General features: G+C 66.2%; 51 protein-coding genes (2 of these 51 cut by a window edge). 22 read left to right on the plus strand and 29 right to left on the minus strand.

What is annotated here, in order from left to right; all coding sequences use genetic code 11:
- On the minus strand, positions 1–273 hold the beginning of the coding sequence (locus tag Q4G14_RS03560) for a chromosome segregation SMC family protein (protein ID WP_303360348.1). Its footprint begins 3174 nt before the window's first position; the window shows 273 of its 3447 coding nt (coding positions 1–273); the start codon lies at positions 271–273; its stop codon lies beyond the left edge, outside the window.
- 155 nt (positions 274–428) lie between these two features.
- Here Q4G14_RS03560 and Q4G14_RS03565 point away from each other — a divergent pair, with 155 nt between their 5' ends.
- Both Q4G14_RS03565 and Q4G14_RS03570 read left to right on the plus strand, forming a co-directional pair.
- Positions 429–785, plus strand: coding sequence for a CidA/LrgA family protein (locus Q4G14_RS03565; protein ID WP_303360349.1), 357 nt, complete (start codon positions 429–431; stop codon positions 783–785).
- A complete protein-coding gene (locus Q4G14_RS03570) occupies positions 778–1494 on the plus strand; it encodes an LrgB family protein (protein WP_303360350.1) in 717 nt (238 codons plus the stop codon). The genes Q4G14_RS03565 and Q4G14_RS03570 overlap by 8 nt, the downstream gene beginning before the upstream one ends.
- 56 nt (positions 1495–1550) lie before the next feature.
- Here the strand turns inward: Q4G14_RS03570 and Q4G14_RS03575 are convergent, their stop codons facing one another.
- The 14 genes from Q4G14_RS03575 to Q4G14_RS03640 form a co-directional block, all read right to left on the minus strand.
- On the minus strand, positions 1551–2711 hold the full coding sequence (locus Q4G14_RS03575) for an N-acetylglucosamine-6-phosphate deacetylase (RefSeq protein WP_303360351.1): 1161 nt from the start codon (positions 2709–2711) through the stop codon (positions 1551–1553).
- Positions 2708–3982 (minus strand): class II D-tagatose-bisphosphate aldolase, non-catalytic subunit, encoded by a 1275-nt coding sequence (locus Q4G14_RS03580; RefSeq protein ID WP_303360352.1) that lies wholly within the window; start codon positions 3980–3982, stop codon positions 2708–2710. Before Q4G14_RS03580 ends, Q4G14_RS03575 begins: the two co-directional genes overlap by 4 nt.
- Positions 3979–4893, minus strand: coding sequence for an ROK family protein (locus Q4G14_RS03585; protein ID WP_303360353.1), 915 nt, complete (start codon positions 4891–4893; stop codon positions 3979–3981). Before Q4G14_RS03585 ends, Q4G14_RS03580 begins: the two co-directional genes overlap by 4 nt.
- Complete coding sequence (locus tag Q4G14_RS03590) at positions 4890–5969, minus strand: SIS domain-containing protein (RefSeq protein ID WP_303360354.1); 1080 nt, start codon at positions 5967–5969, stop codon at positions 4890–4892. Before Q4G14_RS03590 ends, Q4G14_RS03585 begins: the two co-directional genes overlap by 4 nt.
- 9 nt (positions 5970–5978) lie before the next feature.
- Entirely contained in the window at positions 5979–6890 is a 912-nt protein-coding gene (locus Q4G14_RS03595) for a transcriptional regulator (protein WP_303360355.1), read from the minus strand.
- Positions 6891–7964, minus strand: coding sequence for an ABC transporter ATP-binding protein (locus tag Q4G14_RS03600; protein ID WP_303360356.1), 1074 nt, complete (start codon positions 7962–7964; stop codon positions 6891–6893). It abuts the gene before it with no gap.
- Positions 7951–9870 (minus strand): DUF5107 domain-containing protein, encoded by a 1920-nt coding sequence (locus Q4G14_RS03605; protein WP_303360357.1) that lies wholly within the window; start codon positions 9868–9870, stop codon positions 7951–7953. The genes Q4G14_RS03600 and Q4G14_RS03605 overlap by 14 nt, the downstream gene beginning before the upstream one ends.
- Positions 9867–10742 carry a carbohydrate ABC transporter permease gene (locus tag Q4G14_RS03610; protein WP_303360358.1) on the minus strand — a complete coding sequence of 292 codons (876 nt, stop codon included), beginning with the start codon at positions 10740–10742 and terminating at the stop codon, positions 9867–9869. The genes Q4G14_RS03605 and Q4G14_RS03610 overlap by 4 nt, the downstream gene beginning before the upstream one ends.
- A 1-nt stretch (position 10743) precedes the next feature.
- Positions 10744–11628 (minus strand): carbohydrate ABC transporter permease, encoded by an 885-nt coding sequence (locus tag Q4G14_RS03615; RefSeq protein ID WP_303360359.1) that lies wholly within the window; start codon positions 11626–11628, stop codon positions 10744–10746.
- Between the two features lie 75 nt (positions 11629–11703).
- Positions 11704–12969: an ABC transporter substrate-binding protein gene (locus Q4G14_RS03620; protein WP_303360360.1), complete on the minus strand. Its 1266-nt coding sequence runs from the start codon at positions 12967–12969 to the stop codon at positions 11704–11706.
- A gap of 261 nt (positions 12970–13230) precedes the next feature.
- Positions 13231–15426 (minus strand): glycoside hydrolase family 2 TIM barrel-domain containing protein, encoded by a 2196-nt coding sequence (locus Q4G14_RS03625; RefSeq protein ID WP_303360361.1) that lies wholly within the window; start codon positions 15424–15426, stop codon positions 13231–13233.
- A 7-nt stretch (positions 15427–15433) separates the two neighbouring features.
- Positions 15434–16582 carry a galactonate dehydratase gene (gene dgoD, locus Q4G14_RS03630; protein WP_303360362.1) on the minus strand — a complete coding sequence of 383 codons (1149 nt, stop codon included), beginning with the start codon at positions 16580–16582 and terminating at the stop codon, positions 15434–15436.
- Positions 16583–16594: 12 nt separating this feature from the next.
- Positions 16595–17653, minus strand: a complete 1059-nt coding sequence (locus Q4G14_RS03635) for an ABC transporter ATP-binding protein (protein WP_303360363.1) — start codon at positions 17651–17653, stop codon at positions 16595–16597.
- A gap of 7 nt (positions 17654–17660) precedes the next feature.
- Entirely contained in the window at positions 17661–18455 is a 795-nt protein-coding gene (locus Q4G14_RS03640; RefSeq protein WP_303360364.1) for an IclR family transcriptional regulator, read from the minus strand.
- A gap of 107 nt (positions 18456–18562) precedes the next feature.
- Between Q4G14_RS03640 and Q4G14_RS03645 the strand changes: the two genes are divergently transcribed.
- The 6 genes from Q4G14_RS03645 to Q4G14_RS03670 all read left to right on the plus strand — a co-directional run bounded on the left by Q4G14_RS03645 (position 18563) and on the right by Q4G14_RS03670 (position 25173).
- The gene (locus Q4G14_RS03645) at positions 18563–19804 is read left to right on the plus strand and encodes an ABC transporter substrate-binding protein (protein ID WP_303360365.1); all 1242 of its coding nucleotides are present in this window, start codon (positions 18563–18565) and stop codon (positions 19802–19804) included.
- Positions 19805–19872: 68 nt separating this feature from the next.
- Positions 19873–20790: a carbohydrate ABC transporter permease gene (locus Q4G14_RS03650; RefSeq protein WP_303360366.1), complete on the plus strand. Its 918-nt coding sequence runs from the start codon at positions 19873–19875 to the stop codon at positions 20788–20790.
- Positions 20791–20793: 3 nt separating this feature from the next.
- The gene (locus Q4G14_RS03655; protein ID WP_303360367.1) at positions 20794–21639 is read left to right on the plus strand and encodes a carbohydrate ABC transporter permease; all 846 of its coding nucleotides are present in this window, start codon (positions 20794–20796) and stop codon (positions 21637–21639) included.
- On the plus strand, positions 21636–23675 hold the full coding sequence (locus Q4G14_RS03660) for an alpha-galactosidase (RefSeq protein WP_303360368.1): 2040 nt from the start codon (positions 21636–21638) through the stop codon (positions 23673–23675). The genes Q4G14_RS03655 and Q4G14_RS03660 overlap by 4 nt, the downstream gene beginning before the upstream one ends.
- Positions 23672–24571, plus strand: a complete 900-nt coding sequence (locus Q4G14_RS03665; RefSeq protein ID WP_303360369.1) for a 2-dehydro-3-deoxygalactonokinase — start codon at positions 23672–23674, stop codon at positions 24569–24571. Before Q4G14_RS03660 ends, Q4G14_RS03665 begins: the two co-directional genes overlap by 4 nt.
- Positions 24568–25173 carry a 2-dehydro-3-deoxy-6-phosphogalactonate aldolase gene (locus Q4G14_RS03670; protein WP_303360370.1) on the plus strand — a complete coding sequence of 202 codons (606 nt, stop codon included), beginning with the start codon at positions 24568–24570 and terminating at the stop codon, positions 25171–25173. Before Q4G14_RS03665 ends, Q4G14_RS03670 begins: the two co-directional genes overlap by 4 nt.
- A 42-nt stretch (positions 25174–25215) precedes the next feature.
- Here the strand turns inward: Q4G14_RS03670 and Q4G14_RS03675 are convergent, their stop codons facing one another.
- The 6 genes from Q4G14_RS03675 to Q4G14_RS03700 form a co-directional block, all read right to left on the minus strand.
- The gene (locus tag Q4G14_RS03675) at positions 25216–26055 is read right to left on the minus strand and encodes an SMP-30/gluconolactonase/LRE family protein (protein WP_303360371.1); all 840 of its coding nucleotides are present in this window, start codon (positions 26053–26055) and stop codon (positions 25216–25218) included.
- Positions 26052–26819, minus strand: coding sequence for an SDR family NAD(P)-dependent oxidoreductase (locus Q4G14_RS03680; RefSeq protein WP_303360372.1), 768 nt, complete (start codon positions 26817–26819; stop codon positions 26052–26054). The genes Q4G14_RS03675 and Q4G14_RS03680 overlap by 4 nt, the downstream gene beginning before the upstream one ends.
- Before the next feature lie 120 nt (positions 26820–26939).
- Positions 26940–27491 (minus strand): molybdopterin adenylyltransferase, encoded by a 552-nt coding sequence (gene mog, locus Q4G14_RS03685; RefSeq protein WP_303360373.1) that lies wholly within the window; start codon positions 27489–27491, stop codon positions 26940–26942.
- Positions 27492–27531: 40 nt separating this feature from the next.
- The gene (locus Q4G14_RS03690; RefSeq protein ID WP_303360374.1) at positions 27532–28635 is read right to left on the minus strand and encodes an NADH:flavin oxidoreductase/NADH oxidase; all 1104 of its coding nucleotides are present in this window, start codon (positions 28633–28635) and stop codon (positions 27532–27534) included.
- 117 nt (positions 28636–28752) lie between these two features.
- Positions 28753–29085 carry a hypothetical protein gene (locus Q4G14_RS03695; protein WP_303360375.1) on the minus strand — a complete coding sequence of 111 codons (333 nt, stop codon included), beginning with the start codon at positions 29083–29085 and terminating at the stop codon, positions 28753–28755.
- Positions 29082–30308 (minus strand): argininosuccinate synthase, encoded by a 1227-nt coding sequence (locus tag Q4G14_RS03700; protein ID WP_303360376.1) that lies wholly within the window; start codon positions 30306–30308, stop codon positions 29082–29084. Before Q4G14_RS03700 ends, Q4G14_RS03695 begins: the two co-directional genes overlap by 4 nt.
- Positions 30309–30413: 105 nt before the next feature.
- Between Q4G14_RS03700 and Q4G14_RS03705 the strand changes: the two genes are divergently transcribed.
- Both Q4G14_RS03705 and ilvA read left to right on the plus strand, forming a co-directional pair.
- Positions 30414–31172 carry a hypothetical protein gene (locus Q4G14_RS03705; protein WP_303360377.1) on the plus strand — a complete coding sequence of 253 codons (759 nt, stop codon included), beginning with the start codon at positions 30414–30416 and terminating at the stop codon, positions 31170–31172.
- 38 nt (positions 31173–31210) lie between these two features.
- Complete coding sequence (ilvA, locus tag Q4G14_RS03710; RefSeq protein ID WP_303360378.1) at positions 31211–32458, plus strand: threonine ammonia-lyase IlvA; 1248 nt, start codon at positions 31211–31213, stop codon at positions 32456–32458.
- Positions 32459–32469: 11 nt separating this feature from the next.
- On the opposite strand, the gene cobT is transcribed toward ilvA, so the two are convergent.
- From cobT to cobS, 3 genes are all read right to left on the minus strand, one after another.
- Entirely contained in the window at positions 32470–34338 is a 1869-nt protein-coding gene (cobT, locus tag Q4G14_RS03715) for a cobaltochelatase subunit CobT (RefSeq protein ID WP_303360379.1), read from the minus strand.
- 102 nt (positions 34339–34440) lie between these two features.
- The gene (locus tag Q4G14_RS03720; RefSeq protein WP_303360380.1) at positions 34441–35079 is read right to left on the minus strand and encodes a hypothetical protein; all 639 of its coding nucleotides are present in this window, start codon (positions 35077–35079) and stop codon (positions 34441–34443) included.
- A complete protein-coding gene (gene cobS, locus Q4G14_RS03725; protein ID WP_303360381.1) occupies positions 35079–36050 on the minus strand; it encodes a cobaltochelatase subunit CobS in 972 nt (323 codons plus the stop codon). The genes Q4G14_RS03720 and cobS overlap by 1 nt, the downstream gene beginning before the upstream one ends.
- 126 nt (positions 36051–36176) lie before the next feature.
- Between cobS and Q4G14_RS03730 the strand changes: the two genes are divergently transcribed.
- The gene (locus tag Q4G14_RS03730; RefSeq protein WP_303360382.1) at positions 36177–36971 is read left to right on the plus strand and encodes a hypothetical protein; all 795 of its coding nucleotides are present in this window, start codon (positions 36177–36179) and stop codon (positions 36969–36971) included.
- Between the two features lie 65 nt (positions 36972–37036).
- Positions 37037–38017, plus strand: coding sequence for a DUF808 domain-containing protein (locus Q4G14_RS03735; RefSeq protein WP_303360383.1), 981 nt, complete (start codon positions 37037–37039; stop codon positions 38015–38017).
- Between the two features lie 23 nt (positions 38018–38040).
- Here Q4G14_RS03735 and Q4G14_RS03740 read toward each other — a convergent pair whose 3' ends face one another.
- A complete protein-coding gene (locus tag Q4G14_RS03740; RefSeq protein ID WP_303360384.1) occupies positions 38041–38718 on the minus strand; it encodes a DUF1045 domain-containing protein in 678 nt (225 codons plus the stop codon).
- 122 nt (positions 38719–38840) lie between these two features.
- Here Q4G14_RS03740 and Q4G14_RS03745 point away from each other — a divergent pair, with 122 nt between their 5' ends.
- Positions 38841–39929, plus strand: a complete 1089-nt coding sequence (locus Q4G14_RS03745; protein WP_303360385.1) for a DUF475 domain-containing protein — start codon at positions 38841–38843, stop codon at positions 39927–39929.
- Between the two features lie 57 nt (positions 39930–39986).
- Here Q4G14_RS03745 and Q4G14_RS03750 read toward each other — a convergent pair whose 3' ends face one another.
- Positions 39987–41114: an aminotransferase class V-fold PLP-dependent enzyme gene (locus Q4G14_RS03750; protein WP_303360386.1), complete on the minus strand. Its 1128-nt coding sequence runs from the start codon at positions 41112–41114 to the stop codon at positions 39987–39989.
- A 266-nt stretch (positions 41115–41380) separates the two neighbouring features.
- Here Q4G14_RS03750 and Q4G14_RS03755 point away from each other — a divergent pair, with 266 nt between their 5' ends.
- The 4 genes from Q4G14_RS03755 (at position 41381) to Q4G14_RS03770 (ending at position 45829) form a co-directional block, all read left to right on the plus strand.
- Positions 41381–42076: a type 1 glutamine amidotransferase gene (locus Q4G14_RS03755; RefSeq protein ID WP_303360387.1), complete on the plus strand. Its 696-nt coding sequence runs from the start codon at positions 41381–41383 to the stop codon at positions 42074–42076.
- Positions 42076–42678 carry an FMN-binding negative transcriptional regulator gene (locus Q4G14_RS03760; protein WP_303360388.1) on the plus strand — a complete coding sequence of 201 codons (603 nt, stop codon included), beginning with the start codon at positions 42076–42078 and terminating at the stop codon, positions 42676–42678. Before Q4G14_RS03755 ends, Q4G14_RS03760 begins: the two co-directional genes overlap by 1 nt.
- Positions 42675–44036 (plus strand): glutamine synthetase family protein, encoded by a 1362-nt coding sequence (locus Q4G14_RS03765; protein WP_303360389.1) that lies wholly within the window; start codon positions 42675–42677, stop codon positions 44034–44036. The genes Q4G14_RS03760 and Q4G14_RS03765 overlap by 4 nt, the downstream gene beginning before the upstream one ends.
- Positions 44037–44524: 488 nt before the next feature.
- On the plus strand, positions 44525–45829 hold the full coding sequence (locus Q4G14_RS03770; RefSeq protein WP_303360390.1) for an FAD-binding oxidoreductase: 1305 nt from the start codon (positions 44525–44527) through the stop codon (positions 45827–45829).
- Positions 45830–45961: 132 nt separating this feature from the next.
- On the opposite strand, the gene Q4G14_RS03775 is transcribed toward Q4G14_RS03770, so the two are convergent.
- On the minus strand, positions 45962–47071 hold the full coding sequence (locus Q4G14_RS03775) for a class I SAM-dependent RNA methyltransferase (protein WP_303360391.1): 1110 nt from the start codon (positions 47069–47071) through the stop codon (positions 45962–45964).
- An 8-nt stretch (positions 47072–47079) separates the two neighbouring features.
- Positions 47080–48075 carry an LLM class flavin-dependent oxidoreductase gene (locus Q4G14_RS03780; RefSeq protein ID WP_303360392.1) on the minus strand — a complete coding sequence of 332 codons (996 nt, stop codon included), beginning with the start codon at positions 48073–48075 and terminating at the stop codon, positions 47080–47082.
- 135 nt (positions 48076–48210) lie between these two features.
- On the opposite strand from Q4G14_RS03780, the gene Q4G14_RS03785 reads away from it, so the two are divergent.
- On the plus strand, positions 48211–49848 hold the full coding sequence (locus Q4G14_RS03785; protein WP_303360487.1) for a long-chain fatty acid--CoA ligase: 1638 nt from the start codon (positions 48211–48213) through the stop codon (positions 49846–49848).
- 83 nt (positions 49849–49931) lie between these two features.
- On the opposite strand, the gene dnaE is transcribed toward Q4G14_RS03785, so the two are convergent.
- Positions 49932–53414 carry a DNA polymerase III subunit alpha gene (gene dnaE / locus Q4G14_RS03790; protein ID WP_303360393.1) on the minus strand — a complete coding sequence of 1161 codons (3483 nt, stop codon included), beginning with the start codon at positions 53412–53414 and terminating at the stop codon, positions 49932–49934.
- A 95-nt stretch (positions 53415–53509) separates the two neighbouring features.
- Here dnaE and Q4G14_RS03795 point away from each other — a divergent pair, with 95 nt between their 5' ends.
- The 4 genes in view from Q4G14_RS03795 to Q4G14_RS03810 are tightly spaced (at most 12 nt apart) and all read left to right on the plus strand, a layout consistent with a single transcriptional unit that may run on beyond the window.
- Positions 53510–55027: an ABC transporter ATP-binding protein gene (locus Q4G14_RS03795; RefSeq protein ID WP_303360394.1), complete on the plus strand. Its 1518-nt coding sequence runs from the start codon at positions 53510–53512 to the stop codon at positions 55025–55027.
- Entirely contained in the window at positions 55024–56100 is a 1077-nt protein-coding gene (locus tag Q4G14_RS03800; RefSeq protein WP_303360395.1) for an ABC transporter permease, read from the plus strand. Before Q4G14_RS03795 ends, Q4G14_RS03800 begins: the two co-directional genes overlap by 4 nt.
- Positions 56097–56453, plus strand: coding sequence for a hypothetical protein (locus tag Q4G14_RS03805; RefSeq protein ID WP_303360396.1), 357 nt, complete (start codon positions 56097–56099; stop codon positions 56451–56453). The genes Q4G14_RS03800 and Q4G14_RS03805 overlap by 4 nt, the downstream gene beginning before the upstream one ends.
- A gap of 12 nt (positions 56454–56465) precedes the next feature.
- Positions 56466–57195: the 5' portion of an ABC transporter permease gene (locus Q4G14_RS03810; protein ID WP_303360488.1), read on the plus strand. The gene runs 155 nt beyond the window's last position; the window shows 730 of its 885 coding nt (coding positions 1–730); it begins with the start codon at positions 56466–56468; its stop codon lies off the right edge, out of view.

Consider the following 57195-nt stretch of genomic DNA (forward strand, 5'->3'; position numbering starts at 1 on the left):
GGCCAGATGGTCGCGGTTGTCGATGGTCAGCACGACTTCGGCCTGCGCGCGGGCGGGGCGGCGGGTGGTGCCGGCGAAAATCACGTCCTCCATCCCTTCGCCGCGCATGGCGGTGGGGCGGTTTTCGCCCATGACCCAGCGCAAGGCTTCGAGCAGGTTCGACTTGCCGCAGCCATTCGGGCCGACAACGCCGGTCAGCCCCTCGCGGATGGCCAGATCCGTGGGGTCGACAAAGCTTTTGAAGCCGTTCAGGCGCAGGCGGTCAAAACGCAAAATTAGGGTCCGTCAGAATCGGTGCCATCAGCCGCAGATTGTCCGCCCGCCCCGCGCCCAAGTCAACAGCGCCGCAAGATATAGCGGGCAAAACCCCGCCGCCCCACAAGATACGAGGGGGTGGCGCAACCGGCGTTTTGCGTTAATCAGCCGCCATGCTTGGTGCTTTGGCGACAATTCTTGGCTTTCAACTGGTGGGCGAGGTGCTGTCGCGCCTTGCCGGAGCGCCGCTGCCCGGCCCGGTGGTGGGGCTGTTGCTGCTGGTCGCAAGCTGCCTGATCCGCCCGGCACTGGCCGACCGGCTGCGGCCGGTGGTGCAGGGGCTGCTGGCGCATCTGTCGCTGTTCTTTGTGCCGGCGGGCGTGGGGGTAATCGCGCATCTGCCGCTGATCCGCACCCATGGTGCCGGGCTGGCGCTGGCGCTGATCCTGTCCACGGTGCTGGCCATCGCGGTCGGGGCGCAGGTCTTTGCGGCGGTGGCGCGGCTGACGCAGGTGCCCGACGATGAATGACGCCGCGCTGATCTGGTCTTACCTGTCGCAGGGGCCGCTGATGTGGCTGACGGCCACGCTGGTCGCCTATCTGATCGGGGACGCCTGTTTTCACCTGTCGGGCCGCCGAAGCTGGGTGAACCCGGTGATGATCGCAGTCGCCGTTCTGGGCGCGCTGCTGATGGCGACGGGCACCAGCTATGCCACCTATTTCGAGGGCGCGCAATTCGTGCATTTCATGCTTGGCCCGGCGACCGTGGCACTGGGGCTGCCGCTGTTCGACAACCTGCGCCGGGTGCGTCGGGCGGCGCTGCCGATGATTGCCGCGCTGGTTTCCGGATCGGTGACGGCGGTGGTGTCGGCCCTGCTGATCGGGCGCATGATGGGCCTGCCGCACGAGGTTCTGGCCTCGCTGGCACCGAAATCGACCACCGCGCCGGTGGCCATCGGGGTGGCCGAACAGATCGGTGGCCAGCCGACGCTGACCGCCGTTCTGGTGCTGCTGACCGGCATGATCGGCGCGATCGTGGCCACGCCCCTGCTGAACCTGCTGCGGGTGCGCGACTGGCGCGCGCGCGGCTTTGCCGTGGGTGTGGCGGCGCATGGCATCGGCACCGCCCGCGCCTTTCAGGTGCATCAGACGGCGGGCGCCTTTTCCGGCATCGGCATGGGCCTGAACGCGGTGCTGACGGCGATCATTGCGCCACTGATGCTGCGTCTGTTCGGGTAATGCGTATTTAAGACAAACAGGAAGCCGGGTGCTGTGTGCCGATGGGGCGGGCCGGTTTATTCGGGCGGGCTGGCGGACGCAGGCCCGATCCATTCAGCCCCGGTCAGGTCAGGGGCAAGCAGCGTCACACCGCCTGTGGCACCGGGGCGCAGGTGGCCCAGCCCGCTCAGCCCCATCAGTTCCGCCGGGGTTGCGCTTGCCGCCGTCAGCGCCTGTGTGCCGTCATCGCCCAGAATGCGGGTGACGCGGGGCAGCGCCTGCGGCAGCGCCATATGCACCCCGGCCAGCGATCCTTCGGCGTTCACCAGCTTGCCATCGGTGACGCTGATGACCTGACCGTAAAGGGTAAAGCGATCCGGCCCGCCCACCGTCGGCATCGCGTCGGATACAAGGATCATGCGCCCCGCGGCTGGCCGCGCCCGCCATGCCAAGCGGATCATCTGGTCGCTGACGTGATGCCCGTCGGCGATCAGCCCCAGCCACAGATCGCTGTCGATCAGCGCCCCGGCCACCCCCGGTTCACGCCCCGCCATCCCGGTCATGCCGTTGTAAAGATGGGTGCCCTTGCGCGCGCCTTCGGCCATGGCGCGGGCGATCTGATCGGGCGTGGCCGCCGAGTGGCCGATGGACACCACCGCGCCCATGGCCGCCAGCCGCGCGATCTGACCCGGCGCGCAGGCTTCGGGCGCGACGGTTATCAGCAGCGGAACCCCTCGGTCGCGCAGGCGGGCGACGCAGGTCAGGGTGCGGTCATCCAGCGGGCGGATGAAGCGCGGATCATGGGTGCCGCGTTTGGCCAGCGAGATATGCGGCCCCTCGATATGCAGGCCCGCAACGCCGCTCCGGTCGGGGGCCGACCACAGCGCCAGCATCGCATCGGTCGCGCGGTCCAGCACCTCGGGCGCGTCGGTTATCAGCGTGGGCAGGCAAAAGGCGCAGCCAAGCCCGCGATGCGCCGCCGCGATGGCGCGCAGCCCCTGCGGCGTGGGCGTGGTGTTCAGTAAGACACCGCCGCCGCCATTCACCTGAAGGTCGATCAGGCCCGGCGCGGCGATGCCATCGTGATGGCGCAGATCGGCCCGGCCCCCCAGATCGGCAGCCGCAGCCCATTCCAGCACCTCGGCCCCGCGCAGCCGGATCGCCACGCCGTTGCGCATGGTTTCGCCATCGAACAGCCGTGCGGGAACCAGCCAATATGCGCCCTGATCGTCACTCATGCTGCCCCCGTCTGACATGCGAAATAAGGCAGCAATATGCCCTGAACCTCGGCCAGAACAAGCGCCTCGGCCCAGGGCAGGTCATCCATCGCCGATGCGCGCGCGATGGTATCGGGGGCGAAAAACTGATCCAGCACCGGCGCGGCGGGGCGCGGGCCGGACAGCGCGGCCATCAGCCGGTCCACCGCCGCAACCGCCTGCGGGCGGGTCCAGTAATAGCGGATGCGATCTGCATAGCCGAAATGCAGCAGATCGCGCAGCGCGTCGCCCTGCGCCTGATAATGCGCCGCCCACGGGCCGGGATCGTCGCGCATCAGAGACTCCATCACGCCGGGCAGACCAATGGCCGCGCCCTGCCATCGCGCCAGCGCATCCAGCGCATACAGCGCCCGGCGCATCGCAAAGGTCAGGGCCGGGCCGACCTTGAGAACGGCAAAATGCCGCCGGGCCAGATCGGGATAGACGGCATCGGCCTGATAGTCGGTCGAATGCGCCTCGAACGCCATGCCGGGATGCGGGTCCAGCACCGGGGACAGCAGATCGGGCTGATCCGTGTCAAAGCGGATCACATGATCGGGGGTGAATTCCAGCCCCGGCTGCACCACCAGCGCCACCATGCGCGGCCATGCCGCATCCAGACCGCGCGCGGCAAAGGCGGCGCGGTGGGCGGCAATGGTCGCCGCTGCCGCCGCCGGATCGGTGGGCGCAACATGGTCGTGGTTTTCATCGGCACGGGCACCGCCGGGCGGGGGCACTTCGGTGCCAAAGCAATAGGACAGCGCCTGCGGGTCAGGGGCCGCCCCCTCGCAGATCGCGGCCAGATCGGCGGCGCGCTCTGCCGAAACCGCATCGCCAACCTGTGCGGCTTCGCCCGCGCAGCCTTCGGAACAGTCGAGGTGGATCTTGGTGAAACCGGCGGCGACGAATTCCGCCATCAGGTCGCGCGCCTTGGCCATCGCATCCCCGGCGGGTTCACGCCGCCAGACCTGCGGGCCAAGGTGGTCGCCACCAAAGTGCAGCCGATCAGGCGCGGTGTTGTGGCGCAGGGCCAGATCGCGCACCCATTGCACGAAATCGGCCGGGCGCATCCCGGTATAGCCGCCGAACTGGTTCACCTGATTCGAGGTCGCCTCGATCAGCAGGGGCTGATCCTGCGACTGGGCCAGACGCATCGCGGCGGCCAGCACCAAAGGATGCGCCGAACAGACCGAGACCAGCGCGACGGGCTGACCCGCCCGGTTACGGTCGATGATGTCTCGCAGCAATTTCATGTTGGCTCCTTGTCTTGGCGGGCGGCGAACAGGGCGGCGCCGCGTGCGCCGCTGGCATCACCAAAGCGCGCGATGCGGATGTGAGGGGCGCGGGTGCCGCGCAGAACCCGCGCGTCGATAAGGGCCTGCGCGCGGTCGGCCAGCCCCGGCACGGCTGACACGCCGCCGCCGATCACCACCACGTCCGGGTCGATGGTCAGGTTCAGCACCAGCAGCAGTTCGGTCAGCAGGGCGAACCACTGATCCGCCACACCGGCCATTGCGGCATCACCGGCGGCAGCGCGGGCAAAGACCTGCGCTGCGGGGACAGGCTGGCCAGTCAGGTAGGCCGCCAGCCGGGCAATACCCTCGCCCGACAGCAGGGTTTCGTAACAGCCGCGCGCGCCGCAGCCGCAGGGCAGAACCGGCAGGTCCAGATGCGCGGGCAGGCCAAAGTGGCCCACTTCGCCCGGCAGCCCGCCCCTGCCCGTCACCAACTGCCCCCGATGCACCACGCCGCCGCCAACCCCGGTGCCGATCACCAGCCCAAAGACGGTTGCGGCCCCCTCTGCCGCGCCGCCCAAGGCTTCGGACAGGGTGAACAGCTTGCAATCATTGGCAAAGACGATGCGCCCGCCACCCGCACGAGCCGCGATTTCCGCCGTGATGGCGCGGCCTGTGGCGGGCAGGTTGGCGGTGGTGGCGTGACCTGTCGCCGGGTCGATCACCCCCGGCAGGCCCACGCCCACCGGCAGATCGGCCCCGCCCCGGTCGCGCAGCCAGCCGCTCATCGTGACAACGGCATCGACGATACCGGCGTAGTCGCCGCGCGGCACAGGCACGCGGTGGCGCGCGATTTCCGCCATCTCGCCATCGAACAGCCGCGCCTCGATCTTGGTGCCGCCGACGTCGATGCCGCCTGCACCGATCATGCCGCGCCCCGGTCAAAGGGATACAGCGTCACGCCAGACACCACGCGCGTCAGGTTGCGCCCCGCAAAGGGATCGTCCGCGTTCAGCCCCAGCGCCTGCGCCCATTGCAGCGCAAGGATCTGCGCCGGGATCACATGCAGCGGCACCGACCACGCATCATCCAGCCCGTCGAACGGGCCAAGGCGCGTGACGAGGCCCGCATCATATTGCCGCCCCAATTCGTCGATCAGATCGGCTTCATAGCGCGCGGTCTGCGCATCCGCCGATCCCAGAACGAAAATCTGCGTGTTCCCGTTCACGACGGCCTTTGGCCCGTGGCGAAACCCCAGCGGCGTGTCAAACATCGTCAGCACCTGCCCCGCCGTCAGCTCCAACACCTTCAGCGCGCATTCACGCGCCGCCCCGGCCAAGGCCCCCGCGCCCAGAAACACCGCACGTTCCGGCAAGCCCGGCACCTGCGCGAAACCCTGCGCGATGACGGCTTCGGCCGCATCCGCGACCCGCCGCCATTGCGCCACCACGCCATCCGCAGGCGGCGCAAAAACCGACAGCGCCGACAGATACATCGTCGTATAGCTGGAGGTCATGGCAAAGCCCGCATCCTCGGTTTCGGGGGGCAGGATCAGCGCCCTGAACTGGCCCGCCGCACCATCCGGCATCGCCCGCGTGGCCAGCACCGACCCGGCGTTGCAGGTGATGTGCAGCCGGTCATGGCCCGGCGCATGGGCATCCAGCAGATCAAGCGAGCCGACGCTTTCCGAACTGTTGCCCGACCGCCCGAACGACACCACCAGCACCCGCACCCCGTCGCGCAGGTAATTCTGCGGCGTGCCGACCAGATCGGTCGAGGGCACCGCCCGGAACCGCACCGACCCCGGCCCGGCATTCAGCGTAACCGCCAGCGATTCCCCGATAAAGGCCGAGGTGCCGGCCCCGCAGAACCACACTTCGTCATGGTTGCGCGCCGCGATCCAGCCGCGCAGCGCATCGGCCTGCTGCGCCAATGCGGGCGCGAAATCGCGCCAGATCTGCGGTTGCTGACGGATTTCCCGTTCGGTTGCGAAATTGGTCATCATGGCTTCCTTTCAGGGCGTGGCGACGCGCACGACGGTCACGCCGCGATCCGTCAGCTTGTCGTAAATATCATCGGGGATCGCATCATCGGTCACGATCAGATCCATGCGATCCGGCCCGCAGCAGCGGTGCAGGCGGGGCGCGCGGAATTTGGTGCTGTCGGCCAGAACCACCACCCGCGCCGACACGTCGATCATCTGGCCGTTCTGGCGGGCCTCGGCCTCGTTATAGGTGGACAGGCCGAAATCGGGGTCGATGGCATCGGCCCCCAGAAACACGATGTCAAAACGCAGCCGGGCCAGCGTATGTTCCACCAGTTCCCCGACCAGAGACTGCGATTCAGGGCGCAGCAAGCCGCCGGGCAGCATCAGCCGGTGCTGCGCCGCGCCATGCAGCACTCCGGCGACATTCAGCCCGGTTGTCATCACGATCAGGCCGGGCGCCTCGCGCAGGTGGCGGGCAAAGACCTGCATGGTCGATCCGCCATCCAGCAGGATCGACTGCGCACCCCCCAGATGGCGCAGCGCCTCGGCGGCGATGGCCTCTTTGCGGGGGCGGTTCATCATCGCCTTGTCGGCCAGCGCGGGTTCGATCAGGGCGGTATCGGCCCCCTCGCCCTGCGCCAGCGTCATCGCCAGCGCGATGCGGAAATCGGCCACGCCGGTGAACCCGAACCCCCGGCAAAAGCGCAGCACGCTGGGTTCACTGACCCCGGCGCGGGCGGCGATCTGGTTCAGGGGCAGGTGCATGAATTCCTCGGGCGCGCCGATCAGATATTGGCCGACCTGCTGGTTCGCGCGGCTGAAGCCCGGCAAGGCGGCACGCACCCGTTGCAACAGGTTCGCCGCACCGGCAGGCGTGATTTCATCCGGGGGGCGGGGCATGGCGGGGCGAGAGCCCGCGCGATGGGTGTCGTCGGTCATTTACACCCCCGCCGCCAGAGCCTTGGCCAACAGGTTCCGGCCCGTGGCATCGAACGCCGCCAGCCGGTCGGCGTCGGGCGTCAGATGAACCACCTCGCCCGCGCGCACCGGATGCTGCTTGCCAAGCCGGGCGACGAATTTCTGACCATCGGCCAGACGGCCATGGGCGATGGTTTCATCGCCAAGCTGTTCCACCACCTCGACCGACAGCGCCAGATCGGCCGGGGTATCGCTGACGCGCACATCTTCGGGGCGGATGCCCAGTTCCACGGTCGCCGCCGCCGGGCCGGGCAGCGGCTGCCGCGCCCCGCCCGGCAGCACGGCGGCCCCGTCAGCCAGTTGCACCGAAACAAAGTTCATCGCCGGCTGCCCCAGAAACCCGGCGACAAAGCGGTTGGCCGGGTGGTTGAACAGTTCCAGCGGGGTGCCGACCTGTTCGACATTGCCATCGCGCATCACCACGATACGATCGGCCAGCGTCATCGCCTCGACCTGATCGTGGGTCACATAGATCATGGTATTGCCCAGCCGCGCGTGCAGTTGCGCCAGCTCCACCCGCATGTCGCCGCGCAGCGCCGCATCAAGGTTGGACAGCGGTTCGTCGAACAGAAAGATCGGCGGGTTGCGCACCAGCGTCCGCCCGATGGCGACGCGCTGACGCTGCCCGCCGGACAGGGCCTTGGGCTTGCGATCCAGCAGGTGATCCAGTTGCAGCAGACGGGCGACCTCGGCCACGCGGGGGGCGATCTCGCGGCGCGGCCTTCCGGCGATCTTCATGCCAAAGCCCATGTTTTCGGCAACGGTCATATGCGGATACAGCGCATAGGACTGAAACACCATGCCGATGCCGCGCGCCACCGGCGGGGTTGTCGTCATATCCTGCCCGTCGATTTCCAGCCGCCCCGAGGTCACGCTTTCCAGCCCGGCGATCAGCCGCAGCAAGGTCGATTTGCCACAGCCCGAGGGGCCGACGAGGACGATGAATTCCCCGTGCTCAATGGTCAGATCGACCGAGCCGATGACCTTGTGTGCGCCAAAGCTTTTGCTGATGCCGTTCAGTTCAACGCGCGCCATTCGCGGTCTCCTCGGTATGGTCGTCGGCCACCATCCTGAAATCCAGATGCGGCGGCAAAGGGTTATCGCGCAGGGCCTGCCCGCGCAGGGCGACCAGCGTGTGCCACAGATCCTGCGTCACGGTTTCGCCTTCGCGGATGGTGGCGAATTCGCGGGTCAGCAGATCGGCCAGCAGGTCGGCATCCCCCGCCTGCGCGGCGACATGGGCGCGGGCCAGATGGATACGCTCGTGATCCTGCACCTCGGCTGGCAAGGCGGCGATGAACCGCGCCAGCGCCGCCGGATCGTGCCGCCGCAGGTGATCGGCAATCTCGACCGCCAGCGAGTCAGGCGCACCGCCAGCCGCCCATGCCGCCAGATAATGTGCGGTGGCCTGCGCCGGTTCGCTTAGTGCAAGCTGGCGGTGGCTCAACCAATGGTCGCAACCGGCCAGCGATGCACGCGCCAGCGCCGCGCCCTGATCCCTGTCGCCACGGTCCAGCGCGGCGATGGACAAAAACAGCAGCGCCCGCCAGTCATCCCCCAGCCCGCGCAGCCGGTCTTGCCAAAGCGGCGACAGCGCAAACCCGTCGGGCAGGCCCGCGCGCGGGGCGCGCCCCTGCGCCAGATCGTCCCAGAAATCGGCGGGGTGACTGGTGCCGAAATCGAGGTTTTCCGCCAGAACCCGCCCGGTCAGCGCCTGATGACGCCGCCCCCAAGGCCCGCCGCTGGACAGCATCTCAGCCGCAGGCAGCCGCGCCGCCGCACCAAGAAACCCGTCCAGACCGGCCAGATCCCCGGCCTCAGGCAGCACGGATTCCAGCGCGTCGGTCGCGCGGCGATAGTCGGGGTCCTGCGCGCCCGGCACCTGAACCGGGGCCAGAACGGCGGTCCAGTCCAGCGCCTGCCCCGCGCCCAAGGGCAGGCGCTGGTTCTGATGCGGGGTGATGCCCGCCTGAATCTCGACATAATCCCCCTGCCCCGGCTGGCTGAGGTAATCCATCCAGTGCTGCCCGCCCGGCGCGGTGCCGAAATAAAAGAACTTGCGCCCGGTCAGAACCGCGCTGCCGATATGCGCCAGCCCCCGGCCCGTGTCATCGACACAGGCAATGACATTGCGCACAGCCCGCCCGGCGCGGAAAAACACCGAGGCCGCCCCGCGCCAGTTCCCCGGATACGAACCATCGGGGCTGCGCGGAAACGCCATCCGCTCCAGATGGTTGTCGGGCAGGACATGTTCGATGGCGTCATCGCAGGGCGACAGCACACGCCCGCCCGGCGGCGTGGCAACGGCGATATTCGTCCACCAATAGACCAGCGCCGGGGTGTCGTTGGGGTTGACGATCCGGCCATGAATGGCCAGCGGACCATCGCCCGGCGGCAGGAACAGGTCGATCTGCCAGACGCATTCGGTGGTGCGGTCGAATTCATACAGCCGCAACAGCGGGCCGCGCTCCGTATCGACCCGCGCGGCGAAAACCGGGCTGCATGTGGTGGGGCTGTGCCCCGGCGTCAGCCCGTTCCATTCCACCCCGCCCGAAAACCACGCATTCAACGCCGCCAGATTCGCCGGGCGGAACACCGGATTGGCGAACAACAACTCGCGCCCCTGGGCCTTGTCGAACAGGCTGGTCAGCCGCCCGCCCAACCCCGGCGCGATCCGGGCGCGGAAACGGTCGTTTTCCAGCTCCAGCACCTCGATCGCGGCATCGCGCAGACGGCGGTCGTAACGATCCTGCACCTGATAGGGCAGGATACTGTCCGCGCCCCAGTTGAACAGATGCGCCGCCTCGTCCTCGCGCAGGCCCACGGGGGGCGCATCGCTGGGCGGGATCGGCTGTTGCCAGCGATAGCGCGGCATCGGACAGGGCGGGCCAAGCCAGGCCATCGGCAGGGGAACGCTGCGCGCGGTCAGGCTGGCCGTCATTTCACACCGCCCATGGTAATGCCCGAGATCATCTTTTCCGACAGCAGGATGAACAGGATCACGGTCGGCACCATGACGATGGTCACACCCGCGAACAGCGCCACCCAATCGCCGCCCGAATATTGCATCGAGGTAATCAGCGCATAGATCCCCAGCGACAGCGTGCGGTTGTCGGGGCTGTTCAGCAGCACCAGCGACCATTGATATTCATTCCACAGCCCGACGAAATTCAGGATCGCCACCGTCGCCACCCCCGGCATGGCCAGCGGCAGCATGATGTGCCGGAACACCTGAAAATCCGAACAACCGTCGATAACGGCCGCGTTTTCCAGCTCGCCGGGCAGCGAGGTAAAGAAACCCTCAAGCACATAGATCGAAAACGGGATCGACAGCGCGATATAGGCGATGGTCAGGCCGGTCAGGCTGTCGCCCAGCCGCAACTGGTTCATGATGACAAAGATCGGCACGAACAGCAGCGGATAGGGAATCCCCATGCCAAAGGCGAAAAAGCTGGACATGGCCCCGCGCCCCCGGAACCTGGCCCGCGCCAGAATATAGGCCGCGGGCACCGATACGATCAGGATGCCCAGCACCGAGGCCGACACCACCAGCGCCGAATTCAGAAAGTAATCGCCGAAACGGTTCGAGACCCATGTCTTGACATAGTTCCCCCACACCGGATCGAACGGCAGCGACCACGGCTCGCGGAACAATTGCCGGTTGGTTTTCAACGAGGCCGAAATCACCCAGACCACAAAGAAAACCGAGGTAAACGACCAGCCCGCCACAATCAGATAGCTGAGCGCGCGGCCCAGCCCGCGACGCGCCGCGCCGGGGGCTGAACGGATCGAGGGATTCGCGGGGTTTGCCATCTTAATACTCCAGCCGGTCGCGCTTCATCAGCAGGCGCAGCCCGACAATGGTGATAAGGGTAAAGACGAACAGCGCCACACCAATGGCCGAGGCATAGCCAAGCGCATAGACCGGCTCTCGCTGGCCAAAGCCCATGATGTAAAGATAGATCGCCGGGGTATACAGGTTCTGGTCGATGTTCGGCCCGCCGAACGCATAGGGAAACTCGGTCAGCTTGATCGCCTGTATCGACCACAGCACCACGGCAATGGTCACGATGTCCCAGATCATCGGCAGCGTGACATAGCGGAAGATCTGAAAGGTGGATGCCCCTTCAAGGCGCGCCGCCTCGAACATGTCTTGCGGGATCTTGTCGGCACCGGCCAGCACCAGAATGGTAAAAAACCCAGCCGAGACCCAGACCAGACCGACCAGCATCGCACCCAGCACGTTTTCCGGTGCCGTCCAGGCGGTGGATGCCAGCCCGTCCAGACCCAGCGCCTTTAGCAGACTGGTCAGCAGGCCATAGCGCGGCGTGAACACAAAGGACCAGAAGGTGGTGATCGCCACCACCGCGATCATGTTGGGCAGAAAGATCAGCGCCCGGAAAACCTTTTTCCCCCAGATGCCAGAGTTCAGCAGCATGGTGAACAAAAAGGCCAGCGCAAAGACCGCCGCCCCGCCAACCGCCAGCACGAACAGCATATTGCGCACCGCCCGCCAAAAGATCGGGTCGCCCCACAGCCGGATGTAATTGCGCCATCCGACCCAGACCGGATCATCGCCGAACCCGCTGGTGGAATAAAAGCTTAACTGGAATGCCTGTATGGCGGGCAGGATCATCAGCCCCACATACAGCACCAGGGCAGGTGCCAGAAATACAAGGATCATGCGGCGACGGATCATGCGGCGCCCCTTTATGCGATACGAAACCGGACGGGTGACAGGCTGGCCGGAACCCCCGGCCAGCCAAAGGCCAGATCAGTTCTGGCTGTCCCAGTATTTCTTCGTCTCGGCCACCAGACGTTCGACGAACTGTTCCGGCGTCGTTTCGCCCAGGAACATGCGGTTATATTCCGGCTGCAACACCTGCGAGGTGAATTCCGGGTAAAGCACGTTCAGACCACCGCCATAGGGGGTCAGCGCCGTTGCCTCGGCCGCCGCCGTTTCGGCCTCGGCCAGTGCGCCGGGCCATGTCACACCGCCGCGCGTCACACCAACGCCGCCCTTTTCGGCCAGCAGGGTCTGCGCCTCGGCCCCCATCAGATAGTTCAGGAAACCCGCCGCCTCATCAGCATTGGGGGCATCTTTCAGGATCGCGATCGACACCATCGCGACCTCAAGATCGGTGGTCTTGCCCTTGCCATCGGCGACAGCCGGGAAATTGAACGCACCCCAGCCGAAATCCGGCCCGGTGGTGGCCGACAACTCGGTCGGCAACCATGATCCGACCAGCTCGCCCACGGTTTCGCCCATGGCGATGGTCTGCTGCCCGGCGGGATACTGGAACCCGCGCGCGTCCTGCGCGATACATTCAGCGTCCCAAAGCTGACGCCCGGCCTTTGCTGCCTCAAGCACGGCGGGGTCGTTCCACCCCTCGCCGGATTTGTCGGCAAAGGCCGCCAGCATCGCATCCGCGCCATTCCTGCGCGCCAGATAATGCGAGAAATAGGCCGCGTTATAAAAGGCGACATTGCCTTCGATTACCAGCAGATGCGTATCCGCCGCGCGCGCGGCACCGCACAGCGCGATCAGATCGTCCCATGTCGCGGGCGGAGCGCCGATTTCGGCCAGCGCCTCTTTGTCATACCAGAAATTGACGGTGTTATAGATATAGGGAAGCTGGGCGATCGTGTCGCCCTGCCCATACAGGGACAGCACGCCGGGCAGCAGCGCCGCCTTGACCTCATCCGTCAGATCGCCCGAGAGGTCGCGTAACTGATCCTGCAATTGCAGACCGCCCGCCAGTTGGTCACTGTCCTGATCCATCAGATCGACCGGCGTGCGCGCGGCCAGTGCCTGACGCAGCTTGGTCTGGTTCTGGCGACCGTTCCACACGACGTTAAAGGTCGTGTCCGGGTTGGCGGCAGTATAGTTCGCCATGATCTCTTTCAGCGCCTCGGCCTGCGGTTCGTTTTCGTTCCACATCGACCAATAGACCAGTTCCCCCGCCGATACGGGCAGCGCGGCCCCGGCAACGGTCAGGGCCAGCACGGCGGCGCCATTCTTCAGCACGGATGATGTCATGTTTACCTCCCGACAGGCGGCGCTTGGGCCGCTTCTAATAAAACTACAGTGGAATGAAGTTTTACTACATGTCAACGATTCCGTGACAATCTGGTAAACAAAACCTCCGCGGCCCGAGGCACATCAGCCCGGCACCAGCCCGGCGGCGCGGAACGCTGCCCCGTGCCGGGTGGTGTCAGCAGGGATCACGCCTTTCCCCGGCGGCCGGAACCGGCGCCAGTGGCGGGGCGATACCGTATTGCGGTCAGGCAATTGCGCCGGTCAGCCCGGCTCTGCGGTGACAACCGCCTGCGCCGCCGGGAATTGCGCCAGCTCGGCCCGGATGCGGATCTCGCCCGGATCGCCGGTCAGGCGCAGCCACATGCCGGTGGTGCCCCCCTGCAAGGGCCGCAACTCGGGGCCGATCAGCCGGGCCGGGCCGTCGATCGCAACCCGGACCGAGCCGGCCAGAAACGGCAGCCGGTTGCCGACCTGATCCAGCGCCCGCAGGATCACGCGCAGGTCGGTATCGGCCGCCGCAGGCAGGCGGTCGGCATCCGGCGCAATTTCCAGCCGGGTGGGCAGCGGGTCGGCCACATATTCTCGTCGGATGACGGGCTGGCCGTCCAGCCAGCCGGTTATCGTGCCGGGATGCCATGCCATGCCCCACAGGCCCAGTTCCTCGGCGCTCAGATGGCGATGGTCGATGATGACCGGAGGGTGCGGCAGATGCGGGAACCGTTCCCGGTCTGGCCCGACGCGACGCCTGATCCCCAGACAGTCGAATTCGATCTCGTCGCAATTGGTCAGCACGATCAGCGGCAGGATGCCGCCAAAGTTACGCTCGCCCCGCGCCCAAAAGGTAACGGGCTGCATCACCACACCCTGCGACGGCGGCTTTTGGCTGGCATAGGCAAAGGCGGCGAATTTCGGTTCCCGCCACATATCCATGACGCCGTGATGGCAGATACGGTCGCCCGCGCCGAAATCCTTGTGGGTGTTGTAATCGAACATGCACCAGCCCACGCTGCCCGCAATCGCCGGATCGCCATAGGCGGCGTTCATCACCTCAAGATGGCGGATCACATGTTCCATCTGCCGCAGTTCCGGGTCGCCCGCCTTGGTGGGGAACATATGGCCGTTGAACTCGGTCACGATATAGGGAACGGCGCGGGACAGGCCCGTCACCTCGGGGACCGGGCGCAGCGCGGTGCGGGGGCGGTTCACGCCGGGCAGCTCGGATTCGTCCAGCACGAAATCGTTCATCGCATAGACATCCTCCAGCAACTCGCTGTCGGTGATGCAGCGCACGCCGGTGGTGGCCCGCGTCGGGTCCAATTGCCGCGCAAGAGCGTTGGTCCGGGCATAAAGCCCGTGGCAATCGGGGCTTTCGTTGATCCGCACCCCCCAGACGATGATCGAGGGGTGGTTGCGGTCGCGGCGGATCATCGCCCCGGTATTGGCCAGCGCGGCATCCTGCCACTCGGGGCCGCCGATATGCTGCCAGCCGGGGATCTCGTTAAACACCATCAGCCCGATTTCGTCGCAGCGGTCCAGAAACCACGGGCTGGGCGGATAGTGCGAGCTGCGCACCAGATTGCAGCCAAGGTCAAAGCGCACGATTTCAGCGTCGCGTTCCTGCGCATGACGCCCCGCCGCATAGCCGGCATGAGGAAACGCCTGATGCCGGTTCAGCCCGCGCAACTGCACCCGCTGCCCGTTCAGGAAAAACCCCTCGGGCCGCCATTCGGCGCTGCGAAAGCCAAAGCGTTGGGTGATCCGGTCGCCGCTGTCGGGCAGGCTGACATCCAGCGAATACAGCGCCGGGTTGTCGGGCGACCACAGGGCGATGCCGCGCAGCCCGGTCATCGGCGCGCCGTCGCTGCGGGCAATTTCCGCGCCATCAGGCCCGCGCAGCACCGCCAGCAGCGGGCCGGGGGCGGACAGGTCGGCGTCAAAGACCACGGTCCTGGCATCCGCCAGCGGGTCGGGGGTCAGCACCCGCACGTCGCGGATATGCCGCGCGGGCAGCACCCGCAGCCATACATCGCGGTAAATCCCGGCATAGGTCAGATAGTCGATCTGCCCGCCAAAGGGCGGAATCGCAGGGTTTTCCGATCCGTCGATGCGAACGGTTATCAGGTTGTCATCGGCCAGATGCGGCGTCAGGTCCGCCGTGAACGGGGTATAGCCGTCAGGATGCGCCACCACCTGCACCCCGTTGACCCACACCACGGCATCGGCCATCGCGCCGTCAAACTGCATCTCGACCCGGCACCCGTCCCAATCGCCGCGCCGCAGGCGGCGCTGATAGGTGAAGGGGCGCTGATAGCAGGTCTCGTCGAAATAGCTTTGCGGCAGATCGACGGCATTATGGGGCAAGGAAACCGCCGCCCCCGTCATCGGGGCGGCACGCCACGCCGGGTCGAAGCCTTGGGCAAAGATCCAGTCGTCGTTCAGGCGGATGATCTGACGCATGACAAGATTACCACTCTGCAAAGCTGCCGTCGGCGTGGCGCCAGACGGGGTTGCGCCAGCGATGGCCCTTGGCGGCGGCGGCGCGCACCTTGTCTTCGTTGACGGTGATGCCAAGCCCCGGTCCCTGCGGGATGGCCACAAAACCCTGCGCATAATCGAACACGCCCGGATCGGTCAGGTAATCCAGCAGATCGGACCCCTGATTATAGTGGATGCCCAGCGATTGTTCCTGAATGAAGGCGTTATAGCACACCGCATCCAGTTGCAGGTTCGCCGCCAGCGCGATGGGGCCAAGCGGGCAATGCAGCGCCAGCGCCACATCATGGGATTCCGCCATCGCCGCGATACGATAGGTTTCGGTGATCCCGCCCGCGTGGCTGGGGTCGGGCTGGATGATGTCCACATAGCCCCCCGTCAGAATGTCGCGGAAATCCCAGCGGGAAAACAGCCTCTCGCCAAGGGCGATCGGGGTGGCGCTGTGGTTGGCGATCTCGCGCAGGGCCTCGGCATGTTCGGACAGCACGGGTTCTTCGATGAACATCAGCCGGAACGGTTCCAGTTCGCGCGCCAGCACCTTGGCCATGGGGCGGTGGACGCGGCCGTGAAAGTCGATGCCGATGCCGAAATCCGGTCCCATCTCGTCGCGGATGGCCTGCACCCGTTCCAGCACCTGATCCACCTTGGCATGGCTGTCGATGAACTGCATTTCCTCGGTGCCGTTCATCTTGACGGCGGTAAAGCCGCGCTCGGCGCAGTCGCGGGCCATGCGCGCGGTATCGCCGGGGCGGTCGCCGCCGATCCAGCTGTAAACGCGGATACGGTCGCGCTGCTGCCCGCCCAGCAGGCTGTGAACCGGCACGCCCAGAGCCTTGCCCTTGATGTCCCACAGCGCCTGGTCGATCCCGGCGATGGCCGACATGTGGATGCCGCCGCCGCGATAGAAACCGGCGCGATACATGACCGTCCAGTGATCCTGAATCAGCCCCGGATCGCGCCCGATCAGATAGTCTGACAGCTCGTCCACGCAGGCGGCCACGGTGGCGGCGCGCCCCTCCAGCACGGGTTCGCCCCAGCCGCTGATGCCCTCGTCAGTGCTGATTTTCACAAAGCACCAGCGCGGCGGAACGATAAAGGTTTCAATCGCGGTGATTTTCATCGCATTCCCCGGTTAGCGCAGCCGCTGGCCGCTGGTGGCGTCAAAGAAAAAGGCAGAGGCCGGGTCAAAATCCAGACCGACCAGCCCGCCGCCCGCGGGATCAAGCCGACGGTCGGTTTCCACGATCAGCTTTTCCCCCGATGGCGCGCTGACATGGGCATAGGTGACGCCGCCCAGATTTTCGGCCATATCGACGCGAAAGCCGTCCCCCTCGGTCAGGCGCAGCGCATTGGGGCGCAGGCCGATCTCGACGTCGCGCCCCTCGGGCAAAGGTGCAGCGACGGGGGCCGCGGCGACCGGACCAAAGGCGCCGGTCTGCACCTGCCCACCCCGCACCTGCCCGCGCACAAAGTTCATCGCGGGCGAGCCGATGAACCCCGCCACAAAGCGGTTGTCGGGGTCGTCATACAGATCCATCGGCGCGCCGACCTGTTCGATCCGCCCCGCGCGCAGCACCACGATCTTGTCGGCCATGGTCATCGCCTCGACCTGATCGTGGGTGACATAGATCATCGTGGCCGCGATCTCGCGGTGCAGTCGGGCAATTTCGGCGCGCATCTCGACGCGCAATTCGGCATCCAGATTGGACAGCGGCTCGTCGAACAGAAAGACCTTTGGCCCGCGCACGATGGCCCGGCCAATCGCCACGCGCTGCCGCTGCCCGCCGGACAGGGCGGCGGGCTTGCGATCCAGCAGCGGGTCCAGTTTCAGGATACGGGCGGCCTCGGCCACCTTGGCGGCGATCTGGGCGCGGGGATGGCCGTTCATCTTCAGGCCAAAGCCCATGTTCTGCCGCACGGTCATATGCGGATACAGGGCATAGGTCTGAAACACCATCGCCACGCCCCGGTCGGCGGGGTCGGCATGGGTCACATCGTCGCCGCCGATGCTGATCTGGCCATCGGTGGTTTCCTCAAGCCCCGCGATCATCCGCAGCAGCGTGGATTTGCCGCAACCCGAGGGGCCGACAAAGACGCAGAATTCGCCCTGCCCCACCTGCAAATCAACGCCGTGGACCACCCGGTGCTGACCGAAATCCTTGGTAACGCGGGCTAGCTGAACGCCGGACATGGGAACCTCATACTTGCCGTTCGGGAAAGCGCCACGCCCCGGCGATCTCGCCGATGTCGCGGGCGGCGGCGATCACGGGACCGGCCAGCGCCAGCAGGCCGGAACGCGACGTGGTGGCGGTCGTCGTCGTCACCGACAGCGCGCCCAGCATCCGCCCGCTGCCCGACAGGATCGGCGCGGCGATGCAGGCGATACCCGCCTCGTGTTCCTGATCGTCCAGCGCATAGCCGCGTTCACGGATGCGGGCCAGATCGGCGCGCAGGTCGTCGGGCGTGGTCAGCGTGTTGGGGGTGTGCCGGTGAAACGACTGACGGCTGATCGCTTCGGCCAGCCGGTCATCGGGCAGATAAGCCAGCATCGCCTTGCCGACGCCGGTGCAATAGGCCGGGCCAACCTTGCCCGACTGGGAAAACATCTCGACCGGCTGCGCGGCGTTGCGTTTATCGACATACAGCACCGCGCCATTATCCAGCTGCGCCAGATGCACGGTCTGCCCCAGATCGTCGGCCAGCCGGTCCAGCACATCGCGCGCAAGCGGCGCAAGGCTGGAACAGGCCCAGGCCGCATGGGCCAGCCGCACCAGCCGGATACCGGGGGCATAGGTCTGCCGGTCTTCGTCAAAGAACAGCATGTCCTGCCGCGTCAGCACCTGCAAAAAGCGATACAGCGTCGCCTTGGGCAGCCCGGATGGCGGCAGCAGTTCGGCAAAGCGCACGGGGCGGTCGAATTCCGCGACCAGATCCAGCACGGCCAGCGCGCGCCCCACTGTTCCATCCGAATGCGCCTGCCCGCCTGCCGTCACCCTGCCTCTCCTGCGTTGTTGTTGACAGGCTAGGTGATTCGCGGCACAGTTTCAATATTCAAAACTAGGTTTCAGCATATGAAACCAAATGGGAGGAGAAACGGACCATGGTCCCACGGAAACACGGGCTAATTCTGGCGCTGCTGCTGGCAACCGCTGTCCCGGCCCTGGCGCAGCAACGGACGTTGGTAATCAACCACGACGCATCCGACCCCGCGCCCAAGGCCGCCTTTGACGAACTGATCGCCGCGTTCGAGGCGGAATACCCCGACATCAAGGTGCAGGTGAACCTGTTCGACCATGAAGGGTATAAAACCGCGATCCGCAACTTTCTGACCGCCGACGCGCCCGATCTGGCCAACTGGTATGCGGGCAACCGCATGGCCCCCTTTGTGCAGGCCGGGCAGTTTCAGGATGTTTCAGACGTGTGGGAGGAACACGGCCTGAAAGACGCTCTGGCACCGGCCCTGTCGTCCATGACCATCGACGGCAAGCAATGGGGCATCCCCTATACCTATTACCAGTGGGGCATCTATTATAACGCCGATGTTTACAAACAGGTCGGCGTGGACCCGGATGCGATCAGCACATGGGATGATTTCATCGCCGCCTGCGAACAGTTCAAGGCCGCGAACATCGACTGCCTGACCACCGGCACCCGCGCTTTGTGGCCGGCGGCGGGGATCTTTGACTATCTGTCGCTGCGCACCAATGGCTATGACTGGCATATGCAGCTGACCAATGGCGAAATCCCGTGGACGGATGACGCCGTGCGCGCGGTCTTTGCCGAATGGGCCAAGGTCGTGCCCTATACCAGCGCCAATCACGCGGCGGTCGATTGGCAGGACGCGGTGTCAAACATCGTGCAGGGCCGGGCGGCGAATTTCGTCATGGGCAACTTTGCCGTGGCGGCGTTCAAGGATGGCGGGATGACGAATGACAATCTGGGCTTTATGCCCTTCCCGACGATCAACCCCGACATCGCCCGCGCCGAAGAGGCCCCGACCGACAGCATCCACATCCCCGCCGGTGCCAGAAACGTGCAGGATGCCAAGCTGTTCCTGGCCTTCATGGCCCGCCCCGAGATACAGACGCAGATGAACAAGACGCTGGGGCAACTGCCGATCAACGTCAACGCCGAGGTGGATGACGACCCCTTCCTGATCGAAGGGTTCGATCTGCTGTCCACCGCCGATGGCGGCATCGCCCAGTTCTTTGACCGCGACGCGCCTGCTGAAATGGCCAAGGCCGGGATGGAAGGCTTTCAGGAATTCATGGTCCGCCCCGAACGTCTGGACGCCATCCTTGAACGGCTGGAACGGATGCGCAGCCGCGTTTACGCCAACTGAGCCAAACCGGGCGGGCCGTGCCGCGGCCCGCCCCCCTGCCCGCCCCTGCCCGACGAACCGGAGCTGCCATGACAGCCACCCCCACCCTGCCGCACCGCACGCCCCGCCGCCGCCGCAAGATCAGCCGCAGCCTGACCCCGTGGCTGTTTCTGGCCCCCGGCATGGCGATGTTCGCGGTCTATGTCGTGATCCCGATTTTTCAGTCGTTCTGGATTTCCCTGCATGACTGGAACGGCCTTGGCGACATGCGCTGGATCGGGCTGGCGAATTATCAGGAACTGTGGTGGGACGAGGCATTCTATACCAGCCTGAAAAACAACATCCTGTGGCTGGTGCTGTATATGCTGGCCGTGCCGGCCGGGCTGGCCATCGCGCTGTTTCTGAACCAGACCGTGCGCGGGATGCGCATCTACAAATCGCTGTTCTTCTTTCCCTTCGTCATCAGTCAGGTTGTGGTCGGGCTGATGTTCGCGTGGTTCTATGCCCCCGGTTTCGGCCTGCTTTACAACCTGATCGAGTGGTTCAGCGGGCGCGGCATCGCCATTCTGGCCGATGAACGATACGTCACCTATGGCATCATCGCGGCGGGGCTGTGGCCGCAGATCGCCTATTGCATGATCCTGTATCTGACCGGCCTGAACGCCGTCGCCACCGACCAGATCGAGGCCGCACGGCTGGACGGCGCGCGCGGCTGGCGGATGCTGTGGCATGTGGTGCTGCCGCAACTGCGGCCCGCGACCTTTATCGCCGTGGTCGTCACGGTCATCGGCGCGCTGCGGTCGTTCGATCTGGTGTCGATCATGACCTCGGGCGGGCCGTTCGGGTCGTCTCGGGTGCTGTCTTATTACATGTATGAACAGGCGCTGTCGGAATATGGCTATCGCATGGGATATGGCGCCGCGATCGCGGTGGTGCTGTTCGCGATCATGATGATCTTCATCTCGGGCTTCATCTGGAAGATGTGGCGCGACGAAAAGGGGCAATAGGCCATGTTTCCGCGTCCCGTTCAAACCATGTCCCCCTCGGCCCAGCGGCTATACAAGGTGGCGCTGCCGGTGATGCTGATCCTGTGGCTGCTGCCCCTGCTGGGGGTGGCGATGACCTCGCTGCGGCCCTCGGGTGATCTGGCGGCGGGGAATTATTTCGGAATGCCCTCGCGCATCGCGGTCGAGAATTATGCCGATGTGTTCCGCAATTCGCCCTTTGCCAATTACCTGCTGAACAGCTTCAAGGTGACGATCCCCACCGTGATCGGCGCGGTCGCCCTGTCCTGCATGACGGGCTTTGCGCTGGCGGTGTATCGGTTCCGCCTGTCGATGCTGGTGTTTTTCATGTTTGTCGCCGGCAATTTCGTGCCGTTCCAGATTCTGATGGTGCCGGTGCGCGACCTGACGGTGAACATGGGGCTTTACAACACCATCACCGGGCTGGCGCTGTTTCATATCGCCTTTCAGACCGGGTTCTGCACCCTGTTCATGCGCAACTTCATCAAGGCCCTGCCCCGCGAACTGATCGAGGCCGCGCGGGTCGAGGGCGTGCGCGAATGGCAGATTTTCCTGTTCGTCGTGCTGCCGCTGGTGCGCCCGGCCATCGCGGCGCTGGCGGTGCTGGTGTTCACCTTCATCTGGAACGATTATTTCTGGGCGATGGTGCTGACGCAGGGCGCGGGCACGCAGCCGATCACCGCCGGGCTGAACAGCCTGAACGGGCAATGGATCGCGGCGTGGCATCTGGTTTCCGCCGGCTCGATCCTGGCCGCGCTGCCGCCGGTTCTGATGTTCTTTCTGATGCAGCGCCATTTCATCGCCGGGCTGACGTTCGGGGCCGTCAAATGAGCCTGTGGCGCATCGACAGCGGGCCGCAAACGCTGGTGCTGGCATCCGATGGCGGGCTGGCGCGCTGCTGTTACTGGGGGCCGCCCCTGCCTCAGGACGAGGATCTGGCCGCCCTCAGCGCCGCCGCCGATGGCGGGGTCAGCGGCGGGATGCTGGACGAATTGCCGCCGCTGTCGCTGTGCCCCGAGGCACGGCGCAGCTTTCCCGGCCAGCCGGGGCTGGTGGCCTTTGATGAAACCGGCCCACTCGAACCCGACTGGCGGCTGACCGACGCGGCGCGGCAGGGCGATGCGCTGCACCTGATCCATCAGGCCGAGGGGCTGACGCTGGAATTTCGTCTGACCCCGCGCCCGCACGGGCTGATCGCGCTCACCGCTCATCTGCGCAGCGAACGCCTGCTGAACCTGCATTATCTGTCCGTCACCCTGCCCGTGCCCGCGCCGCTGGACCAGATCACCACCCTGACCGGCCGCTGGCTGCGCGAGTTTCAGCCCCTGACCATGCCCCTGCGCGGCACGCAGATGACCGATGCGCGCACTGGCCGGTCGGGGCATGAGCATGTGCCGCATGTGATCCTGTCAGCCCCCGGCACCACCAACACCAGCGGCACGGCCCATGCGCTGCACTATGCGTGGTCGGGCGGGCATCGCATGGTTGCGGCAGAGCTGCCAGACGGGCGGCGGATGATCCAGATCGGCGATGTGTCGGGCGGGGCGCGTCTGCCCGCGACCGCCTTTGACAGCGCCGAAATCTGGCTGATGCGCGGGGATCAGGGGCTGAACAGCATCAACATCCCGATGCAGCGCAGCATCCGCGACCGCCTGCCCCCCGCGCGCCAGCCGCGCCCGGTGCATTACAACAGCTGGGAGGCGATCTATTTCCGCCACGACCCCGCCGAACTGGCCGAAATCGCCCGCCGCGCCGCCGATCTGGGGGCCGAGCGTTTCGTGCTGGATGACGGCTGGTTCGGGCAGCGCGATGACGACACCACATCCCTGGGCGACTGGCAGATCAATCCGGCGAAATACCCGCAGGGCTTTGCCCCGCTGATCGAACAGCTTCACGCCCTCGGGCTTGGCTTTGGCCTGTGGGTCGAACCGGAAATGATCTCTGAAGACAGCGATCTTTTCCGCGCGCACCCGGACTGGGTGCTTGGCCCCGCCAGCCAGATCAGGGGGCGCAACCAGTTTCATCTGGATATGGCGCGGCAGGACGTGCGCGCCCATCTGTTCGCCCGGCTTGATGCGCTGCTGCGCAACTGGCCGATCGAGTATCTGAAATGGGATCACAACCGCCTGCCGCCCTTTCCCGACACGGCGCAGACACGCGGAACCTATGCCCTGATGGATCGCCTGCGCGCCGCCCATCCGGGGGTGGAAATCGAAAGCTGCGCCTCGGGCGGGGGGCGGATCGACGGCGGCATCATGGCGCGCTGCGCCCGGCTGTGGCTGTCCGACAGCAACGATGCGGCCGAGCGGCTGCGCATCCAGCATCACGCCGCCTTTCTGCCCGCCTGCGCCACCGGCAGCCATGTCGGTCCGCGCGCCTGCCATTCCTCGGGGCGGGTTCTGCCGGTGGCCTTTCGCGGCTGGGTGGCGGCGCAACGGCACATGGGGTTCGAAATGGACCCGCGCGAACTGACCGAGGACGAAGCCGCCACCCTGCGCCGCATCACCGCATGGTGGAAGGCGAACCGTGACTGGATGCTGGCGGGCGACATCTGGCGGCTGGACAGCGCGCCGGACACTCTGGCCGAGGTTCAGATCGCGGCCGATGGCGCGCGCTTTGTCGCCTTTGCCGCCGGCCTGACGACCGCCGCGCCGATCCTGCCTGCGCCGCTGCGGCTGACCGGGCTGATCCCCGACGCCCGCTATCGCCTGACCATGATCGAACGCCCGCCCGGCCACCATCGCGCCCGAACGGCGATCTGCGACGGGCCGGTCACACTGTCGGGGGCGGCGCTGATGGCGCAGGGGGTTGCCCTGCCGCCCGCCTTTCCCCAGACCATCGCCGTCATAGAAGGACAGCGCCTATGACCGATCACACCGACCACCGCATCAACTGGATCGCCGCCGATTGGGGCACGACGAACCTGCGTGTCTGGGCGATGGCGGGGGCGCGGATCGTGGACAGCCGCCGCTCGGATCAGGGGATGGGTGTGCTGCGCCCCGGCGATTTCGCGGCTGTGCTGGCCGATATGACCCAGGGCTGGCCCGCGGCGGTGCCGGTGATCGCCTGCGGCATGGTCGGATCGCGTCAGGGCTGGGTCGAGGCCCCCTATGTGCCCGTCCCCTGCCCCGCCACGCCCCGGCTGGTGCGGGTGCCGGGCGATCCGGGCGGGCGGGCGGTCAGCATCGTCTGCGGCGTGCGCCAAGACAGCCCCGCCGATGTGATGCGCGGCGAGGAAACCCAGATCGCGGGGCTTTTGGCGCGCAAGCCCGATTTCGACGGCATCGCCTGCCTGCCCGGCACGCATACCAAATGGGTGCGCATCTCTGCCGGGGAAATCTGCAACTTCAAGACCTTCATGACCGGCGAGCTGTTCGGCCTGCTGGCCGGGCAGTCGGTGCTGCGCCACTCGGTCGGGGATGATACCGACATGCCGGGCTTTGACGCGGCGGTGTCGGATGCGATGGCGCGGCCTGCGGCGGGCTATGCCGGGCTGTTCCAGATCCGGGCGGAAATGCTGCTGACCGGGCTGGACCCGGCCTTGGCGCGGGCGCGTCTGTCGGGCACGCTGATCGGCTGGGAACTGGCCGCCGCCCGCCCGTGGTGGCTGGGCTGCGATGTGACGGTGATCGGCGCGGACGGCCTGTCGGACCTTTATGCCCGCGCGTTGCAGGCGCAGGGCGTCCCCGTCAGCATCCTGCCCGCGCAGGATGCCACGCTGACCGGGCTTTTCACCGCCTTTGCACAAGGAACCCCCGCATGAGCCGCCCTCTGATCGCCATCCTGCGCGGCCTGACCCCGCCCGAGGCCCCCGCCATCGCCGCCGCCCTGATCGGCGCAGGCATCACCCGGATCGAGGTGCCGCTGAACTCGCCCGAGCCGCTGACCAGCATCGCCACGCTGGCGCGCGATTTCGGGGATCAGGCGCTGATCGGGGCGGGCACGGTGCTGACGCCCGCTCAGGCCCGGCAGGTGGCCGGGGCGGGGGGGCGGATGGTGTTGTCGCCCAATTACGACCCCGCCGTTATCGCCGCCACCCGCGCCGCCGGGATGGACAGCTTTCCCGGCGTGATGACCCCGACCGAAGCCTTTGGCGCGCTGGCCGCAGGCGCAACGGGGCTAAAGCTGTTTCCGGGCGAGCTGATCGGTCCGGCCGGCCTGCGCGCGCTGCGCCCCGTCCTGCCGGCCGGCACCGGGCTGTGGGCGGTTGGCGGCGTTTCGGCGGCCAATATGGCAGAGTGGCGGGCGGCAGGGGCCACGGGCTTTGGCATCGGATCGTCGCTTTACCGGCCCGGCGATACAGCGCAGACCGTCGCCGCCAAGGCAGCCGCCATCGTCGCCGCATGGGATCAGACCGCCGCCTGACGCGCCTGACGCAGCAGGGGCAAAGACCAGCGCAAAGGCAGGCTACAGGATCACCTGATGTTCGGCCTGCCCCTGCGCGACGCCGGGCGCCATGAAGGTCTGCCCGGCTGCGGGGCTGGCGGCACGGGCGGCGGCATCCATCCCTTGCAGCGCGGTGGTGCAAAACAGCGTATCGCCGCCAAAGGCAGGGCAAGAGGTATGCGGCGCATCAAACGCCGCCACCCGCACCCGCCCGCCGTCGGGCGCATAGGCCGCCACCCGCGCCGCGCCCCATTCGGCCAGCCACATCAAGCCCTGCGCATCCACCACCGCGCCATCCGGGTTCAGCCCCTCGGGGGACAGGTCCAGATAAAGCTCTGGCGTGCCGCTGGGCCAGCCTTGCGCATCCAGCCGCACCCGCATGACCCGGCTGGTCACGGTGTCGGTGAAATGCGCGGTTCGGCCATCGGGGCTGAAACAGATCGCGTTCGGGATGGTCAGGCCGGGATAGAGACAGCGCAATTCGCCACGATACCAGCGATAGATCGCCCCCGCCCCGGCCTGGGCATTCTTGCCCATGGTGCTGATCCAGAACCCGCCCTGCGGATCGGCGCGGCCATCGTTGGATCGGGTCACGGGATTGTCCCCCTCCAGATCGGTCAGCGGCGTGGCCGTTTCGCTGGTCAGATCAAACAGGAACAGGCTGCATTCATCCGCAACCAGCAGCACGTCACGGCTGACCCAGCCCGCCGCCGACACCATCCGGGCAAAGCGCCATTCGCGCGCAGCATCGTCGCGCGACAGCATCCGCTGGCCGGTGATGTCGAACCAGAACAACTGATCGCGCAGCGGATGCCACAGCGGGCCTTCGCCCAGTTCGCAGGGGCGCGGATCAAAGATCATCCCGTCACCACCACGCCGCCATCAATGACCAGCGCCTGCCCCGTCATCGCCCTCGACGCCTGCGAGGCCAGAAACAGGCAGCCGCCGACGATATCCTGAGGTTCCAGCGAGTCTTTCAGGCATTGGCGGTCCAGATGCGCGGCCAGCCCTTCGGGCGTCACCCACATGTCCTTTTGCTTTTGCGTCAGCACCCAGCCCGGTGCCAGCGCATTGACACGGATGCGATCCGGCCCGAATTCCCGCGCCAGACTGCGGGTCAGCCCGTTGATGGCGGCATTCGACGCCGTGTAAAGCGGATAACCGGCGTTCCCCATCATATAGCTGATCGAGGAAAAGTTGATGATCGCCCCGCCGCCCGCCGCCTGCATCCCCGGCACCACGGCCTTGGCCGCAAAGACATAGGCCTTGAGGTTGATGGCGATGGACCAGTCGAAAAATGCCTCGTCCACATCGCTCAGGCTGTGCCGCTTGTCATTGGCAGCGTTGTTCACCAGCACCGTTATCGGGCCATGCGCCGCCGCCGCCGCGTCGAGCGTTGACTGCAAGGCCGCCATGTCGGTGATGTCGCAGCGCAGGAACAGCGGGCGGTTGCCGGTTGCCTGTTCCATCGCATCGCAAAATTCCCCGGCATCGCTGCGCTGACAAAAGGCCACCTTAGCGCCCTGCCGCAAAAAGCCCTCGGTCAAGGCAGCGCCGATGCCCGATCCGCCGCCGGTGACAAAGACCGAAGCCCCGTTCAGGTCGGGAAAAACTGGCAGGTTCATCAATGGCATTCCTTTCGGCTGCGGGGCGCGGCACGGACCCGCGCCACAAGGACGATCCTTCATCTTTTCAGGCACATGCGCAACAAAAACCGCTGTGACCGGGGCAGGATCAGGGGCGGATCAGCCACCCTTGGGGCGGAACGCCCTGATCCGCGCCGGGTCGGTTTCGATCCGCGCCGCGCCGATCAGGTCAAGGCAATAGGGCACCGCCGCAAAGACCGCGTTCAGGCAGGTGGCGATGGCCGCGGGCTTGCCGGGCAGCAGGATCATCAGACTGCTGTCGCGGATGCCCGCCGTCTGGCGCGACAGGATCGCCGTCGGCACCTCGGCCAAGGATGCGCGGCGCATTTCCTCGCCAAAGCCGGGCAGTTCCTTTTCCATCACATCGGCCAGCGCCTCGGGGGTTTCGTCGCGCGGGGCCGGGCCGGTGCCGCCGGTGACAAGGATCAGGTCCGCCCCGCCCTCGACCAATGCGCGCAGGGTTTCGGCCACACCGTCGCGCCCGTCGGGGATGATGTGGCGCGCAATGTCGATCGGCGAGGAGATGACCCCGCGCAGCCATTCTTCGGCGCCGGGGCCGCCCTTGTCTTCGTATTCGCCGCGCGCGGCGCGGTCGGATACGGTAACGATGGCGATGCGGGCGGGGCGCGTGGCAGAGGCGGCATGTGTCATGCCCGCATCCTGCCGCAACCGCCGCCCGATGAAAAGCCGCTTAACCGGCGAAGCGATAGCGGCGCAGCCAGTGTCCATAGGGATCGGGCAGCACATCCGCCGGACTGTCCAGCCCCAGCCGCGTGGCGGCCAGATAGGTCCAGTGCGGATCGGCCAGATGCGCCTTGCCGATCAGCACCTGATCCAGCGCGCCATCGGCCACGCAAGCCTGCGCAAAGGACGGCTCGTCAAAGCCCCAGGCCGAGGACACCAGCAGCCCGCTTTCCTGACGGATACGCTTGGCATAGGGCGCAAGGAACCCCGGCGTGCCCCACGGAATTTGCCCGTCCGCCGTGGTAAAGCCCACGCTGACGCTGAGCAGGTCCAGCCCCTCGTCCCGGAACCGGGTGGCCAGCGCGACGGATTCGGCCATCTGCGCCTCGTCCCGGCCATCGAATTCCAGCACCCCCAGACGCGCGGTCAGCGGCAGGTTTTCGGGCCAGACCTTGCGGACCTCGCGCAGCGTTTCAATCAGAAAGCGGGCGCGGTTTTCGGGGCTGCCGCCGTATTCATCGCCGCGCTGGTTGCTTTTGTCATTGTAAAAGCTCTGCGCCAGATAGCCATGGGCGAAATGCAGCTCCAGCCAGCGGAACCCGGCATCGCGGGCGCGGGTGGCGGCGGCCACGAAATCGGCGCGGACGCGGGCGATGTCATCCTGCGTCATTTCGACCGGCACCTTGCCCAGATGGCCACCAAAGGCGATGGCCGAAGGCGCGATGGTCTGCCAGCCCTTGGGCGCGTCGTTGGGAATGTGATCGTCGCCATCCCACGGGCGGTTGGCACTGGCCTTGCGCCCGGCATGAGCGATCTGGATGCCCGGCACCGCGCCATGCGCCGCGATCAGCCGCGCGATCTCGGCCAGCTTTTCGGCCTGTTCATCGTTCCAGATGCCTAGGCAATTGGGCGAGATGCGCCCCTCGGGCGACACCGCCGTCGCCTCGACCACCACGACACCGGCCCCGCCCTGCCCCAGCGCGCCGTAATGCACCCGGTGCCAGTCACTCACCAGCCCGTCTTCGGCCATATACTGACACATCGGCGGCACGGCGATGCGATTGCGGGCGGTGACGTCCTTGATCGTCAGCGGCTGAAACAAGGCGGACATGGGGATTCCTTTTGTGGCAAACAGGCGGCTTGGGGCCGCGCGCTGTCAGGTAAGACGTTTCAGCCAAGGTTCAAGCAGGGGGCCGCAGGAATACAGTTGCGCGGCCTATTGACCCGCCTATGTGGCCAGCAGAATCACCATCACCAGCCCCGCAACATACAGCAACGCGCATAAAAACTGATCGCGCCGGTATCCCGGCTGCATCATGGCAGCGGCCAGCATCGCCGGATCGGGCCATGATACATACAGCAACAGAAAATGCGTATAAGTTGCGGGTTTTCCCCGCGCTGCGCGATGTTGCTGAAAAAACGGGAAATGCCTGCGGCGGATCAGATGGCGGCACAGCGCCAACATGGCGACGTGGAACAGGATCAGGCCCAGAACCAGCGCAATCATCGCACGCCCCAGAATGGAAAACGCCCCGCCGGGATGGCGGGGCGCCGCGATCACTTCACCCGCGCGTTGCGGTTCGCCACCAGTTTCAGGCGCAGGGCGTTCAGGCGGATAAAGCCTGCCGCGTCTTTCTGGTCATAGGCGCCGGCGTCGTCCTCGAAGGTCACATGGGCTTCGCTGTAAAGCGAATGATCCGACCAGCGGCCTACGCAATTCACGCTGCCTTTATAGAGTTTCAGCCGCACGGTGCCGGTCACATGCTCCTGCGATTTGTCGATCAGGGCTTGCAGCATCTCGCGTTCGGGGCTGAACCAGAAGCCGTTATAGATCAGTTCGGCATAGCGCGGCATGATGCTGTCTTTCAGGTGGCCCGCGCCGCTGTCCAGCGTGATCTGTTCGATGCCGCGATGCGCCTCCAGCAGGATGGTGCCGCCGGGGGTTTCATAGATGCCGCGCGACTTCATGCCGACAAAGCGGTTTTCGACGAAATCCAGACGGCCGATGCCGTGACGCCCGCCATATTCGTTCAACTGCGTCAGGATCGTGGCCGGCGACATGGCCTGCCCGTTGATCGCCACCGCATCGCCGCGTTCAAACGTCACCTCGATATATTCGGGCTGATCGGGCGCATCCTCGGGGTTGACCGTGCGCTGATAGACGTAATCGGGGGCCTGCTCGGCGGGGTTTTCCAGCGCCTTGCCCTCGGACGAGGTGTGCAGCAGGTTCGCGTCCACGCTGAACGGGGCCTCGCCGCGCTTGTCCTTGGCGATGGGGATCTGGTTCTGTTCGGCAAACTCGATCAGCTTGGTGCGCGAGGTCAGATCCCATTCGCGCCAGGGCGCAATGACGCGGATCGCCGGGTCCAGCGCATAGCAGGACAGTTCGAACCGCACCTGATCGTTGCCCTTGCCGGTCGCACCATGGGCCACGGCATCGGCACCGTGTTCATGGGCAATTTCCACCAGCCGCTTGGAAATCAGCGGCCGCGCGATCGAGGTGCCCAGCAGATACAGCCCCTCATAGACCGCATTGGCGCGGAACATCGGGAAGACAAAATCGCGCACGAATTCCTCGCGCAGATCGTCGATATGGATGTTTTCCGGGCGGATGCCCAGCAGTTCCGCCTTGGCGCGCGCAGGTTCCAGTTCTTCGCCCTGCCCCAGATCGGCGGTAAAGGTAATCACCTCGCAGCCGTATTCGGTTTGCAGCCATTTCAGGATGATCGAGGTATCAAGCCCCCCCGAATAGGCCAGAACGACTTTTTTCGGCGCGTCAGTCATGCGGTTAACCCCTTGTCGAATTTTCGACGGGATAGGACGGAACGGCGATTGCCACAAGTGGGGCGGGGCAATATCAAGCGTTAAACAGCACCTTGGTGGACCTGTATGAAGGCACTGCACATCCTGCTGCATTCGTGGCGGCAAGTGACCGGCAATCTTGAGCAAGCCCTGCGCATTTCCGCGCTGCCGATCCTGGCGCAGATTTTGCTGATCCTGGCGGCATTGATTATTGGCGGAATGCCACAGGCAGGGGGATTCGGCACCTTTCTGGCTCTGGCGCTGATCTGGTTGGTGGCGACGGCGGTCATGGCGGTGAACTGGCACCGCTATGTGCTGCTGAACGAACCGCAAAGCGCCATCCCGGCGCTGCGGGGGCAACCGCTGTCCGGCTATATCCTGACCATGCTGAAAATCGCCATCCTGATGCTGCCGGCCATGTTTGCAGGGGCGATGGTCCTGGCCATGGTTATGGGCCTTGCGTGGCGTCCAGATGATGACCCGCAACTGATGCGGGTTTTGATGAGAATCTTTGGCCTGGTCGTGGCGCTGCTGTTCATGCGGCTGTCGGTCGCGCTGCCGGGTGCGGCGGTGGGGGCCGCTGCGCCGCTGAAAACCGCATGGGCCGCGACGCGCGGCACCACCGGCACCTTGCTGGTGCTGACGCTTGTTCTGTATGGCCTGCAATGGGTTGCCGAATGGGTCTTTAACACGCTGGCCTATATGGTTCTTGCTGGCGCCATGCCGGGTGCCGCGATCTTGCTGACCGTGCTGGCCGTGGCGGGGGCGTGGCTGTTCACCTTTCTGTCGCTGTCGGTCATCACCACGCTTTACGGCCACTATGTCGAGGGGCGCGATCTGCGCTGACCCTTGCCAAAGCGGCGCTTTCGCGGCATGGGCGGGGCATGGAACCCTTTGCCCCCTCTGTCCGTCAGGCCGCCGTTGCCATCCGGTCGCTGTTCGACGCCACGCCGCTGCAACGCAATGACTTTCTGTCGGCCCGCTATGGTGCCGACATCTGGCTGAAGCGCGAGGATCTGACCCCGGTGCGCAGCTATAAGCTGCGCGGGGCCTTTAACGCGATGCGCAAGCATATGAGGGGGCGCAGCGGCGCGGATGCGCATTTCGTCTGCGCCAGCGCGGGCAATCATGCGCAGGGCGTGGCCTTTGCCTGCCGCCATTTTGGCGCGCGCGGCACCATCTTCATGCCGGTGACGACGCCCCGGCAAAAGATCGACAAGACCCGCGTCTTTGGCGGCGATTGCGTGGAAATCGTGCTGACCGGCGATTACTTCGACCAGACGCTGGCCGCCGCGCAGGAGTTTTGCGCCCAGCAGGGCGCGCAGTTCCTGCCGCCCTTCGATTCCCCCGATGTGATCGAGGGGCAGGCCACCGTCGCGATGGAGATGCTGGATCAGCTGGGCCGCGCCCCCGATCTGGTGGTGCTGCCGGTCGGCGGCGGCGGGCTGTCGTCGGGGGTGTCGAAATATCTGCGTGAACAGGCCCCGGAAACCCGGCTGGCCTTTGCTGAACCTTTGGGCGGGGCCAGTCTGCAAGGCGCACTGGAAACCGGCCAGCCTGTCACCCTGCCCGCCGTGGATGGCTTTGTCGATGGCGCGGCGGTGGCCCGCATCGGCGCGCTGCCCTTTGCCGAATTGCGGCGCTTTGCCCCCTCGGACGTGCATCTGGCGCCGGAAAACCGCATCTGCATCACCATGCTGGAAATGCTGAACACCGAAGGCGTGGTGCTGGAACCTGCGGGCGCGCTGGCCATCGACGTGTTGCAGGATCTGGACGATATTCAGGGCAAGACCGTCGTCTGCGTCTGCTCCGGCGGCAATTTCGATTTCGAGCGTCTGCCCGATGTCAAGGAACGCGCGCAGCGGTTCGCCGGGCTGAAACGCTATTTCGTGCTGCGCCTGCCCCAGCGGCCCGGCGCGCTGCGTGATTTTCTGCAATTGCTGGGGCCGGATGACGATATTTCGCGGTTCGAATATCTGAAGAAATCCGCCCGCAACTTTGGGTCGATCCTGCTGGGTGTCGAAAGCACCGCGCCGGAAAACCTGACCGCGCTGACCGAACGGCTGAGTGCCGCCGGATTCGCCTTCCGCGACATCACGCTGGATGACATCCTGTCGGAACTGCTGGTCTGACCGGACGGGGCCTAGCCCATCCGCCGCACCGCAGCCATGCCCAAGGCCCGCGCGCGTTTGCGCGGGTCGGTGTCGAACAGCGCGGCAAGCTGTTCGGTCATCGCGCCGCCAAGCTGTTCTACATCGGTGATCGTCACCGCGCGGTCATAGTATCGCGTCACGTCATGGCCGATGCCGATGGCCAGCAGCTCGACCTGTTTGCGCCGTTCGACCATGGCGATCACATCGCGCAGGTGCTTTTCCAGATAGTTCGCCGGGTTCACCGACAGGGTGCTGTCATCCACCGGCGCGCCGTCGGAAATCACCATCAGGATCTTGCGCGCCTCGGTCCGCTTCACCATCCGCCGATGCGCCCATTCCAGCGCCTCGCCGTCGATGTTTTCTTTCAGCAGACCTTCCTTCATCATCAGCCCAAGGTTCGGGCGCACGCGCCGCCACGGCGCATCGGCCCCCTTATAGATGATGTGGCGCAGGTCGTTCAGGCGGCCCGGCCCGGCGGGGCGGTTCTGTTTCAGCCATTGTTCGCGCGATTGCCCGCCCTTCCACGCGCGGGTGGTAAAGCCAAGGATTTCCACCTTGACGCTGCACCGTTCCAGCGTGCGGGCCAGCACATCGGCGCAGATCGCCGCGATGCTGATCGGCCGCCCGCGCATGGAACCGGAATTGTCGATCAGCAGCGTCACCACCGTATCGCGGAACTCGGTATCCTTTTCGACCTTGAACGACAGCGGAGTCGTCGGGTTCGCCACCACCCGCGCCAGACGGCCCGCGTCCAGCACGCCTTCCTCTTTGTCGAATTCCCAACTGCGGTTCTGCTGCGCCTGCAAGCGGCGCTGCAATTTGTTGGCCAGCCGCGATACTGCCCCGCGCAGCGGTTCAAGCTGTTTGTCCAGATAGGCGCGCAGCCGTTCCAACTCGGCCGGTTCAGCCAGATCCTCGGCCCGGATTTCCTCGTCATAGGTCTGGGCAAAGACCTTGTATTCGGCGCTTGCCTCGCTGACGGGCGGGGGCAGGTCGGGCGGCATGTCGGCATCGGGCATCTCTGCCTCGTCCGCCATTTCCTCGTCCGACTGATCGTCAAGGCTGACCTGCGCCTGCCGTTCGTCCTGCTGGCGTTCCTGACTGCGTTCGGGCGATGCCTCGGCATCCTCGCCGTCGTCGGGTTCGGCGGATTGTTCTTCGCCGGTGCGGTCCTGTTGTTCGGCTTCGTCCTCGGCCTCGTCCTCGGGCTGGTCGGGGTCTTCGCCCAACTGGTCGCCATAGCCCAGATCGCTGATGACCTGTCGCGCCAGCCGGGCAAAAGCCGCCTGATCGGCCAGTGCGGCAGACAGATCGCCCAGCGTCCCCGCCGCCTGCTGTTCGACGAAGGGCCGCCACAGATCGGCGATATGCTGCGCGCCGGGCGGCAGATCGCGGCCCGTCGCCGCCTGCCGCAAAATCAGCCCCGCCGCCACCGACAGGGGCGCATCGGATGCCGCCTTGATCTGCGCCCAGCCCTTTTTATCGGCCTCGGCCCCGATTTTCGCGTCGATATTCGACAAGGCGCCGGGCATGTCGCGCGCGCCCAATGCCTCGCACCGGGCGGTTTCCATCGCCTCATACAATTCACGCGCCATCGGCCCGGCGGGGGCATAGCGGGCATGGGTGGGCGCATCATGGTGGCGCAGTTTCATCGCCAGAGCATCCGCCGTGCCCCGCGCCAGCAGGATTTCATCCCGCGTCATCCGCCGGCTGACCTGAGGCAAGCGCATCGTATCGCCCGACACGCCAGCCGGGTCGGCGGTGAAGGTGACATTCAGTTCGTGATCCTCGGCCAAGGCACGGGTGGCCTCGGTCAGGGCTTTCTTGAACGGATCGGCGGGGTTGTCGGATTTGTTCATAGCGCCTTTTTCCAATACAAACTTGCCGCTGTCGAGCCAGAGTTGCGGTTGTCATCTGGATGGCCGCAGCCAAATGCCGTTCTGCGCCACAAAAGACCGGGCCTAATGCCGGGCGGGGTCACATTTCGCGGTCAGGCTGTCGCGGCGGGCAGGCCAGTCGGCCACGGGCACAGGCTGACGATCCTTGCCATTCGCATGACCCGAGGCCGGCTGATACGCCTCGGGGTCCAGATTGTCCCACGTCAGCGTCCAATCGCCGGTCAAAAGATTCCAGTCACAGGCCAGAACACCTGCCATCACCCGATCCCGCGATGAATATGTCCAGCCTGCGAGCAGAAGATCCCCATTGCGCACAGCAAGGGTCAGCGCAGATTCCCACACATGACGACCGACAGCCGTTTGCAGCTCGTGCAGGATCAGGCTGCCATTCCCGGCCAATTCCAGTTCGGGTATCTGCCCCGCCATCACACCTGCATAGGCCAGCCCCGGAACATGCAGGATCAATTCGCCCTCGCGATGATCGGGTGCGCCCGCGAACAGGTAGAAATCGACATCAACCGGGTCTTGTTCCGAGCGAACCAGCAATGCGCGCTCGGAACCGATGTAATCCGGCGCAAGATCGGCCTGCACCGCCGACAGCACCCGCGACAGGGCATCAGGCACAGGATCAGCGGCTGCCTGCGCCAAGGTGGTTGCGGGCATGGCTGTCAGCATGGCCGCAGTGAACACGGCCGCCTGCATCACCCCGCCTTGGCCGCCGCGCTTTCCGGCAGTTCTTCGTCGAACAGGCGCTGATAGAACTCGGCCACGGTCTGGCGTTCCAGCTCGTCGCATTTGTTCAGGAAGGTCAGGCGGAAGGCGTAACCGACGTTATCGAAGATACGGGCGTTTTGCGCCCAGCTGATGACAGTGCGCGGCGACATCACCGTGGACAGGTCGCCCTGCATGAAGGCGGTGCGGGTCAGGTCGGCCAGCGTCACCATCTGGCTGATGACCTTGCGGCCCTTTTCGTTGTTATAGGTCGGCACCTTGGCCAGCACGATGGCGGCCTCGGCATCATGGGACAGATAGTTCAGCGTCGCGACCAGCGACCAGCGGTCCATCTGGCCCTGGTTGATCTGCTGGGTGCCGTGATAAAGGCCGGTGGTATCGCCCAGACCCACGGTGTTGGCGGTGGCGAACAGGCGGAAATACGGGTTCGGGGTGATGACCTCGTTCTGGTCCAGCAGGGTCAGCTTGCCGTCGGCCTCCAGCACGCGCTGAATGACGAACATCACATCGGCGCGGCCCGCGTCATATTCGTCGAAGACGATGGCGGTCGGGTTGCGCAGCGCCCAGGGCAGGATGCCTTCGTGGAACACCGTCACCTGCTTGCCATCGACCAGCTTGATCGCGTCCTTGCCGATCAGGTCGATGCGGCTGACATGGCTGTCGAGGTTGACGCGCACGCAGGGCCAGTTCAGCCGCGCCGCCACCTGTTCGATATGCGTCGACTTGCCGGTGCCGTGATAGCCCTGGATCATCACCCGGCGGTTATAGGCAAAGCCCGCAAGGATCGCCATCGTGGTGTCGGGGTCGAATTTATAGGTCGGGTCCAGTTCCGGCACGCGGTCGGTGCGTTCCGCGAAACCGCGCACTTTCATATCGCTGTCGATGCCAAAGACTTCGCGCAGGTCGATGTCCTCGGTCGGTTTCGCGTTCTGATCCAGCATCGGCTTGCCCTTTCGTCTTGGTCGCTTGCTTGATCGCGCATTCATCCGCCGACCGCAAGGTGCGGGGCGTTGCATCGCGCCGCGGCGCGCCCTAACCTGCCGCAAAGATCACAAACGGGGCAAAGAGTGCTGGAAAACCGCCGGGCAGCGGCCGAAAACCTGATCCCGCAGATCGCCAGGGGTGATCGCGGCGCGTTTGATTCGCTTTATCGGCTGACGGCGGATTGGTTGCACGCGATCTGCCTGTCGGTGCTGAATGATCGCCAAAAGGCGGAAACCGCCTTGCAGGCGGTGTTCCGGCACATCTGGGACAATGCGGGCCAGCAGGAAGCCAGCGGGCTGAGCGCGCTGGCATGGCTGGTGGCGCTGACCCGCGCGCAGGCCATGGGCGCGACCTTTGCCCCGGCCAGCGGGCAGCCGGTCAGCATCCAGCCCGGCCTGCTGCGCCAGACGCTGGCCAGCCTGCCCGTGCCGCAGGCCGCCGCGCTGATCGAGGCGGCGCAAAAGGGCCGCGCCCCGGCTGACCCGGCGCTGCTGGACGCCGCCATTCAGGCCATCGCCTCTCCGCCCGACGATCAGACCGCAGCCGAGGTTCAGGCCGCGCGCATCGCCTTGGGCCTGCCCGACGCGGCAACGGCGGCGGCTGGCGCGGATGCGGCGCGGGTGCGCGGCTGGCAGGAACGCATCGCGGTGATCGCCGGGGATGTGACGCCGGTTCTGGTGCCCGCCCGCGCGCGGCTGGGCCTTGACCGGGCCTTGGGCCACGCCCTGCCCTCGGACATGGGCGAGATCGTGATTCGCGGGCGCGGCCGCCCCTCGTCAGGCAGCGAAGGCGGTGGTGGCTGGTTCTGGATCATCCTGCTGGCCGTGCTGGTCATCGGCGCGGCGGCTATCGTGCTGTGGCCGCAGATTACGCCCTGACCCCCCTTGCGCCGCGCCGCATCCGGCGTCACTGATCGTTTTTTGAACCACGAAGGATCACCGGGATGAGCGGGCTTATCGCATTGCTGGACGACGTGGCCGCGATCTCCAAGGTCGCGGCGGCCTCAATCGACGACGTGGCCGGTCAGGCCGCCCGCGCCGGGGCCAAGGCCGCCGGGGCCGTGATCGACGATGCGGCAGTGACGCCGAAATATGTGCATGGCTTTGACGCCAGCCGCGAAATTCCCATCGTGTGGAAAATCGCCAGAGGCAGCCTGTTCAACAAGCTGGTGATCCTGACCCCGGTGGCGCTGCTGCTGTCGGTCTTTGCGCCGCAGGCGATTCCGCCGCTGCTGATGCTGGGCGGGGCCTATCTGTGCTTTGAGGGGGCGGAAAAGGTCTGGCACATGATCCAGCCCGGCCACGACCACGACAGCGAGGCCCATATCCACCCCCAAGGCGACGGCGCCGCACTGGAAGAGGCGCGGGTCGCGGGCGCGATCAAGACCGATTTCATCCTGTCGGCGGAAATCATGACCATCGCCCTGTCCACCATTCCCACCGATGACAGTGTGCTGACCAAGGCGCTGATCCTGATGATCGTCGCCATCGGCATCACCATCGCCGTTTACGGCTTTGTTGCGCTGGTGGTGAAGGCCGATGATTTCGGCGTCTGGCTGGCCACGCGCGGGCGTGGCGCGCGGGCCGCTATCGGGCGCGGCATCGTGAAATTCATGCCGGGCTTCATGAAAACGCTGACGGTTGTTGGCACGGCGGCGATGCTGTGGGTCGGCGGGCAGATCGTGGTGCATGGCCTGCACGAACTGGGCCAGCATCAGCCTTATGAGTGGGTGCATCACATGGCCGAAAGCGCCGCCCACGCCCTGCCCGCAGCCCCCGGCGCGGCGGCATGGGTGGTGACGGCGTTCTTTGACGGCATCTTTGGCCTGCTGCTGGGGCTGGCGCTGATCCCGGTCGCAACGCGGCTTATCAACCCCGCCATCGCCGCCCTGCGCGGCAAGCCCGCAGACGGCAGCGGCCACTAAGCCGGGCGGCCCCTGCCCCGGCGCTATCCCCGCAGCGGATAGCGGGCGATGTCGTGAAACCGGCCCTGATCGTCCTCGCCCGACAGGGTGACGGCATCCACGACCAGCGGCCGGGGCAGGATCGGGTCCAGCACCGGGCGCAGCGCCGCCTCGACAGTGGCGGGGACATTCGGCCCGGTCAGCGTCATGTGAAAGCGGAACGCCTCCATCACCCAAGGGTAGCCCCAGCGGTCCAGCAGGCCGCGTTCACGCGGGGGCAGCGCATCGGGGTTGCGGCGGGCGCGGTCTTGCGGGGCCAGCGGCGGGCGGTGACGATCCAGCCCGCGCACCAGCGCCGCCGCCAGATCGGTCAGCGCGCCGGGCTGCGCCCTGGGAATCAGCGCCAGAAACCCGCCGACCCGCGCCAGCACCAGATCGCCCGCATCCACCGGGGCCAGCCCCGCAGCCAGCGCCGCCAGATCATCGGCCAGCGCCGCTGCCCCGTGAACCGCCGCGAAGGGAGGCCTCAGCGTGGCATGAAACCCATAGCGGCGCGGCACCTCGGTCAGCGCCGCGATCTGCGCCGGCGACAGCCCCTCCAGCGCGGGATGATCCACCGCCCGCCCCGCCGCACTGTCCCAGCCCAGCCACGCCGCCCCGAACCGCGCCAGATCTCCGGGCACAGGCGTATGATAAACCGCAAACCGGCGATAGCCTGCCATCTTGTTCCCCTTTCGCATCCCTGCCGTGTCCCACTGCAACAAAATCGCGCAATTGTGACGCACGCCCTTGCGGTGCCCCGACACGGCCCCTAACTGACCGCGAGACCGGCACAGGATGTAACATGCGCTCGACCCTTTCCTATCTGAAATGGCCCCTTATCGTCACCTTTGCCGGTATCGGGCTGGCCGGGCTGTTGGGCTGGCAATACAGCGGCACCATGGCCGGGGCGCTGTCGTTCCTGTTCATCGCGGCGGTGCTGGCGGTGCTGGAAATCTCGCTGTCGTTCGACAATGCGATCGTGAACGCGAACAAGCTGCAACAGATGACGCCGGTCTGGCAGCGGCGGTTCCTGACATGGGGCATCCTGATCGCCGTCTTCGGGATGCGGGTTCTGTTCCCGCTGCTGATCGTGGTGATCGCGGCGCAGATCGGGCCGGTTGCGGCGATCCAACTGGCCGCCACCCAGCCCGACCGCTATGCCGAACTGATCGGTGCCGCGCATCTGCCGATTGCCGCCTTTGGCGGGGCGTTCCTGATGCTGGTCGCGCTGAACTATTTCTTTGACCAGTCCAAAGAGGTCGATTGGATCGGCGGGCTGGAACGCCGCCTGCGCGCCGCCGGGTCGATCCGCGGGATGGAGGTCGGCTTTGTGCTGTGCTGCATCCTGATCTTTGTCTGGCTGCTGCCGGTGCGCGACGAACCGACCTTCATGTTCGCGGCCATCTGGGGGATCGTCACCTATCTGGCCGTCGATGCGCTTGGCTCGGTGCTGGACCGCTGGGGCGCGCCGGGCAAAGGCGGGGCCGCGCAGGCCGGTCTGGGCGGGTTCCTGTATCTCGAAGTGCTGGACGCCAGCTTCAGCTTTGACGGCGTGATCGGGGCATTCGCGCTGACGCAGAACCTGTTCCTGATCGCCATCGGCCTGGGCATCGGCGCGATGTATGTGCGCTCGATGACGGTGATGCTGGTCGAACGCGGCACGCTGGCCGAGTTCCGCTATCTCGAACATGGCGCGTTCTGGTCGATCCTGATCCTGTCGGTCATCATGTTCGGCCAGACCATGTGGCACATCCCCGAGGCGATCACCGGCCTGCTGGGCGCCAGCTTTATCGCCATGGCCTTTGTCAGCTCGATCCTGTGGAACCGCGCCAACCCCGACAAACACCTGCCTGAAGGCCATATCAACAAACACGGCCATTACGAAGATTAAGGCCGCGCCCGGACCTTTGGGCCGTTCGGACGCGGCAGCGCGTTGGGCTGCGGGGCGTTACAGCACCTTGTCCAGCACGGCGCGCAGACGGGCAACGGTGCCGTCCACATCCTGCAACTTGTCCAGCCCGAACAGGCCAAGGCGGAAGGTCGAGAAATCGGCCCCCTCGCCCACCTGCAACGGCACCCCGGCGGCAATCTGCATCCCATGGGCGGCAAATGCCTTGCCGGATTTGATGTCAGGGTCACTGGTATAAGACACCACCACCCCCGGCGCGCCGAATCCCTGTGCCGCGACCGAGCGGATGCCACGTTCGGCCAGCATCTCGCGCACGGCATGGCCCAGACGCCATTGCGCATCACGCGCCGCATCCCAACCCATGGCGCGCGTTTCAGCCATCGCCGCGTGCAGGCCGACCAGCGCATCGGTGGGCATGGTGGCGTGATAGGCATGGCCACCATCCTCATATGCAGCCATGATCGCGCGCCATTTCTTCAGATCCAGCGCAAAGCTGTCGCTGTCGGTTTCCGCCAGCCGCTGCGCCGCCCGATCCGACAGCATCACCAGCCCGGCCGAGGGCGAGGCCGACCAGCCCTTTTGCGGGGCCGAGATCAGCACATCAACGCCGGTCGCCGCCATATCCACCCAGATCGCCCCCGAGGCAATGCAGTCCAGCACCATCAGCGCCCCCACCTCATGCGCGGCTGACGCCAGTGCGGCGATGTAATCATCCGGCAGGATCAACCCGGCCGAAGTTTCCACATGCGGGGCAAACACCACATCAGGGCGCGCATCGCGGATCTGCTGCACAACGTCCTCGACCGGGGCGGGGGCATAGGCGGGCTGCGGCTCGTTCCCGGCGGGGCGGGCCATGGCCACGGTCAGTTCCCGCGCCCAGCCGCCCGCCTCGAAAATCTGGCTCCAGCGATAGCTGAACCAGCCATTGCGCACGATCAGCGCATGGGCATCGCGCCCGAACTGCCGCGCCACCGATTCCATCGCATAAGTGCCGCCGCCCGGAACGATGGCAACCTGATCGGCACGGTAAACCTCGCGCAGGGATGCCGACAAATCGCGCATCACCGCCTGAAACTTGTGCGACATATGGTTCAGGGAACGGTCGGTAAACACCACCGAAAATTCCAGCAAACCATCGGGGTCAACATCAGGGCGCAGGCCGGGCATGGGCGATCCTTTCACTATCCTCCGGCCCAGCCTAGCTTGCAGCCTTCTGCGGAACCAGCCCATCTTTGGTCCTTAAATATCCTCGGGGGTGACGAGGATCAGAAAAAGGTCCAGTGGACCTTTTTCCCGAGGAACGCCCGGCTTGCCGGGCCGGGGGGCGAAGCGCCCCCGGTTGCGGCCCCGCCACCCCGCCGGACCCAGCCCCCTTGCCAGCCCCCCGCCCGACACATTACCTTTGCGTCAGATCATAAACACCACAGGTTTCCATGCGCATCGGTATCCTTCAATGCGGCCAGTCGCCCGATCTGCTGAGGGCAGAGATGGGCGACTATCCCGATATGTTCACCCGGATGCTGGCCGGGCGCGGGTTTGACTTCAGCCACTACCATGTCGAGGACATGCAGTTCCCCGCCTCGGTTCACGATGCCGATGGCTGGCTGCTGACCGGATCGCGCCATGGCGCATACGAAGACCACGCCTTCATCCCTCCGCTGGAAGATTTCATCCGCAAGGCCCATGATGCGGGCGTGCCGATGGTGGGCATCTGTTTCGGCCACCAGATCATCGCGCAGGCCTTGGGCGGCACGGTTGAAAAATACGCAGGCGGCTGGGCTGTCGGCGCGCAGGATTACGACTTTGACGGCCAGCAGGTCACGCTGAACGCCTGGCATCAGGATCAGGTCACGGCCCTGCCGCCGGGGGCCACCGTCTGCGGCAGCAACGGCTTTTGCGAAAATGCGGCGCTGGTTTACGGCGACCGCGCCTTTACCGTGCAGGCCCACCCCGAATTCGAGGACCGCTTTGTTCAGGGCCTGATGCAGTTCCGCGCCAGCACCGTGCCCGACACGCTGCTGGACCGCGCCAATGCCCGCATGGATGCACCCAAATCCAGCGGCCTGATCGCCGACCGGATCGAGGCGTTCTTCAAACAGCCCCGCGCCAGCGTCCGGGGCGCGGCCTGATGTATTGCCCCGCTCATTTCGCCGAAACCCGGCCCGAAATTCTGGCGGGCCTGATTGCGGCGCATCCGCTGGGGTTGCTGATCTCGGCCACCGGGGGGCTGAGCGCAAATGCGCTGCCCTTCCAGATGAGCGGCGATGGCCTGCTGCGCGCGCATCTGGCCCGCGCCAACCCGCAACTGACCGGGCTTGACGGGGCCGAAGTGCTGGTGGTGTTTCAGGGACCGCAGGCTTACATCACCCCCGCGCTGTATCAGGCCAAGGCCGAAACCGGCAAAGTGGTGCCGACGTGGAACTATCTGATGGTGCAGGTGCGCGGCACCGCCCGGCTGCGCGATGATGCCGACTGGCTGGGCGATCAGATCGAGGCGCTGACCCGGCAGATGGAAACCGGCCTGCCCGACCCATGGGCCGTGACCGACGCGCCCGCCAGCTATATCAATGCGATGAAACGCGGCATCGTCGGGGTCGAGATCACCATCACCGACATCGCCGGCAAATGGAAAGCCAGCCAGAACCGCAGCGCCGCCGACCGCGCCAATGTGGCCGCTGCGCTGGCACACACTCATCCGGCGCTGGCCGCCGCCGCAACAGGTGACTTATGACCACGCCCGACTGGCTGAACCACGCCCCCGCCGCCGCCCGCCGCTATGTCGAGGGCAAGCGCCTGGACGAGGTGGAATGTATCGTCGCCGACATCGCCGGGGTGGCGCGCGGCAAGGCGATGCCTGCCTCCAAATTCGCGCGGCAGGAAAAATTCTATCTGCCGAACTCGATCTTTTTGCAGACCATCACCGGCGAATGGGCCGATAACCCGCAGGGCGCGTTCACCGAACCCGACATGATCCTGCGGCCCGATTTCACCACCGCCACCGCCGCGCCATGGACCGCCGATTATACGATGCAGGTCATCCATGACGTGCTGGACCAGCAGGGCCAGCCGGTCCCCATCGCACCGCGCAACGTGCTGAAACGGGTCGTCGGCCTGTATCACGAACGCGGCTGGCGCCCGGTCGTCGCCCCCGAGATGGAATTCTTTCTGGTCGCCCGCAACACCGACCCCAACCAGCCGATCATCCCTCCGATGGGCCGCACCGGGCGGCGCGCGGCGGCAAAGCAGGCCTATTCCATGTCGGCGGTCGATGAATACGGCCGCGTCATCGACGACATCTATGACTTTGCCGAGGCGCAGGGCTTTGAAATCGACGGCATCCTGCAAGAAGGCGGGGCCGGTCAGGTCGAAATCAATCTGAACCACGGCGATCCGGTCGCCTTGGCCGACGAGATTTTCTATTTCAAGCGCCTCATCCGCGAGGCCGCGCTGCGTCACGACTGTTTCGCCACCTTCATGGCCAAGCCGATCGAGGGCGAACCGGGCAGCGCCATGCACATCCATCATTCGGTGGTGGACGCGAAAACCGGCAAGAACATCTTTTCCGACGCGCAGGGCCGCGAGGCGCCGGAATTTCTGCATTTCATCGCCGGGATGCAGAAACACCTGCCCGCCGCCGTTGCCTTGCTGGCACCCTATGTGAACAGCTATCGCCGCTATGTCCCCGACTTTGCTGCGCCGATCAATCTGGAATGGGGCCGCGACAACCGCACCACCGGGCTGCGCGTGCCGATTTCCAGCCCGGAATCGCGGCGGGTGGAAAACCGGCTGGCGGGGATGGATTGCAACCCCTATCTGGGTCTGGCCGCATCGCTGGCCTGCGGCTATCTGGGGCTGACCGAGGCGGAAAACCCGCGCGCGGAATGCTTGGGCGATGCCTATATGTCGCAGGACGAACTGCCCTATAACCTTGGCGACGCGCTGGACCTGATGACCGAAAACGAGCCGATGCGCGGCGTCTTGGGCAGCGAATTTGTTGCCGTTTACGAATCGGTCAAGCGCAACGAATACAAGGAGTTCCTGCAAGTCATCAGCCCATGGGAACGTGAACATCTGCTGTTGAACGTGTGATGCGGGCCGGTCTGCGATGACGGCGGCGAGTTATTCCCAATCCACCGCCTTGGGGGCCTTGCGTTCCTGCACCGTCACCTCGTGCAGATAGCGGCGCGGGTTCCCGCACATCCAGCAGGAACAAAGCGCCAGATGATTCGCCGCTTTGGCCTTTTATCATGGGGATAGATCTTGCGCGCCCGCGCCTTCATCCGGGCCATATCAGCGCGGCGGCGGGAAAGAGACATGGCAACACCCTGACCAACAAGCCGCCCGAACAGCGGGCAGGCCGAATATAGGCCGTCTGCACCCAGATCGCGACCCCGGCCATCGTCACAACATCTTGCAAATCTTTGCCGCCATCCAGCGGGTGCGGGCTTGCGCGGCAAAGATCGCCTTGGCCGACACAACGCGCTATTCTGGGGCAGGAACGGAAACCCGTCAGGCACGGCGTAACGAAACCAAGCCTGCCTGCGGCTTTCCCGCAACATGGACCGTAGAGCAATCCGATGAACCTTCTGTTCGCCAATGACCGCGCCGGGCAATATCCGCCCAGCCTGTATGCCGAAACGCGCCTGCCCTTTGATCCGCAGCCGCCCCTGCGCGGCGAACAGCGCGCCGATGTGGCGGTGATCGGCGCGGGTTACACCGGACTGTCGGCGGCGCTGCATCTGGCGCGGGCGGGGCTGTCGGTCGCGGTGGTCGAGGCGCACCGGGTCGGATTCGGGGCTTCGGGGCGCAATGGCGGGCAGATCGGATCGGGCCAGCGGCAAGAGGTGGACTGGCTGGAGTCGCGCTATGGCCGCGACACCGCCCGTCAATTATGGGCCATGGCCGAGGACGCCAAGGCGCTGACCCGCGATCTGGCCGCGCAGGCCGGGGTGGCGGTCCATGACGGCGTGGCCCATGCCTGCCGCACAGCCGCCGAACTGCGCCACGCCCATGACATGGCCGAGCGTCTGGCCCGCGATTACGGCTATGACCGCGTTCAGCCGCTGAACCGCGAGGCATTTCGCGCGCTGGTGCCCTCGGACGCTTATATCGGCGGCGATCTGGACCGGGGGGCGGGGCATGTGCATCCGCTGAATCTGGCCATCGGCATGGCGCGGCTGGCGCAGGATGCCGGGGCGCAGATTTTTGAAGCCTCGCTGGTGCGCGACATCCGCCACGCGGCGGGCAGGCCCAGCGTGGTGCAATGCGATCACGGCCGGGTGCTGGCCGATCACGTCATTCTGGCGGGCAACGGCTATCTGGGCGGGCTGGACCGGCGGGTGGCGGCGCGGGTGATGCCGATCAACAACTTCATCGTCGCCACCGCGCCGCTGGGGGATCGCGCGGCACAGGTTCTGGCGGAACACATCGCTGTGGCCGACAGCAAGTTCGTGGTGAATTACTGGCGGCTGTCGGATGACGGGCGGCTGATCTTTGGCGGCGGCGAGAATCTGGGCTATCGCTTTCCCACCGACATCCGCGCCAAGGTGCGCCCGCATCTGCTGTCGGTTTATCCGGGGCTGGAGGATGTCGAGCTGACCCACGCCTGGGGTGGCACGCTGGCCATCACCATGAACAGGATGCCCTGCCTGATGCGCCCCGCGCCGAATACTTTGGCGGCCGGGGGGTATTCGGGCCATGGCGTCGCGATGGCCACTCTGTGCGGACGCCTGATGGCCGAGGCGGTGCGCGGGCAGGCAGCGGGCTTTGATGCCCTGGCGGCTGTCCCGGTGCCGCCGTTTCCGGGCGGCGCGCTGCTGCGCTGGCCGCTGCTGGTGGCGGGGATGAGCTGGTTTGCGCTGCGGGATCGGTTGGGGGTTTAGCGTGCCGCCCGAAGGCCGGGGGTTTCACACCCCCGGACCCCCGTGGGATATTTAGGGACCAAAGATGAGGCGGGGTTTTGGCGCCATTCATTCCGCAGTTGCGGGGGCGTGATGCCCTGCTGTGGTGGGGGCTTAGGGCAGCGGATTGGTGCGGTGCAGGCGGATTTTCAGGCCGCCGTGGTCCACGATCGGGCCGGGGGGCAGCAGCGGCAGGGCGGTGGCGCGGGCGAGGCCGGATTCGCTGGTGACGATGCCGACGCGCCAGCCCGAGAATTTGTCCAGCAGGGTTTTGCCAAGCGCGGCGTGCAGGCCGAACAGCGGGCCTTTGTTGCCGATCCGCGTGCCGTAGGGCGGGTTGACGATCACCAGACCGGGCGGGCCGTCGGGGCGTTCGAGGGCCGACACCGGGTTGGTCTGGAAATCGCACCACGCGCCCACGCCTGCGGATTGCGCGTTCTGGCTGGCGGCACGGATGGCGCCTGCGTCGCGGTCGCTGCCGTAAAAGCGCGCGGCGGGGCTGTGGGCCGGGGTCGGCTGGCGCAGCGAGGCAAGGGCTGCGGCATCGGCGGTGGCCAGTTGCTGAAAGGCGAAATCGCGCGTGCGGCCCGGTTGCAGACCGGCGGCGATTTCGGCCGCTTCGATGATGAAGGTACCCGATCCGCACATCGGGTCCAGCACCGGCTCGGCTCCGGTATAGCCGCAATCGCGCAGGAACAGCGCCGCCAGCGTTTCGCGCATCGGCGCCTTGGAAACCGCCGGCTTGTGGCCACGTTTGTGCAGGGATTCGCCGCTGGTATCGACGCTGATCGTGACCAAATCATCCTCGATCCGGGCCTTGACGGTGATCGCCTCGCCCTTTTCGACCACGGGCGCGCCCAGTTCCTCGGCTATGGCGCGGGCGATGCGCTGGCTGGCCGCGCCCGCGTGATAGATCCGCGAGGCGCGGCAGGTGGTATCGACGCGCACCGGCACATCGCGGCGCAGCACCGCGCCCCAGTCGAATTTGCGGGCGCGTTTGTCCAGTTGCGCCAGATGCAGCGCCCGGAACGATCCGATCCGCGCCAGCACCCGTGTTGCCCCGCGCAGGTTCAGGTTCGCCTGCCAGACATCGGGCCAGCCGCCGGTGATCGTGACCCCGCCCGCCACCTGCGCGGCATCGGGCCAGAAGGCCCGCGCCTCGTCCAGCAGCAAAGGTTCCAGCCCCGGCGCGCAGGCCAGAAATATCTCGAATCTGTCGTCCATGCGCCCGGTTAAGCGGAAACGGGCGTCAGGCCAAGCACTTCGGCACCGATCTGGTAACTGCGCAGCCGCGCCTGCGGGTCGAAGATATGGCCGGCAAGGATCAGTTCGTCCGGGCGATAGCGGTCGATCAGCGCGTCAAGCTGGGTGCGCACGGTGTCGGGGCCGCCCACGGCGCTGACAGCCAGCGCCGCGTTCACCGCCGCCTGATGCTGGGGCGGCACCACCGCATCCAGATCATCGACCGGCGGCGGCATCAGGCCGGGGTTGCCGCTGCGCAGCCGGTAAAAGCTGATCTGCTGGCTGGTGCGCAGCCGCGCGGCCTGTTCGTCGGTATCCGCCGCGATCAGGTTGGCGGCCAGCATGAAGCGCGGCTGATCGCCCCACGGGCCGGGCTGGAACTTTTCCCGATACAGCCGCACCGCCTGATCCAGATCGCCGGGGGCAAAGTGGCTGGCGAATGCGTAGGGCAGGCCAAGCGCCGCCGCCAGCGAGGCACCATACAGCGACGACCCCAGAATCCACACCGGCACATGCGTGCCCTGCCCCGGATGGGCCGCGACACGCGCGCCGGGCTGCGGATCGCCCAGATAGGTCAGCAGCTCGATCACGTCATCGGGGAACTGGTCGTTGCGCGCCATGCCCCGGCGCAGCGCCACCATCACCGCGCCATCGCCGCCGGGCGCGCGCCCCAGCCCGAGGTCGATGCGCGGGCCGTGCAGGGTGGCCAGCGTGCCGAACGCCTCGGCCACGGCCAGCGGCGCGTGGTTGGGCAGCATGATCCCGCCCGCACCGACGCGGATGGTTTTCGTATGCTGCGCCACATGCCCGATCAGCACCGCCGTGGCGGCGCTGGCGATACCGGCCATGTTATGATGTTCGGCCAGCCAGAAACGGTGATAGCCCCAGCCCTCGGCGGCCTGCGCCAGACGGACAGAGTTGCGGAACGACGCGGCGGGGTCAGACCCCTCGGTCACGGGGGACAGGTCAAGGATCGAGGTTTTCATCCCGCACAGATAGGCAGCCCGGCGCCGTCTTGCCAGTTCCGGGCCGCATGGCTGCCATGCGTCGAATGGCCGCTGGACAGTGCCACAACGCAGTCGCATCATGCGAACCCAGAGGAATTCGGGGGGATACATATGCTGCTTGGCCGCATGATGCACAAACACCTGCTTATCAGCAGCCTGCTGGAACATGCCGAACTGTATCACGGCGGGACCGAGATCGTTTCGGCCCGGACCGAGGGCGGGTTCGACCGCACCACCTGGGGCGAGATGGGGCAGAACGCGCGGCGTCTGGCCTCGGCCCTGCTGGCGCGGGGGCTGGAACCGGGCGACCGTATCGGCACGCTGGCATGGAACAACATGCGCCACCTGCAACTGTATTTCGGCGTTCCGGGGGCGGGGCTGGTGTGCCACACCATCAACCCGCGCCTGTCGCCCGAACAGATGGTCTTTATCATCAACGACGCCACCGACCGGATGCTGTTCATCGACGCGACCTTCGTGCCGCTGGTGGCCAAGATCCGCGACCAGTTGCCGAACCTGCGCGCCGTGGTGCTGATGGGCCCGCGCGATGAATCCGCCGCCGCCCAGATCGACGGGTTGCTGTTCCACGATGACCTGCTGGCCGAAGGCGACCCGGCCTTTCCGTGGCCCGAAATCGACGAAACCGCGCCGTCTTCGCTGTGCTATACTTCGGGGACGACCGGCAATCCCAAGGGGGTGGTCTATTCGCACCGCTCGACCCTGCTGCACGCGCTGGTCGGCAATCAGGCCGAAGGCTTTGGCATCACGGCGCGCGATACGGTGATGCCGGTGGTGCCGATGTTCCACGTCAACGCATGGGGCACGCCCTATATGGCCGCCGCCACCGGCGCGCGGCTGGTGCTGCCCGGCCCGCGGCTGGACGGCGAAAATCTGGCCCGGCTGATTCAGGCCGAGCGGGTTACGGTATCGGCGGGCGTGCCGACGATCTGGATGGGCCTGCTGGCCGGGATCGAGGCGACGGGCGCGGATGTATCCTCGATGACGCGCACGGTTGTGGGCGGATCGGCGCTGCCGCCCTCGATGCGCGCGGCCTTTCGTGACCGCCACAATATTGAGCTGATCCACGCATGGGGCATGACGGAAACCAGCCCGCTGGGGACGATGAACTTTCCGCTGGCGAAACACGACGCCCTGCCCGGCGATCAGGCCGACCTTATCCGGCAGGGTCAGGGTCGCCCGCTGCTGGGGGTGCAGTTGCGGATTCTGGGCGATGACGGCCAGCCGCTGCCGCATGACGGGCAGACGCAGGGCGAATTGCAGATCAAGGGCCACTGGATCGTGGACACCTATTTCGCGCAGGAAAAAACCGCGCTGACATGGGATGGCTGGTTCGACACCGGCGACATTGCCACCATCGACGCCGACGGTTTCATGATTATCCGCGACAGGTCCAAGGACATCATCAAATCCGGGGGCGAGTGGATTTCCACGGTCGAGCTGGAAAACATCGCCATCGCCCATCCCAAGGTCGCCAATGCCGCCGCCATCGCAGCGCGGCATCCGAAATGGGATGAACGCCCGGTGGTGATCGTGCAGCCCCGCCCGCAATCCGGGCTGGACGAGGCGGAACTGCTGGAGTTTTACAAGGGCAAGGTGCCGGGCTGGCAAATCCCCGACAAGGTAATCTTTGTCGAGACCCTGCCACTGGGTGCCACCGGCAAGGTGGTCAAGGCCGATCTGCGGGCCGAATACGGCGATGTGCTGTGGCCCGAGGAAGGGCGCGGCCTGTAAGACCGCCGCACATACCGCGCCGCCGCAGGGGCGCGACCTTGGTGCCCCTGCCCCACCCCTTCTGCCCCCATGGGCGCGGCGGGTTATTGTTCGATCACATCCAGCACGCCGGGCACGGCGCGCAGCATCTGCCGCGCGGGCGGGGTGACGGGCAGGTTGTCGGCGACCTGAATTTCCACGATCCGCCCCTCATCGGGCAGGCGCAGCAGAATCGGGCCGCGCGCGCGCGGGCTGGCGCTGACCGCCTGACCGATCTGGGCCAGCATTTCAGCCAGTTGCGGCACCACGCCCGCATCGGCGATCTCGACCGCCAGCGCACCCGCGCCCGCATCGGCGATCACCTGATCCAGCAGCGTGACGGAATTGGCCAGCATCTTGACCTCATCCCCCGATGGCTCGACCTTGACCTGCAAGACCACGTTCTGCCCCGGTTCCAGCTTGTCGCGGCTGGCGTTCAGCAGATCGGAAAACACCGTCACCTCATACAGCCCGGTGGGATCGGACAGGCTGACAAAGGCATATTGCGTGCCCTTGGCCGATTTGCGTTCCTGCCGCGCGCCGACCGTGCCGGCGATATTGGCGACCAGGGGGCCGCCCGCCGCATCGGCCACGATTTCCGCCAGAGTCTGCACCTTTTTGCGGCGCAGGGCGGGCAGGTAATCGTCCAGCGGATGCCCCGACAGGTAAAAGCCGATGGCGGTATGTTCCTCGCCCAGCTTTTCGGTCGGCAACCAGATGGCGGCGGTGGCCGGGCGCGGCGGGGGCAGATCCTCGCCGCCGCCGAACAGCGACGACTGGTTGGATGCCGCCTGTTCCTGCACCGCCGCCGACCACGCCACCAGCGCATCCAGCGATTTCAGCACCCGCGCGCGGTTCGCATCCAGCACATCGAACGCCCCGGCGCGGGCCAGCATTTCCAGCGGACGCTTGCCCACGCGCTTCATATCGACGCGGCGGGCAAAATCGGTCAGATCGGCAAAGGGCGTGTCGCCGCGCGCCTCCACGATCAGGCGCATCGCCTCTAGCCCCACGCCCTTCAGCGCGCCAAGGGCATAGTGGATGCGTCCCTCGGCCACGGTGAACCTGGGGGCCGAGCGGTTGACGCAGGGGGGCACGATCTCGATGCCCATGCGGTCCGCCTCGCGCTTGTAGATGGCCAGCTTGTCGGTCAGGTGAATATCGCAGTTCATCACCGCGGCCATGAATTCAACCGGATGGTTCGCCTTGAGCCATGCGGTCTGATAGCTGACCACCGCATAGGCCGCCGCGTGGGATTTGTTAAAACCGTAATTGGCAAACTTTTCTAAAAGGTCGAAAACTTCACCGGCCTTTTTCGCATCGACACCGTTGGCCACCGCGCCATCGACGAATTTCGGCCGTTCCTTGGCCATTTCCTCGGCGATCTTTTTGCCCATGGCGCGGCGCAGCAGGTCGGCGCCGCCAAGGCTGTAACCCGCCATCACCTGCGCGATCTGCATCACCTGTTCCTGATAGACGATGATGCCCTGCGTTTCGGCAAGGATATGGTCGATGCTGGGATGGATGGATTCCAGATCGCGCAGTCCGTTCTTGACCTCGCAATAGGTCGGGATGTTTTCCATTGGACCGGGGCGATACAGGGCGACCAGCGCCACGATGTCCTCGATACAGGTCGGGCGCATCCGCCGCAGCGCGTCCATCATGCCTGAACTTTCAACCTGAAACACCGCCACCGTGCGGGCGGATGCGAACAGGTCATAGGTCGGTTTGTCCTCTAGCGGGATGGCGTTGATCTGGTTTTCCGCCCCATCGGGCGGGTCATACAGGCGGCGGCCATCGGCGGCGACATGCAGGGGCCGCCCGCCGCCGTTAATCAGATCGACGGCGTTCTGGATCACCGTCAGGGTTTTCAGGCCCAGAAAGTCGAATTTGACCAGCCCGGCCTGTTCCACCCATTTCATGTTGAACTGCGTCGCCGGCATGTCAGAGGCCGGATCGCGATACAGCGGCACCAGCTGATCCAGCGGGCGGTCGCCGATCACCACCCCGGCGGCGTGGGTCGAGGCGTTGCGATACAGCCCCTCCAGCTTTTCGGCGTAATCCAGCAGGCGGGCGACGACTTCTTCGCGGGCGGCTTCGCGCAGGCGGGGTTCGTCGGCGCGGGCCTTGGTGATGCTGACGGGTTTCACCCCCTCGACCGGGATCATCTTGGACAGGCGATCCACCTGACCGAAGGGCATCTGCAACACCCGGCCCACATCGCGCACGGCGGCCTTGGACAGCAGCGCGCCAAAGGTGATGATCTGCCCCACCTTGTCGGCACCGTATTTCTGCTGAACATAGTGGATCACCTCTTCCCGGCGATCCATGCAAAAGTCGATGTCGAAATCCGGCATCGACACCCGTTCCGGGTTCAGGAACCGTTCGAACAGCAGGGAATAGCGCAGCGGGTCAAGGTCGGTGATGGTCAGCGCATAGGCCACCAGCGACCCGGCCCCCGACCCCCGGCCCGGCCCCACGGGGATGTCATGTTCCTTGGCCCATTTGATGAAATCGGCCACGATCAGGAAATAGCCGGGAAAGCCCATCTGTTCGATGATGCCCAGTTCAAAGGCCAGCCGCTTTTCGTATTCCTCGACCGGCACGGCATGAGGGATCACCGCCAGCCGGTCGGCCAGCCCCTGTTTGGCCTGACGGCGCAGTTCGTTCACCTCGTCATCGGCGAATCGGGGCAGGATCGGCTTGTGCCTGGCCACCGCAAAGGCGCAGCGGCGGGCGATCTCGACGGTGTTTTCCAGCGCCTCGGGCAGATCGGCGAACAGCACCGCCATTTCCTCGGGGGTTTTGAAGTAATGCTGCGGCGTCAGGCGGCGGCGGGGCTGGGGCTGATCGACATAAGCCTTTTCGGCGATGCAGATCAGCGCGTCATGCGCCTCATACATGTCGGGCTTGGGGAAATAGACGTCATTGGTGGCGACCAGCGGCAGGGCCAGATCATAGGCCAGCGCGATCAGGCCGGGTTCCGAGGCAACCTCGGCTGGCACGGGATTGCCGCCCGCGTCGTGATGGCGCTGCAATTCGACATACAGCCGCCCGGCAAAACCCGCCGCCAGCCGCTGCGCCAAGGCCCGCGCCGCATCGGCGTGACCGGCGGCGATCATCTGCCCGATGCTGCCCTCTGCCCCGCCGGTCAGCAGAATCAGCCCCTCGGCATGGGATTCCAGTTCCTCGACCGTCACATGCGCCGGTGCGCCCCCCTGCCGCAGATACAGGCAGGACGACAGCGCCATCAGGTTCAGCCAGCCCGCACGGTTCTGCGCCAGGGCCACCACCGGCCCGGCAGGCCCGCCATCGGGGGCCAGCGTGATCTGGCAACCGATGATCGGCTGCACGCCTTCGCCCACCGCCTTGACGGAAAATTCCAGCGCCGCGAACATGGCATTGCTGTCGGTCAGCGCCACGGCGGGCATCCCGGCAGCGGCGGCCAGTTTGGCCAGTTTGCCTACGGGAATGGCACCTTCCAGCAAGGAATGCTCGGAATGGCAGCGCAGGTGGATAAAGCGGGGCAGTTCGGTGGGCTGTGACATGACGGCAACCTAGGCGCGGGGCGCGATCTGTGCAATTGCCGGTCGCAGCGGTTAGGGGCTAATCTGACCGGACGGACAAACATCAGGGGGCAGGCTTGGACCAGCCGATCTTTCGCGCAGAGGGCTTGGGCAAGTCCTATCCCGGTGTCCGGGCGAATGACGACGTGTCCTTTACCGTCGCGCCCGGCGAAATCCACGCGCTGCTGGGCGAAAACGGTGCCGGGAAATCGACGCTGGTCAAGATGATCTATGGCCTTGTGCGCCCCGACGATGGCCGGATGGAGCTGGCGGGCCGCCCCCATACCCCCACCGATCCGCGCGCCGCCCGCGCCGCTGGCGTGGCCATGGTGTTCCAGCATTTCAGCCTGTTCGATGCGCTGAGCGTGGCGGAAAACGTGGCGCTTGGCATGGAAAACCCGCCGCCCCGGCGCGAACTGGCGGCGCGAATCGCGCAGGTCAGCCGCGACTTTGGCCTGCCGCTGGTGCCGGGGCGGCTGGTCGCCACGCTGTCGGCGGGCGAACGGCAGCGGGTCGAAATCATCCGCTGCCTGCTGCAAAACCCGCGCCTGCTGATTATGGACGAACCGACCAGCGTGCTGACGCCGCAGGAATCCGATCTGCTGTTTTCCACCCTGCGCAAGCTGGCCGATCGCGGCACGGCGATTCTGTATATCAGCCACAAGCTGGAAGAAATCCGCGGCCATTGCGACCGCGCCACGATCCTGCGGCACGGGCGGGTGGTCGGCTCGGTCGATCCGCGCCAGCATTCGGCGCGGGAACTGGCGGCGATGATGGTGGGCGCGGAAATGCGCCGGATCGACCGCAGCGGGCGTCAGCCGGGCGCGGATCTGCTGGCGGTGCGCGCGCTGTCGCGGCCCGCCCCCACGGCCGAGGGCACGGCCCTGCGCGACATCACCCTGACCCTTCGCGCGGGCGAGATTCTGGGCATCGGCGGCGTGGCCGGAAACGGGCAAGAGGAACTGCTGGCCGCCCTGTCGGGCGAGGTCACAGCGCGCCCCGGCACCATCATGCTGGAGGGGCGCGACCTGTCGCAAGCCGGGCCAGAGGCACGCCGCGGCGCCGGGCTGCTGGCCGCGCCGGAAGACCGGCTGGGCCATGCCGCCGTGCCCGACTTCAGCCTGACCGACAACGCCATCCTGACCGCCGCGCAGCGCCAGTCGCTGTTGCGCGGCGGGCTGATCGACCGGGGCGCGGCCCGCGCCTTTGCCGAACGGGTGATCCGCGATTTCGACGTGCGCACCCCCGGCCCCGGCACCGCCGCGCGGGCGCTGTCGGGCGGCAATCTGCAAAAATTCGTCATCGGGCGCGAGGTTCTGCAACAGCCCCGCGTGCTGGTGGTGAACCAGCCGACATGGGGCGTGGATGCCGGTGCCGCCGCCGCCGTCCGTCAGTCGCTGCTGGATCTGGCGCGCGGGGGGGCGGGCGCCATCGTCATCTCTCAGGATCTGGACGAGCTTATGGAACTGTCTGACCGCTTTTGCGCCCTGAACGAAGGCCGCCTGTCCGAACCCCGCCCGACCGAGGGGCTGACGCTGGATCAGATCGGCCTGATGCTGGGCGGGGCGCATGGCATGGCCGAGGCGCGGATATGATCCGGCTGGAACCCCGGCGCGAAGGCTCGCGCCTGTGGCAGTTCGGCGCGCCGGTCGCCGCCGTGCTGGCCACGATGCTGACCGGCGGGCTGCTGTTCGCGCTGATGGGCTTTGACCCGGTGGCGGCGATCCGCACGATCTTCTGGGACCCGCTGTTCGGCGCGGCGGCCAGCTATTCCCGGCCGCAATTGCTGATAAAGGCCGCGCCGCTGATCCTGATCGCATCGGGGCTGGCGGTCGGCTTTCGCGCCGGGATCTGGAACATCGGGGCCGAGGGGCAGTATATCATCGGCGCGATCTGCGGCGCGGCGGTGGCGCTGGCCATGTATCCCGCGCCGGGCTGGTGGATTTTCCCGGCCATGGTCATCGCGGGTGCCGCCGGGGGCTGGGCCTGGGGCATGATTCCGGCCCTGCTGAAGAACTGGTTCGGCGCATCCGAGATTCTGGTATCGCTGATGCTGGTCTATGTGGCGCAGCGGGTGGCCGCATGGATGGCCTTTGGCCCGATGAAAAACCCCGAAGGATTCGGCTTTCCCGGATCGCGCAACCTGCAACAATACCCCGCCGCCGCAAACCCGGAACTGATCGCGGGCACCGGCGCGCATTGGGGCGTGATCGCCGCCGCCATTGCCGTGCTGGCGACATGGCTGCTGATGGATCGCCACATCCGCGGGCTGCATATCCGCGCCGCCGGTCTGGCCCCGCGCGCGGCCCGCTTTGCCGGGGTCAGGCCGCAGGTGCTGGTGGCCTTTTGCCTTGGCCTGTCGGGCGCGCTGGCCGGGATGGCCGGGCTGTTCGAGGCCGCAGGCCCCGCCGGGCAGATCACCGACAAGATCGGCGTCGGCTACGGTTTTACCGCGATCATCGTCGCCTTTCTGGGGCGGCTGCATCCGGTCGGCATCCTGCTGGCCGGGCTGCTGCTGGCGCTGACCTATATCGGCGGCGAGTTGGCGCAACTGATGCTGAACCTGCCCGCCGCCAGCGTGCAGGTGTTTCAGGGGATGCTGCTGTTCTTTCTGCTGGCCTTCGACCTGCTGACCCGGTTCCGCATCCGCTGGGGGAAGGCCGCATGACCGATGCGCCCCTTCCCTCGCCGCTGAAGTTCATCGGGGCCGTGCTCTACGGGATGTTTCTCGGCTTTGCGCCGGGCATTTTTATCATGCTGGCGCTGCGGAGTTCAGTTCAGGACGCGCTGCTTATCATCGCCGGGGTCATCGTCTTTGCCCTGTTGTATCATCTGCTGGGGTGGCTCTTGGTTCTTGGACCGTTTTACGCCCTGCGCTGGCTGTGGCACCAAGCGATCGGTCGCCAACCCGAGCCTGAACCCGAATCGCCCATACGGGCGCACTGGACGCTGATCGCCGGCTTTTGGTCCGGTGTTGCACTGACTTGCCTGATGATCGCATACGGCAATCTGGGTGGATAGGATGACATCATGATGAACCTTGCCACGCTTTTGCCGATGCTGCTGGCCGCCAGCACCCCGATCCTGTTCGCCGCCCTGGGCGAGCTGGTGGCCGAACGCGCGGGCGTTCTGAACCTCGGGGTCGAGGGGATGATGATTACCGGCGCGCTGGCCGGGTTCGCCGCCGCCTATGTCACCGGGAATCCGTTCATCGGCTTTGTCGCGGCGGCGGTTGCGGGGGCGGCCGTGTCGGTGCTGTTCGGGGTGGTGACGCAATATCTGCTGGCCAATCAGGTCGCATCCGGCCTTGCGCTGACGCTGTTCGGGCTGGGTTTGGCCGCCATGTTCGGGCGCAGCTATGAAGGGGTCAAGGCGCCCGCGATGGCCGCCGGCCCGCTGGGGCTGAACTGGATGATCTGGGTCGGGCTGGCGATGGTGCCGCTGATCTGGTGGTTCCTGTCGCGCAGCCGCGCCGGGCTGATCCTGCGCGCCGTCGGCGAAAACCACGAGGCGGCGCACGGGCTGGGCTATCCGGTGCGGCGGGTGCGGATGGGCGCGATCATGTTCGGCGGCGCGATGGCCGGGATGGGCGGGGCGTTCATTTCCATCGCAACCGTGCTGCAATGGACCGAGGGCATGACGGCGGGCGCGGGCTGGATCGCGCTGGCCATCGTCGTCTTTGCGGGCTGGACGCCGCTGGGTGTGCTGGCCGGGGCGTGGCTGTTTGGCGGCGTCACCGTGCTGCAACTGCGGCTGCAAGCCG

The organism is Paracoccus sp. (in: a-proteobacteria) (assembly GCF_030538755.1).
GTDB lineage: Bacteria > Pseudomonadota > Alphaproteobacteria > Rhodobacterales > Rhodobacteraceae > Paracoccus.

Coding starts and splice junctions, on each gene's coding strand:
- Q4G14_RS03580 (WP_303360352.1), bottom strand. CDS start 3,982: ATGAAATTGCTGCGAGACATCATCGACCGTAACCGGGCGGGTCAGCCC.
- Q4G14_RS03740 (WP_303360384.1), bottom strand. CDS start 38,718: ATGGCAGGCTATCGCCGGTTTGCGGTTTATCATACGCCTGTGCCCGGA.
- Q4G14_RS03590 (WP_303360354.1), bottom strand. CDS start 5,969: ATGATGACCAATTTCGCAACCGAACGGGAAATCCGTCAGCAACCGCAG.
- Q4G14_RS03765 (WP_303360389.1), top strand. CDS start 42,675: ATGACCACGCCCGACTGGCTGAACCACGCCCCCGCCGCCGCCCGCCGC.
- cobT (WP_303360379.1), bottom strand. CDS start 34,338: ATGAACAAATCCGACAACCCCGCCGATCCGTTCAAGAAAGCCCTGACC.
- Q4G14_RS03570 (WP_303360350.1), top strand. CDS start 778: ATGAATGACGCCGCGCTGATCTGGTCTTACCTGTCGCAGGGGCCGCTG.
- Q4G14_RS03615 (WP_303360359.1), bottom strand. CDS start 11,628: ATGATCCGTCGCCGCATGATCCTTGTATTTCTGGCACCTGCCCTGGTG.
- ilvA (WP_303360378.1), top strand. CDS start 31,211: ATGGAACCCTTTGCCCCCTCTGTCCGTCAGGCCGCCGTTGCCATCCGG.
- Q4G14_RS03680 (WP_303360372.1), bottom strand. CDS start 26,819: ATGAACCTGCCAGTTTTTCCCGACCTGAACGGGGCTTCGGTCTTTGTC.
- dnaE (WP_303360393.1), bottom strand. CDS start 53,414: ATGTCACAGCCCACCGAACTGCCCCGCTTTATCCACCTGCGCTGCCAT.
- Q4G14_RS03645 (WP_303360365.1), top strand. CDS start 18,563: ATGGTCCCACGGAAACACGGGCTAATTCTGGCGCTGCTGCTGGCAACC.
- Q4G14_RS03780 (WP_303360392.1), bottom strand. CDS start 48,075: ATGAAAACCTCGATCCTTGACCTGTCCCCCGTGACCGAGGGGTCTGAC.
- Q4G14_RS03610 (WP_303360358.1), bottom strand. CDS start 10,742: ATGGCAAACCCCGCGAATCCCTCGATCCGTTCAGCCCCCGGCGCGGCG.
- Q4G14_RS03655 (WP_303360367.1), top strand. CDS start 20,794: ATGTTTCCGCGTCCCGTTCAAACCATGTCCCCCTCGGCCCAGCGGCTA.
- Q4G14_RS03735 (WP_303360383.1), top strand. CDS start 37,037: ATGAGCGGGCTTATCGCATTGCTGGACGACGTGGCCGCGATCTCCAAG.
- Q4G14_RS03700 (WP_303360376.1), bottom strand. CDS start 30,308: ATGACTGACGCGCCGAAAAAAGTCGTTCTGGCCTATTCGGGGGGGCTT.
- Q4G14_RS03720 (WP_303360380.1), bottom strand. CDS start 35,079: ATGCAGGCGGCCGTGTTCACTGCGGCCATGCTGACAGCCATGCCCGCA.
- Q4G14_RS03665 (WP_303360369.1), top strand. CDS start 23,672: ATGACCGATCACACCGACCACCGCATCAACTGGATCGCCGCCGATTGG.
- Q4G14_RS03750 (WP_303360386.1), bottom strand. CDS start 41,114: ATGCCCGGCCTGCGCCCTGATGTTGACCCCGATGGTTTGCTGGAATTT.
- Q4G14_RS03660 (WP_303360368.1), top strand. CDS start 21,636: ATGAGCCTGTGGCGCATCGACAGCGGGCCGCAAACGCTGGTGCTGGCA.
- Q4G14_RS03635 (WP_303360363.1), bottom strand. CDS start 17,653: ATGTCCGGCGTTCAGCTAGCCCGCGTTACCAAGGATTTCGGTCAGCAC.
- Q4G14_RS03805 (WP_303360396.1), top strand. CDS start 56,097: ATGACCGATGCGCCCCTTCCCTCGCCGCTGAAGTTCATCGGGGCCGTG.
- Q4G14_RS03690 (WP_303360374.1), bottom strand. CDS start 28,635: ATGTCCGCCTTGTTTCAGCCGCTGACGATCAAGGACGTCACCGCCCGC.
- mog (WP_303360373.1), bottom strand. CDS start 27,491: ATGACACATGCCGCCTCTGCCACGCGCCCCGCCCGCATCGCCATCGTT.
- dgoD (WP_303360362.1), bottom strand. CDS start 16,582: ATGAAAATCACCGCGATTGAAACCTTTATCGTTCCGCCGCGCTGGTGC.
- Q4G14_RS03620 (WP_303360360.1), bottom strand. CDS start 12,969: ATGACATCATCCGTGCTGAAGAATGGCGCCGCCGTGCTGGCCCTGACC.
- Q4G14_RS03585 (WP_303360353.1), bottom strand. CDS start 4,893: ATGATCGGTGCAGGCGGCATCGACGTCGGCGGCACCAAGATCGAGGCG.
- Q4G14_RS03745 (WP_303360385.1), top strand. CDS start 38,841: ATGCGCTCGACCCTTTCCTATCTGAAATGGCCCCTTATCGTCACCTTT.
- Q4G14_RS03675 (WP_303360371.1), bottom strand. CDS start 26,055: ATGATCTTTGATCCGCGCCCCTGCGAACTGGGCGAAGGCCCGCTGTGG.
- Q4G14_RS03575 (WP_303360351.1), bottom strand. CDS start 2,711: ATGAGTGACGATCAGGGCGCATATTGGCTGGTTCCCGCACGGCTGTTC.
- Q4G14_RS03755 (WP_303360387.1), top strand. CDS start 41,381: ATGCGCATCGGTATCCTTCAATGCGGCCAGTCGCCCGATCTGCTGAGG.
- Q4G14_RS03705 (WP_303360377.1), top strand. CDS start 30,414: ATGAAGGCACTGCACATCCTGCTGCATTCGTGGCGGCAAGTGACCGGC.
- Q4G14_RS03650 (WP_303360366.1), top strand. CDS start 19,873: ATGACAGCCACCCCCACCCTGCCGCACCGCACGCCCCGCCGCCGCCGC.
- Q4G14_RS03625 (WP_303360361.1), bottom strand. CDS start 15,426: ATGCGTCAGATCATCCGCCTGAACGACGACTGGATCTTTGCCCAAGGC.
- Q4G14_RS03760 (WP_303360388.1), top strand. CDS start 42,076: ATGTATTGCCCCGCTCATTTCGCCGAAACCCGGCCCGAAATTCTGGCG.
- Q4G14_RS03770 (WP_303360390.1), top strand. CDS start 44,525: ATGAACCTTCTGTTCGCCAATGACCGCGCCGGGCAATATCCGCCCAGC.
- Q4G14_RS03565 (WP_303360349.1), top strand. CDS start 429: ATGCTTGGTGCTTTGGCGACAATTCTTGGCTTTCAACTGGTGGGCGAG.
- cobS (WP_303360381.1), bottom strand. CDS start 36,050: ATGCTGGATCAGAACGCGAAACCGACCGAGGACATCGACCTGCGCGAA.
- Q4G14_RS03600 (WP_303360356.1), bottom strand. CDS start 7,964: ATGGCGCGCGTTGAACTGAACGGCATCAGCAAAAGCTTTGGCGCACAC.
- Q4G14_RS03800 (WP_303360395.1), top strand. CDS start 55,024: ATGATCCGGCTGGAACCCCGGCGCGAAGGCTCGCGCCTGTGGCAGTTC.
- Q4G14_RS03670 (WP_303360370.1), top strand. CDS start 24,568: ATGAGCCGCCCTCTGATCGCCATCCTGCGCGGCCTGACCCCGCCCGAG.
- Q4G14_RS03775 (WP_303360391.1), bottom strand. CDS start 47,071: ATGGACGACAGATTCGAGATATTTCTGGCCTGCGCGCCGGGGCTGGAA.
- Q4G14_RS03605 (WP_303360357.1), bottom strand. CDS start 9,870: ATGACGGCCAGCCTGACCGCGCGCAGCGTTCCCCTGCCGATGGCCTGG.
- Q4G14_RS03595 (WP_303360355.1), bottom strand. CDS start 6,890: ATGACCGACGACACCCATCGCGCGGGCTCTCGCCCCGCCATGCCCCGC.